Origin of the sequence: Caballeronia sp. GAWG1-1, from assembly GCF_023631465.1 — a bacterium.
Classification (GTDB): domain Bacteria; phylum Pseudomonadota; class Gammaproteobacteria; order Burkholderiales; family Burkholderiaceae; genus Caballeronia.
In genome coordinates this window covers 1-57,671 of sequence record NZ_JALQDB010000029.1, presented here as the reverse complement: position 1 = coordinate 57,671, position 57,671 = coordinate 1, and the positions used below count along the sequence as shown (strand labels likewise).

Here is a 57,671-nt window from a genome sequence, read left to right as displayed (position 1 = left end):
CGGGCAGACGCGTGCCGACATTCACCTTCACCGAGCTGAAGATCGGCGCGTGACTTTGCGCTTTCGCCACGAACACGACATCGCGGCCATCGCGAATCAGGATGTGGCTCGTGAGGCCGGTTGCATCGCGCAAAGCCTCGATCACGGGCAAGCCGAGATCGGTCAGTTCGAGCGAACTGAGGTATTCGAAGCCGAGGCGTAATACGGCGACGCCCAGCCGGTAATTGCGGTCCTTGTCCGCGCGCTCCAGAAAGCCCAGCGATTCGAGCGTCTGCAAGAGGCGAAACACGGTCGTGCGTGGAATGCCCAGACGCCGCGACAGTTCGGGCGCGCCGAGCACAGGCTCACGGGGCGAGAATTCGGTGAGAATCTTGAGGCCGCGTTCGAGTCCCGGCACGATGTAAGTCGGTTCGGCCTTGTCGGCGTCGTCTGCGCCGAACGTCTCCGGTTTCATTGTTTGTCCTTCGTCTTTCATGGTCGATCCGCGCTAGTGCAAAACGATTCGATCAGCGCCGTATAAGCGCCGGGCGTTTCGACATAACCTGCGTGGCCCGCGTGCGGCATCACCTGCAAGCTAACGCGTGCCGCTTGCGCGATGCGCTCGCACGCAACGGGCGGCGTGATCGCGTCATGCGCGCCGACGGCCACGGCCACGCGTCCTTCATAACGTGCAACGTCCGCTGCAAGATCCGCGTTGGCGAGCAGATGCGTCGCTTGCGCATAGCCGGCAGGAACGATGCGCGCCATGTTCCAGCGCACCCAGTCGCGCGCGGCATCGTCCGCATCGGGCGACAGCATGTTGGCGCTGCGTTCGCGTGCAAGGCCTTGCGCACCCAGTTCGGCGAGCATCGCCAGACGCGCGTCGCGTTTCTTTTCACGCTCTTCCTTCGATGCCGCGCCATATCCCGCCGCCGGCGATATCAGCAGCAAGCCCGCGACGCGCCCTTGCATGCGCGCTGCAAACGAACCCGCGATGATCGCGCCGAGCGAATGACCGACAAGCACGCAACGCGGGATATCGAGCGCATCGAGCCATGCCGCAAGCGCTTGCGCATAATCCGCCGCATGCGGCTGCGCGCTTGCCACGGGCGTCGATACGCCATAACCCGGCGTGTCCCATGCGAACACACGGCGATGCGCGCCGAGTGCGTCGAGTTGCCTGACCCACGACGCCGCGCCCGAACCGATACCATGCAGAAGCACCACGGGCAGGGTGCGCAGGTGCGCGGCACCTGCCTTGCGATAACCCGTGACACCATGTGCGGTATGGATACGCGCTTCGGGAAACTGCGCGAGCGCGTCGAGGTGGGTGAGCGTGCGAGCGGTCATGGCGGGTCTCAACGCTTGAGCTTGGCGAGCGGCGAGTCCGGCGGATACGTCGGCGTAATGGGCTTGGCCGCGCCGAGCATCACGCACATGAGCGCGTCTTCCTCGCCGATATTGATCTCCGTGCGATAAACGCCCGGCGGCACCGAAATGAGATCGCGCTCGCCGATCACCGTTTCCCAGGTTTCGCCGTCCTTCTCGCAAACCACTTTCATCTTGCCGCGCAATACGAAGAAGATTTCCTCGACGTCCATGTGGATATGGCTCGGTCCGATGTTGCCGGCGGGAATGACCATCGTCGAGAACGTGAAGCCGCCTGCGGGAACCGTGTTCATGTCCTTGGCGACACCGGTGCCGCCCGTGCCGACATAGCGCATCTGCGCACGGCGATACTTCGGGTCGTAGTCAGCCTGAAACTTAAGCGCGTCCCAGTCGTAGCGCCGCGTGTCGAGGCGCGCGACGCGCGTGGTCATCCATTGATCGAAGCTCGCGCCAGCGGGCTGCTCCCACGATTCGCGTTCGATATCTGCATCGGCCATCGTCAATCTCCAGGTGTTCGAATGAGGTAGAAGTCAATTCATCGCGAAGCCGCCGTTGACCGGCAGCAACTGGCCCGTCACGAAACGCGCGGCGTCCGAGAGCAGGAACAGCACAGGGCCGTTCACGTCGTCGGGTACTTGCGCACGCATGAGCGCGCGGCCCTTCAGGTAATACTCGTGACGCTCGGCGGGAACGTAGGCGGTCGCCTCGACTTCGGTGAGGCCGGGCGCAATGGCGTTGACCGTCACGTTGCGGCCGCCGAATTCGCGGGCGAGGGAACGCGTCATCGCAATCACCGCGCCCTTGCTCGCAACGTAGGCAAGAAGCTTCGGTGCGCCCCACAACGCTGTATCCGAAGCGATATTGACGATGCTTCCGCGCCCCGACTCCGCGAGATGCGGCAGGCATGCCACGCTCATCAGCCATGCGCCGCGCACGTTGACGTTCATGACGGCATCCCAGGTCGCGGGCGTCAGCTCTTCCGCGGACTTGCCGCCCGAGTTGGTGATCGCGGCGTTGTTGATGAGGCCGTCGATACCGCCGAGCGTCTGCACGCTCGCCGCCACGCACGCTTCGATGCTTGACGGGTCTGCCAGATCGAGCGCGATGAAATGCGCCTCGTGGCCCGCTTCTCTGAGCGATCGCGCGAGCGCTTCGCCTTCGGCATGCAGGACATCGCCGAAAGCGACCCGCGCGCGTTGTTTGGCGAGCGCCGTGACGAACGCTGCGCCGAGTCCGCGAGCGCCGCCGGTCACGAGTACGCGGCGGCCTTTGAGCGCGTCACGCATGAACGTGCTCCGCGTCCTTTGCACTCGTTTCCAGCGCGGCCAAATGCTGCTGCGCGCGTTGCTTCAGAAGACGCCGAACGCGCGTCATGCCGACATCGTGCTGATAGAGAAATTCGTGATCGCGCGCGTTGGGCGCAAGGCTTTCGAGCACGTAGCGGTCTTGTTCCAGCACGGCCCAGTGCAACCCTTCCAGACGATTGCGATACAGGAAACGCCATGCGTCGCGCTGCCAGCCGGACACCTTGCGTGTGCGCCAGAAGTAGACCTGGCAGTTGTCTTCGTCCACGGGCGTCGCAAAACCGATGATGCCGAAGTTGCCGCCCGGGCCGAACTTCTTCTTGTAGGGAATAGCCAGGCGCATCCACAGACAGCCGGTTTCGCCGAGTTCCACCCAGTCGAAATTCACGTCGCGCTGATTCACCTTTTCGAACATGAGACCGGTGTCGGTCTTGCGCACGCGCATGTCGGCCTGCTTGTCGCCTTCGGCCATCGAATGCGAGGTCGCGTGAAGATATGCGCCGTGCATCGGGTCCATGACGTTATCGATGGCGTACTGGTAATTGCACTTCCAGTGCGACATGCAAAGAAAGCTCGCGTATTCCTCGCCGACGAGTTCTTCCGGCAGCACGAGCGGCGCGGGTTCCTGATTGGCGTCGTCGCCGAACCAGAGGAAGATCGCGCCGGCGCGCTCTTCCACCGGATACGACTTCACGCACTTCTGTCCTTCGAGCGGGCACGCGGAAACGGCCGGCACTTTCTGCACGGTGCCGCTGCCATCCACTTCGATACCGTGATACCAGCACGCCACGCTGCCGCCGAGATTCCACCCGAGCGACAGCCGCGCGCCGCGATGCGGGCAGCGATCTTCGAGCGCATGTACATGGCCTTCGTTATCGCGCCACAGGACGATCTGATCGCCGAGACGCGTGAGCCCGATAGGCGCATTCGCCACTTGCCAGCTCGGCGCCACGGGATACCAGTAATTACGCAGACCGCGATCCAGATAGCGCTGGACGGGATCGGCGGTCGAGATTTGCTTGAGGGACGTCATGGGGATCTGCTCCGGATTCGATGTCGTTTTGTCAGTGCCGCCGCGTCATTCCGCGAGCGTGCGCAACTCGGCGGCGAGACGCTCGGTGGTCCAGGCCGCGCCTTCCGGCGTGCGAAAGCCATCCTTGTTCAAGCCTGCGGCCACTTGATCGAGTTCCAGCGCACCGGCTTCGAACACGCGTTCGAGGGCATCGCCGAAATCGTTCTCGTACTGGGTCGGTTCCGCCTTGCGCGTCTGCCAGACGAAGTTTTCGGTTTGTCCGGGCTGCTCGATCACGCCCTTGCCCGCGACGTTATTCGGTTGCGGCGCGAGCCACGGCTTGAGATGCGGATTGAAGCTCACGATTTTTTCCATGTCACGCCACCTTGATCTGGATTTCTTCACCGGCCAGACGCACCGAATACATCTTCAGGTCGCGTCCGCCGGGCTCTTTCATGCATTTGCCCGTGGGGATGTGAAACACCGCTTCGTGCAGCGGACATTCGACGGTGTCGCCATCGATAAAACCCTGCGTCAGCAGCGCATACGCGTGCGGGCAGACGTTTTCGAGCGCATACACCTCATCGCCGACTTTGTAGATGCCGATTTCCGCGCCGTCGTCGAGCTTGAACTCGATCGGCGCGTCTTCCGACAGGTCGCCGGCATGACCGGCGCAACGCCACTGTTCTGCCATCTCTCACCTTCCTTGGGATCGTATTGCGTTCCACCTAAGGAACATCAGTTTATGTATGGGCATTATAGGAGTGCTTTTGCTGCGACAAAATAAAAATCCGCCGCTCTAGGTGAAAACACCGAAGCTGCGTTTTAAAAATGTGCATCCAATCTCGCCTCCAACGCGCCTAGAGTGCGCTTTGACCTTGATTCAGAAGCATTTTTCCTGCCGGAGTTACAGTTCTTCAGTCCCGTTTGACGTTGCCGACCGCGTCGCAAAATTATTATTTCCGCGCTAAAAACCTCTCTATACTTTCCATAGGCAGGACGTTGATCCATATATGGAACGTAACCATCGATCAGCGCGATGCCTTCCGAAGCACGGTCATCGAAGGCCGTCCGGGTTGCGGTCAAGCGCTACGAAACGGCAAAGGAAAGAAGCGGAACGGGTCCGCTCTTGAACCACACGGTTAGGAGGACGAAGGGTGAAGCACATCATCGCAGCGGGGCTGCTCGGAGCCGGGATCGCAACCGGCGCGGCGGCGCAAAGTACAGTGACGCTTTACGGCAGCCTCGATGCCGGGATCGCGTACGTGAACAACGTGGGCGGACATCCGAAGTGGATGGAAGAGCAGGGCAACATGCAGCCGGATCGTTGGGGCTTTCGGATCGTCGAGGATCTGGGCGGCGGGCTTAAGGCGGTGGCGCAACTCGAAAACGGCTTTTATACGAATACCGGAACCTTCGCGAAGGCCAACACGCTGTGGAATCGGCAAGCCTACCTCGGTCTCGATCAGAACAACGTGGGCACGCTGACGTTCGGGCATCAGACGCCATTCAGCTTCGACATGCTCGGACCGCTTTCGACGGCCTATCTCGCGGCAAGCTGGTACGCGTTCCATCCGGGCAATCTCGACGAACTCGCCGATACGGGCGTGGTGCCGTACGACAACTCGGTCAAATTCCGCTCGGCGAACTTCTATGGCTTTTCCGCCGGCGCGATGATGGGCCTAGGCAACACGACGAACTTTTCCACGGGCAGGAACCTCGGTTTTGGCGTCTCGTATGCAAACGGTCCGTTCAAGGCGGCCGCGACTTACGCGAACGAGCATAACCGCACCCCGTCCATCGTCACGACGGGCATCAACACCTTCCAGGGCGTTGCATCCGCGAGTTACGTGGCGGACAAGCAGGAAGTGATGGGCGCGGGCGCGTCATACGAGATCGGCAAGTTTCTCGTGCATGGGCTTTATACGCGTGTGAAGCTGGAATCGAATGGCTTCTCGAACACGTTCCAGTCCTACGATGCCGGTCTCACCTACAAGCTCATGCCCGACAACTGGATCGCGGGCGGCGCGGCCACCACGACTTTCGCGGGCGGACGCTGGACGCAATTCGAAATCGGCGAGATCTATTTGCTGTCGAAGTCCACGCAGCTATACGTCAATGCGCTCTACGAGCACGCCACGTCGGGCGCCAAGGCGGCGTTCTTCACGGCGGGCGTGTCGAGCACGGCCAATCAGGTGATCGTGCTCGCGGGCATTCATCACTCGTTCTAGCGGGAGAGGAGCCGCGCGGTCGGATCGTCGGGCGATGGGCGGTAGTTCAGCCGCGCGGACAGGTCGATGGCCGCGCCGCACACCGCTTCGATAAGCGGGCGCTTCTCCTCGTCCCGCCCGATGTCTGAGCGCGGCACGGTCGCCGTGACGGCCGCAACGATAGCACCCGCGCGGTCGCGCACCGGCGCCGTGACCACCGAAATGCCGCGCTCGAACGACGCCTCGCTCAGACCATAGCCAAGCGTCGCGCACTCGCGGACGCGCTCGTACAGTTCATCGACGGTAACGGGCGTGCGGTCCGTGTACTGCTCGAGCCGCTTTTCCGGATAAAGCGTGCGAAGCGCCTCGCGCGTCAGGTCGCCCATGAGTACGTGACCGTGCACGGTCGCATGAGCGGGCAGGCGCGTGCCGACCTGCACCTTCACCGAACTGAACATGCGCTCGTGACTCTGTGCCTTGGCGATAAAGACCACGTCACACTGATCGCGGATCAGCAGATGCGTGGAAAGGCCGGTGGCATCGCGCAGGCGTTCAAGCAACGGTGTGCCAAAGTCGGTCAGTTCGAGCGAGTTCACATATTCGAAGCCGAGTCGCAAGACCGCGACGCCCAGCCGGAAATTGCGGTCGCCATTCACGCGTTCGAGAAAGCCGAGCGATTCGAGCGTCTGCAAGAGGCGAAACGTGGTCGTCCGTGGAATGCCGATGCGGCGCGACAATTCCGGCGCGCCGAGCACCGGCTCACGCGCCGAAAATTCAGCGAGAATGCGCAGGCCTCGTTCGAGCCCTGGCACGAGATAGTTGGCGCCTGCCGTGGACGCGTCCGCTTCCCCGTCGGGGCGGAAGTCCGCGTCGGTTTCATCTTGTCTGCCTGAAGCCATGATCGGCGGTCGTCTTCATTGTTATTCGAGAGATGGCAATGATAACGCGCGGGCTGACTAGGCAAGCCGATCGTCGAAAGTGCGCGTTTGCGATTCGACCTGCGCGCCCCCCGATATCGAGAGCACCGAAAAGGTGCTTTCCACGCTTTTCACGAGCGGATGTCGGTACTTCTTTCATATAAAAATCATTTTCAAACCGAAACCGCTCTTTCCCAGGAAACGTTTGCTCAGGATTTCTTGAGACCTGCCGATAAGTGAATCAGGCGCCTTGTTCTCCTTGGTTCTTCTCCGTGTGGGCGGAACGCGCCGATGCCAATGGGGCAACGCACGGTCTTAAGGACCCGTGCCTTGAATCGAATCAACGCGGGCGAGATTAATGAGTGTAACGACCAGGTTGAATTTCACGCCGCGTGCATTGCGGCCGCCCGCGCGCGAGATGCCGAGCGTCGGTGTCGAACACGCGCCGCCGCCTCGACGGCCCGGCGGCTTGCCGACCTGGGTAATCGTCGTGGCATTCGTCGCGGCATTCGCGGTCGTCGCCGTGCTGGCGATGGTTCGCATCGACCTCGAAGCGCAGTTTTGCCTGGCGTTCGCCACGCTCGCCGTGATGGTCGTGCTGCGCCGCTCGCGTTTCATCGAACACACGCGACTCTTCTTCCTCTTGTGTTCCGCTTTCCTTTCGATGCGCTACGTCTGCTGGCGCACCACCTCGACACTTGGCTATAACGGTTTCGCCGACTTCATCCTGATGATGATGATGTACGGCGCGGAACTCTATGGCATCGTGCTGACGCTGGGCGGTCTGTTCGTCAATAGCCGGGCGCTGGAGCGCCCAGGCGTGCCGTTGAACCGCTCGGCCGGCCCGCTGCCGACCGTCGACGTCTACGTGCCTTCGTACAACGAGCCGCCGGAGATGCTCGAGATCACGCTGCGCGCCGCACTCGACATGCGCTATGACCGCGAGCGCGTGAACGTTTACTTACTCGACGATGGCGGCACCGAACAAAAGCGCACGCAGACCGATCCGGTTAAGGCCGCAGCCGCGCAGGAACGCGCCTTGACGCTCTCCCTGCTCGCCGCGCGGCATGGCGCACAGTACTTGAGCCGCGAGCGCAACGAGCACGCTAAGGCGGGCAACATCAACGCGGCGCTCGCCAAAACCAGCGGCGAACTCATCGTGATCTTCGACGCCGATCACGTGCCGACCGCCGATTTCCTCGAAAAGACCGTCGGTCATTTTCAGCGCGACAGTGAGCTGTTCCTGTTGCAGACGCCGCACTTTTTCAGCAATCCCGATCCGCTCGAAAAGAACCTCGGCATGTTCGGCAAGATGCCGCCCGAGAACGAGATGTTCTACTCGGTGATTCAACGCGGTCTCGACTTCTGGAACGCATCGTTCTTCTGCGGTTCGGCGGCGGTGCTGCGCCGCAAGTGTCTGATGGAGATTGGCGGCATTACGGGCACGTCGATTACCGAGGATGCGGAAACGGCGCTGGTGCTGCACGCACGCGGCTATCGGAGCGCCTATCTGAACGAACCGCTGATCGCCGGATTGCAGCCGGAAACCTTCGCGAGCTTCGTCGTTCAGCGCGTGCGCTGGGCGCAGGGCATGATCCAGCTTCTTCTCTTTCGCAATCCGTTGCGCATGAAAGGGCTCAAGCTCGCGCAGCGCATCTGCTACTTTTCAAACGCGTTCTTCTGGTTCTTCTGCTATGCGCGCGTCGTGTTTCTGCTCGCGCCCGCACTGTATCTGCTGTTCGGTTTGCAGTTCTATAACGCGACGCTGCCCGAGTTCTTTGCATACGGTCTGCCGCAGATGGCCGGCGTGATCCTCACGACGGATTATCTCTTCGGCAAGTATCGCTGGACGCTCATCTCCGAAGTCTACGAAATGCTGCTGTCGTTGTTCTCGCTGCGCGGCGTGATCGCCGTGCTGCTCAATCCGCGCGCGCCCACCTTCAACGTGACGCCCAAGGGCGAGCAAAGCGACGCGGATCAGATTTCCGAACTCGCCGGGCCGTTCTACGCGATGTATCTCGGCGTGCTGATTTCCGCCATCGTCGGCGTATGGCGTCTGATCGACGGCGACACGCAGCGCGGCGTGATCGCGTCGTCGGTTGCGTGGAGCGTGCTGAATCTCGTGCTGCTCAATGCGTGTATCGGCGTGCTATACGAACGCCGTCAGCGCCGCGTCGCGCCGCGTGTACCCGCCGACATTGCCGGCACGCTTCTGCTGCCGGAGTCCGCCAACACGGATGCGGCAACACCCGTCCGCTCGTTTTCTCCGGCGTTCGGCTGCCATATCGTCGATCTCTCGGCAGGCGGCGCGAAGCTCATCGTGCCATTCGACGCCGAGTCTTCCATTCCTCGCGGTTCGCCCGCGACGCTCGATGCCTTCGATGCCGCGCGTGGTTGCCACAGCCATTTGCCGGTAATCGTGCGCGGTGTGTTCGAGCGCGGCGACGGCACGTGCGCGGTCGGCGTCGAGTTCGCCGATCGCAGCGTCGAAGGCTTGAGCGACCGCGTGTCGCTCGTCTATGGCGACAGCGGCCGCTGGCGCAGCTTCCGCGACGGCCGCAACAAACGCATCGGCATCCGGCGAGGTCTCGGCCTCGTCGTGCGGCTCGGCACCGTGCACGCGCTCGCGCACTACCGGACCTTTTTCACCGCGCTCCTGCGCTATGTCGCGAAACGGTTGTCGCAGCGACGGCGTGATCTGCGTGACGTCGTCACGCAAGCGAAGTCTTGACTGGATCTTCACCATGTTTGCCATTCGAAAAACCATGATTGCCGGCTGGGCGGCGTGCGCGATTTTCGGCGCGACGGCAGAGGCGGCATCGCATGCGCCGAAAGCCGCATCCGCGCCGCTCGCGGCCAATGCCGACGCCACCGCCAACGCGACGGCGGCATCGTCGCCCGTGTCGCTTGCGACCTACGCGAATCTGTCGGGCCCGATGCGTATCGTCGGCGCGTCCGCTTCACGTTCGGTCAGCGTGCCCGTGTCTGCGCGTGAAGCGGTGCGCGGCGCGACGCTGCATCTGGTCGCGTCCAACTCGGTGTCCTTGCTCGGGGAACGCTCGCAGCTCGTCGTGCGCGTCAACGATCGCGCAATCGCACAGTTTCCTCTTTCGCCGCGTCAGCCGGAACTGACTGCCGACATTCGCGTGCCCGCCGAACTGCTGCGCGCCGGTTATAACAATTTGACCTTCCAGGTCGCGCAGCATTCGACCGAGAACTGCGAAGAACCGAATGCGCCGGAACTATGGACCGAAGTCGATACCAGCGCGTCGACCTTTGCCGTCGATACGGAATTGCGCCCGCTCACCAGCACGCCGCCGCAGCTTGCCACGCTCGACGATCTGATCGATCCGAAGCAGAATGCGCAGCGCTCCATCGCGATCGTCAACGCAGTCCATCCGGTGACGGACTCGCAGCTTTCGAGCGGCGGTCTGCTTGCTCAGGGCGTCGCGTTGCGGCTGCGTTACAGGAATGCCGATCTGCGCGTGCTCGATGCGCAAGCGGGCGAGGGCGCGGGCATGTTGCGTGGCCTCGATCTCGCGTCGCTCGCCAACGCCGACGTACTCCTGATCGGCAAGCGCGACACGCTTGCGCCGTATCTCGATGCAGCCATGCTGGAGCGTATCGGCGGCGCGTTTCTCGGCGTCTATCCGAAGCCCGACGATCCGCGACATTTCGTGCTGCTCGTCGCGGGACGTACCGATGAAGAAGTGAATCTGGCCGCGCGCGTGTTCTCGCACGCGGAACTGCCGCTGCCGCGCCGCGCCGAAATGACGGCCGACGGTTTGACGGAAGCGCGCATGGACGGCGCGAAGGGTGGTGACGCGCTGTCCGGCACGAAGCCGTACTCGCTGCGCGATCTGGGCTTCCGCAGCACGACGCTCGGTGTGGGCTCGAGCGCCGATGTGGCGCTGACCCTACCCGCCGATGCCTACGCGCCGGAAAACGCGCAGGCCGTGCTGACGCTCAACTTTGCCGAAGGCGCGCGCATGCGTTCGGACTCGGTGCTGAACCTGTACCTGAACGACCGCTTCGTGCAGGCCGTCGCGCTGGATCAGCAGCAGGGCGCGGTGGTCAACCGCTATCGCGTGTCCGTGCCGTTGCAGCGCTTCCAGCCGGGCGCCAACGTGCTCTCGCTGCGCCCGGTGCTCGTGCCGCTCGTGACCGATCGCTGCACGCTGCGTCAGTCGGCCAATCTGCAACTGTCCTTGTTCGACGATTCCACCATCGAGCTGCCGCCCATGCTGCACTTCACGAATCTGCCGGACCTTCGGCGTTTCGCGGAAAGCGGCTTTCCATACACGCGCCGCGCCAATGGCGCCGATCTCGCGATTCAGCTCAACGCGCGCGACGACGACACGCTGAACGCCGCGTGGTCGCTCCTCGGCAAGCTCGCGCAGAAACAGGGCAGGCCGCTGACCGCCGCGCAGATCACGGCGGGCGTGCCGGGCGTGGGCCGGCAGACCATCGTAGTCGGCGCGGGCGCCGAGTTGCCGCGCGCGGCGCTCAACGGCGCACCGTGGGCGCCGGGCAAGTCCATGCGCTTTGCGAGCAACGAGCCCGCACCGGCCGAGCCCACGCTCGCCGACAGCATCTGGGCACGCGTGGCGGGCGTGTTCGGCAAGCCGGCCTACGCGGCGGACGTCGCGCCCGACATGGTGCTCGACGGCGATATGAAGTTGTCGCGTCAATTGCTCGTGATGCAGTATCGCAGCGCCGCGAGCAAAACCACCGCGACGACCACGCTTTTGACGGCCGCGACGCCTGCCGAACTGCTGCATGGCGTGCAGCAGCTGATCGCGCCGCAGCACTGGGGATCGCTCGATGGCGACGTGAGCGTCGTCAGCTTCGACAGCGACGCGCTTTGGACGACGCGCGTGAGCCGTCGCTACGAAGTCGGCGAGATCGGCGCGTTCGATCATATCGGCTACGAAGTGTCGGCGCATCCGGGGATGGCTTACGGCGTGCTGGCCGGGGCGCTTGCGATGCTCGCGGCGCTCACGGCATTGCTGTTGCGTCGTTATCACCGCAAGCATCATGTCGATTCGAGAAGCTGATCGGCGCAATACGCTCGCCGAATTGCTCGTGCGGGAAACGGCCATGTCGATGAGCGTCATCGGTCCGCGCGATCCATACAGGATGGGCCGCGACATCCCGCGCCACCGTGCGCGCTTTACACCGGCCGTAGGTGCGCGGCTCGCGACGGCATTGCTTTGCGTTGCCGCGTTGCCGTCCGCCGCGGTCGCGGCAGGCGGGCAGGGGAACGTGGTTTCGGCGGAGCGTGGCGTCATGCCGGGAGTGGCCGCGAGTGCGGCTAACGCGGCCAGTTCAACGCGTGCGCCAGGCGTGAAGGGCGCAGCGAGTGCGGCAAACGCAAGGAACAGCGCGAACTCGACGAGCACCATCAAGGAAGTCCAGCAACAAGCTCAAACGAACGTTCTCGTGCACGCAATGCCGCGCACGCCGTCCGGCGATCCGACGGCGGCTCACGCTTCAAGCATGCGCACGCCCGCCACCAAAGCGCCCGGCGCGCCCGACGAGCGTCCGCTCTGGAACCTCTTGCACGCAAGGCGCCTCGCCGATTTCGACGCGATGCTCACACGCGTCGAGCGGCGTTTTCCTGCGTGGTCACCGCCCGCGAGCCTCGTCGCAGAACGCACCCGTCAGCAGCGTGACGCGCAAATCCAGCGCTCGCTCGCGGGCGATGTCGCCTTGCTGCGCGCGCAGATTGCCAGCGACCCCGATGCGTTCGGCTGCGCGCACATCGACCGTGCATGGCGAGCGGGCGAACTGCTCGCCGCCGCGGGCGATGACGGAGCGGTCTACGCGCTCTATCGGCCGATAGTCGCCGCTTGCACGTCCGATGTGAATCGCGTGGTCACGCTGCAGCGCGCGACGCAGCAGTTGCCCGCCGCACAGGCCGACGTATTGATCGACATCGAATGGAAGCAGGGGACTCGCGGCGAGCCCGCCGCACGCGATTTCGCGCGCCTGCGCAATGCGCGCGTGCTCGATGCATCATCGACATGGGCGACGGACGCGGCAAGCACGAAGCGCACGCTCGCCGAACTCGCGCCGTCGATCCGCGACTCGCGCGATGGGCCGTCCGCCATGCGCGCGGGTTGGCTCGAACTCGCACAGAACGACTACGTCGCAGCCGCGCAATGGTTCGAATTCGCGAGCGACTGCGACAAAGCGACCTTGAACGACGCGATGCTGGGCCTCGCGCAAGTACGCATGGCGCAAGGCGATCTCGATGATGCCGAGCGCCTGATCGAGTCACCCTCGCTCGCCACCGATTCGCGTACGCGTGCGCTGCGCGCGGAAGTTGCCATGGCGCGTGCAAGCGATGCGTACCGGCAAGCGCGCTATCGCGATAGTCTGACGGCGCTCGACGCCGCGCAAGACGCGGGCGCGGCCGATGAACGCGTCGAGCCGTTGCGCGGCTGGAATTTCTTTGCGCTGGGCGACTATGCGCAAGCGGAGCGCGTGTTCGAGGCGAACTATCAGCAACATCATGACGACGACAGCGCCGAGGGCATTGCGCTGAGTTCGAAAGCGCAAGGGCGTGGTCATCGCGCGACGCATACTGAAAGCGCCGATACGGGGCCGTTGCCCGCGTACACCGCGGCGCTCGACGCGCAGCATCTCTATTACCAGAAGCATTTCGTCGAAGCAGAGCGCATGTGGCGCAATGCGATTGCGGGCAACGCCGACGCGCAGCGCATCGCGCACTATCTGCCCGCCGATCTCACCGGCATCGACGCGCCGTCGATCACCGCCGGTTTGGGCTGGGCGAATCACGCGGGCACGCGCGGCGAGAACCGCTTGACGGTGTTTTCACCGACGCTCGATGCCGAATGGTTCGACGCATCGCGCTCTTACGAACTGCGCTATCGCCAGTTGTTTCTGAACAGCGGCACGGGCAACGTCAACGCCGAAGAATTGCAGGGCAAGCTCACACAGACCGTGCGTCTGGGCGATGATCGCCTCGACGTCCATGCGATGGCGGGCGCCACGCAGGGCGGCCCGTTCGGCGCATCGTTGCAGGGCGAGGCGGGCGTCGGCCAGACGACGTCGTGGGGCGCGTGGTCGGCCTATGCCGCGGCGCTGCCGGTGCGCGATTCGCTGCTTTCGTGGCGCGGCGAAACCGTGCGTCTTGACGGCACGAATCCCAACGCGAACGTCTTCGAATGGGGCCGCGTCACGCGTGCCACGACGGGCGGCAGCGCGCGCTGGCAGATCGGCGAGCGCTGGAACGTCAGCGCGGGCGGTCATCTGGACTGGCTGACGGGCCATGAGGTCCAAGGTAACGAAGGCTTAGGCGTCGATGTCGCGGCGAGCTACGATTTGCGTGCGCCGGGCTTCGACTATTTGAGCATCGGGCCTGCGCTGCATTACCTGGGCTATCGGCGTAACGAGAACTTCTTCGTGCCGACGCAGGGCGGCTATTACAGTCCGCAGAGATCGACCAGCGTGGGCGCGGCGCTTCAGTTTCTATCGAAGGAAGGCCAGTCTTGGCAGGTCTCGGGAAACATCGAAAGCGGCTGGAATTATTCGAAGCAATCGATGGGGTCGTGCTCGACGACCGAGGCCGCGAAACTGGGCGTGGTGATCGATTGCAGCGGCAGCAACGATCGCGGGCCTTACGCGCACGTTCAACTTGCGGGCGCGCTGCAGGTGACTTCGCGCTGGCAAGTGGGTGCGCTTGCCGATGTCAACGTAACGCCTGGACGGGACCGGCAAATTGCCGCCATTGCATACGTGCGGTACTTTTTGTCGCCGCGCAGCGCGGTGTTCAGTCGTGATTTGCCGCAAAGTGCGCGGGATTTGAGGCTGGCGTTTGATGAATCGCGGTGATGCGGTTGGGGCTTCGGCACGTCGGTCACGGTTTGTGGGTGATCGGCGTGTCGCTGACGTTTCGCGCGACCGTTTTGATGATGGATTTGTCCGCTTCGGCGCGACGAGGTTGATTTGCGCTGGCGGTTGTCGTGGTGCTTTGGCTGAAGACAGACGAGCTGATATGGCGGGCAACTCGTTACTTTACATAACATAAATTAGCAAATTTTTTTGTTGTATGGGCGATATCCTGATGTCCTGCTCAGGGGCTGCGGCAATCATTTGAATCTAGCCTCGACATTGGTTGCTGGCCACACGCTCAGATGCCGCGCCGTGGCCAAGCTAGCATCAAGTCCACGCCACATGCACCCGGTCCAGATCCCGATCCAACTGATAAGCCGCGCTGATCAAAGCCAGATGCGTCAGCGCTTGTGGAAAATTACCCAGCGCCTCGCCATTGGTCGCTACTTCCTCAGAAAATAACCCCACATGGTTTGCATATGCGAGCATCTTCTCGAACACGAGCCGGCCTTCATCCACACGGCCGGAGCGCGCCAACGCTTCCGCATACCAGAACGAACATGCGCTGAAGCCGCCTTCCAGGCCCGGTAATCCATCGAGCGTCGAGCCGCGTGTATAGCGAAAAATCAGCGGATCGACACGTAATTCGCGGCCGATTGCATCGAGCGTACCGACCCAGCGCGGATCTTTCGGACCGATGAAACGCACGAGCGGCATCATCAACGTGGAGGCATCGAGCGTCGCTGAACCCGGCGTCTGCACGAACGATTTCAACTCCTCGTTCCAGAACTCCTCGTGAATGTCGCGATGAATCTCATCGCGCGTCTTGAACCACTTTGCAAGCGGCGCAGGCAGCGAACGCTTCTCCGCGAGCCGCAACGCGCGATCCACCGCGACCCAGCACATGAGCCGCGAATGCAGCAACGGACGCGTGCCGTTGCGAAACTCCCAGATACCGTGATCGGCTTCGCGCCAGTGCTCGACCACGTAGTCGACGGTACGCGTCACATGCTTCCAGCCTTCATACGAGATAGCCGCGCCGTATTTGTTGTAGAGATAGAGCGAATCGAGCAACGCACCGTAGACATCGAGTTGCATCTGCTCGCGCGCCTCGTTGCCGACCACGACCTTCGCCTGCGTGGCCTCGGCGAAGTTCCTGAGCTCCGCTTCTTCGAGCGCGGTTTCACCATCGACGGCATACATCACGCGCAAGGAGCCGTCCGAACTGCAATCGCGATTGCGCTCGCCAATCCATTTCATGAAGCGTTCCGCTTCGCCCGTGTAGCCGAGTCTGAGCAGCGCATAGACCGAGAACGCGGCATCGCGTATCCATGTAAAACGATAGTCCCAGCGACGCGATCCATCTTGCGACTCCGGCAAGCCGAAGGTCGGTGCGGCAACGATAGCGCCGAACTCGTCCGAGCTGAGCATCTTCAACGTGAGGGCCGAACGCAACACGACTTCGCGGTAACGTCCGCGATACGTCGATCGCGACGACCACTCCTTCCAATAATCGATGGTCTCGGCAAGGATGCTCTCGAAGTTCGATTCGAGCTTTTGCAAGTCGTCGCCTGCGCCGAGCGCGAAGCATGCGGCGTCGCCAGCCTTCAATTCGAGCGTGGCGTAAGCGTCGTTATTCTGGATGTCCAGCGGGACACTTGCCAGCAACTGGACGGACGCGGTCTTGTCGTCCGGAATGAACTCGATGCCCTTCGTCACTGCGCGCGCGCCATGGCGAATGCGCGCGTAATCGAAGCGCGGCGCGCAACGCACATCGAGCGTCATGGTTCCATGAATGAGCCGCACGATACGCATGACGCAGTTGGGCACGGCATCGACTCTCGCCTCGCCCGATGGCACCGGCATGAGATCGAGCAATTCGCATACGCCATCGTGCGTCATGAAACGCGTGAGCAGCACGTTCGTTTCGGGCAGATACATCTGCTTGACGTTCGCCTGCTCCTCTCTTGGCGTGATCGCGAATGCGCCGCCGTGCTCGCCATCGAGAAGCTCGGCAAAGAGCGTCGGCGAATCGATGCGCGGAAAGCACATGAAGTCGATGGCGCCGCGCAACGACACGAGAGCGGCCGTCTTCATGTTGCCGATCATGCCGCGTGCATCGATGGGAATCTTTTTAGGCGGAACTTCTTGGGATGGATGGCCCATGAGAATGCCTTTGGCCTGACTTCAGCCTGTGTGTAATGCGAGTCGGTCGGTCTGCCTGATCACGCCGAACACGCAAGACACGTTCCCGTGTTTGTCGTCTTTCTGTCGTATGTCGGTCGACATCTAACGCGCCGCAGTGCGCGCGTCGGCCTCCGACGCACCGCTGGCCATCGGCGCGGACGCTTCGATGGCTAGAGCTTGCGCCGGCTCGGCATTTAGTTCGGCATGCCGCGACGACTTGCCGAAGCTCGCGATATAAACCGTTGCCGCCACGACGACGGCCACGAGCACCGCCACCACTGCCACTCCAGACGTGTTTCGCTTCATCCAGGCTCCCAATCGGATACGATGTTGCCGGCACGCGAAAACGCCCGGTCGCCAAGACTCGAAGATAGCCGATTAACGGATTTCCGTCCGTGCAAGGCACAACATAGCCACCATCCGCCAGGAATCTACTCATGCATGCTGTGTCGGCATTCAATCTGGTGCTTGTCTCGCTCATCGCCATCATCGCGCTGGAAGTGCTGGCGCGGCGCCTGAATCTGCCGCCCGCAGCCGCGCTGTTGGTGGGCGGCGCGGCCATGGCATTCATTCCCGGCACGCCGCATTTCGAGCTCGACCCGGAACTCGTGCTCGTCGTGTTCCTGCCGCCGCTCTTGATGTATGGCGCGTATTTCTTCGTATGGGACGACTTCAAGCGTAATCTCAGCGGCATCATGCTGCTCGCCATAGGCGCGGTCGCCTTTACGACCTTCGCGGTCGGCTATGCCGTGCATCTGGTCGTGCCCGCCCTGCCCTGGGCCGCGTGCTTCGCGCTCGGTGCCGTGGTATCCCCGCCGGATGCCGTCGCCGCGAAGGCCGTGCTGGAACGCGTCGCGTTGCCTCGACGGCTCATGGTGCTGCTCGAAGGCGAAAGTCTGCTCAACGACGCCGCGGGTCTCGTGCTGTTTCGCTTTGCCGTGGCCGCCGCATTGAGCGGCATGTTCAGCGCTCCGCGTGCGCTTGGCAGCTTTGCCGTGCTCGCGGTCGGCGGCGTGATCGTGGGCGTGGTGGCGGGATTCATCGCGGTGCGGCTGTTGCGCGCGCTCGAGGACGATTACCTCGTCATCACGACATCGATGCTCACCGCGTGGGTCAGCTACATCGCGGCGGAAGAGCTGGGCGTTTCGAGCGTGATCGCGACCGTCACGTGCGGGATGGTGGTCGGCTGGCATCAGCATGACGTCTTCTCGGCGGCGCAGCGCATGCGCGGCACGGCGTTCTGGCAAGTGGTCGTGTTCGTGCTGGAATCGCTCGTGTTCGTGCTGATCGGACTGTCGCTGCGCGGTATCGTGACGCGTCTGGGCGGCGCAGGCAACGCCTTCGAATTGCTCGCGCCAGCGACGGGCGCGGTGATCGCCGTCGTGGTCCTGTCGCGTTTCGTGTGGGTCTATGCCGTGGAAGCTGTCAAAAGCGCGATATGGCACGCCACCGGGCGAAAGGACCGCAACGAGGACGGTGAGCCGAACGCTATCGTTCCGAACTGGCGCGCGGCCACGGTCATCGGCTGGGCAGGCATGCGCGGGGTGGTAACGCTGGCTGTCTCGTTGTCCTTGCCCGATTCGATGCCCGGACGCGACCTCATTCTCTTCGCGGGCTTTGCCGTCATTCTGGTCACGGTGCTGCTGCAGGGCACGACTATCGGCCCGTTGATCGCCCTCCTCGCCATTCAAGGCGGCCCCGAGCGCTCGAAGCGTCATCTGAGCGAGCCGCAAGCGTGGTCGCGCCTGGAAGCGGCGCAACTCGAAGCGATCCGCCCGCTCGTCCACGATGCGCAGGGCAACGTGATCCATCCGCGTCTCTTCGAGCAATACTCGTATCGGGCGAGCCTCTCGCAACGCTTCCAGTCGCTGGATGATTTTCCGGTCGATGCCCGCCGTGCTCATTACGATGTCGTGCTCGCGGGCCTTGCGGCCGGTCGCGCCGAGCTACTCAAGATGCATCGCAGCGGCCTGATCCACGATTCGCTGCTGCATTCGCTCGAACGCGAGTTCGATCTGCAAGAAGTCTCGGCGTTGCTCGCAAGAGGATAAACCGCCGCGAAGCCTCGGATCGTGTTGCTTAGCCCGACACGCCATCGAGCCGCGCCGCGTCTTCGCGCGGCTTCTTCTTGCCGCGCCTCGACAGCAGATTCAAGCCTTCGACGAAGCCCGCAAAACCCATCGCCGCATAGATATAACCCTTCGGTACGTGCGTGCCGAAGCCTTCGGCGATCAACGTCATCGCAATCACGAGCAGGAAGCTCAAGGCCAGCGTGACCACGGTCGGATTGCGCTCGATGAAGCGTGACAGCGGTTGTGCGGCAAACAGCATGGTGGCGACCGCGAAAATCACTGCGATAAACATGATCGGCAGATGCTCCGTCATGCCGACCGCCGTGATGATGCTGTCGACTGAGAACACGAGATCGAGCAACAGAATCTGACCGATGGCCGCCCATGCCGTCAGACTGGCTACGCCCGATACCGCGCCCGGCGCATGCGCGTCCTTGTTCACGTGATGACGCATCTCGGTGGTGGCCTTCCATACCAGGAAGAGACCGCCCGCGAGTAAGATCAGATCGCGCCATGAAAACGCGTGCTCGAACACGGTGAACACCGGTTGAGTCAGTTGCGCAATCCACGCCACCGTGCCGAGCAAGACGAGCCGCATGACGAGCGCAAGCATGATGCCGAGACGCTGCGTGCGTGCGCGCTGCGCTTCGGGCAGCTTGTTGCTGAGTATCGAAATGAAGACCAGATTGTCGATGCCGAGCACCACTTCCATCACGATGAGCGTGACGAGTGCGGCCCAGACGGCGGGGTCGGTAGCGAGCGCGAGAAGGTATTCCATGAGCAGTGGGATATTGTTGTCGATAGGTGACCGAGCCCCGATGATGGCGAAAATACGTGATCGGAAAAATCAGTGATAATCGAATCCATACTTCGGTTTTTTCGAATACATGGATGGAGGCATCAATCGCATGCTCAACTATCGACATCTGCATTACTTCTGGGTCGTGGTCAAGGAAGGCGGTTTTGCACGCGCGGCGGAACGGCTCGACATGGCCGTGCAGACCATCAGCGCACAGGTGCGCGAACTCGAGAAATCGCTCGGTCATCAATTACTGAAGCCATCGGGACGCGGCGTGACGATGACCGAAGCCGGCCACGCGGCCTATGCCCGCGCCGAGGAAATTTTTCAGATTGGCCAGCATATTGCGGACGAAGTGCGCGAGGCCGCAAGCGGAAAGCTTGCACGGCTTGCCGTGGGTTTGTCGGATGGCATATCCAAGCTGGCGGCGCATGCGCTACTCGAACCCGTACTCGGCAGTCCTGCGCTGCGTCTCTTGTGTCACGAAGGCGAGACCGACGAACTGCTCGGCGAGCTTGCGCTGCATCGGCTGGATCTCGTGCTCGCAAGCCAGCCTGCACCGCACAATCACAATCTGCGTTTGACGAGCGAGCGGTTGATCGCCTCGCCCGTTGACTGGTATGGGCCGGCGTCTGTCGTGCGCAAGAGCGCGGTCGATCAATTTCCCGACAGCCTCGCCGCATTGCCCATGCTTTTGCCAACCGGACACTCGTCGTTGCGCGCGCGTCTGGACAGATGGCTGGAGACGGAGCGTATCGTGCCGCGCATTGTCGGCGAATTCGAGGATAGCGCCTTGATGGCCGTGTTCGGTGCGCGTGGGCTCGGCGTGTTTCCGCTGGCCGAATTCGGTGCGGGCGAGACGCCGTTGTTACGCGGTCTTCGCTGGCTAGGCCGTTCCGAGGAAGTGAAAGAAGAGATTTACGCGATCGTGTCGCGACGTGGAAGGCATCATCCTTTGACTCAGGAAGTGCTGGCTCGGGCAGCTTCCTAGACTAATGCAACTTCGGTTTTTCCGAAGTTTGAGTTCTGCTCACCCTGCTTTTTCATACGCTTGTCAAACCTTACGCTGGTTCACATCCAACGAGGAGGCATACATGAAGGTCCTTTTCAAATCGCGTGAACCTGAAGCTATCGCCATGCACGAACTCGCCAAGACGCGCAGTGAGTTCGTGTTTCGCCGGCTTGCATGGCTGATTTCGAAGGCCACCGTCAGTCTCTCCGATATCAACGGCCCGCGTGGCGGCGTCGACAAGCGCTGTCAGGTGGAGGTGCAGATAGACCGGAGCAATACCGTGGTGGCAACATCGATAGCGCGTGACTGGCGAGGCGCAATCGATCTTGCCTTGGCACGCGCGGCGCGCACGCTGGTGCGTAAGCGCCAAAGCGCGAAGCTCGCGCGGCGGGTGCGTGCGCGAAGTGTTGCCTACAAGCTTGCGCCGGACGAAACAGCGGATCAAGCACTCACGCCTGCTAGCGCATGATCAGCGCGTCGAGTCGGGCGGCACAGGATTTTTGTCCTGTGACGAGGGCAGTGCGTTCTCGCTGTCCTCGTGCTTTTGCTTCTCTGCTGTGTCGACGTCCGTCTGTGTGGTGTCGGGGGTCGCGGACTTACCTTGCGGTTCGTCCATGTCGTCGGCAGTTGCGCGGGGAACGGATGTCATGTCGAGCTCCTTTGAAAAAGGTCGGCACGAAAATGCAGCAAACGCCAGGCCCGCGATACCAGTAGGCGCTTAGGCGGCCGTCTTCAGCACGACCTTCGTCATTGGCCGTTTCCGTGAGATCGAATGGCTTCTTGAGGTTAGTTCAGTTCACGAAGGGCAGCTTTCGGTCACGCGCCTCGGACAGCATCGACACAGTGATCTTGCGCACTTCCAGCTTGCTCTGCGTGATGTGCGCGCGCAGCAGCATAGCGGCTTCGCCATGTCTGCCGCGATCGATGTAATTCAGCATGGTCGAGTGTTCTTCGTAAGTCGCGCTGGTGCGGTGTGCCTTCAGAAAGTCCAGCCGCCGCATGATCCTGATCCGCTCCGTCACTTCGTCGTGCACGCGCAGGATTTCCGCGTTGCCCGTCGCGCTTACAATGCCGCGATGAAAATTCTCGTCCATGTTGAACATGGCGACGGGATCGCTTTCGCGCGCTTCGGGCGAGACGCACCACACTTCCTTCAGTGCATCGATATGAGGATAAGGCGGCGGCGTATTACCGAGCTTGTCGAGCGAAGCGACTTCGAGAACGATACGCAAGTCATACAACTGGTCTAGCTGGTCGAAGTTGATGTCCGACACTTTCCAGCCACGCCGGAAACCAACTTCGAGATAACCTTCGCGCAGCAGGCGGAACAGCGCGTCGCGCATGGGTGTGCGCGACACGCCGTAATGTTGCGCGATGTCGGTCTCCGAAAAGCGATCGCCCGGGAATAGCCGGAAATTGAAGATGTCCTGCTTGAGAAGCTGGTACACCTGTTCCGCTAGCGGGTTGGCGCTCTGGACAGTCCGCGTGAGCGTCGCGTCCGGTGCCTCGAATGCGAGCGCTGCGGTTCCGCGAGTTTTAAGCGAGCCGATGCCGTGTCTCCATCATGATGCAACGATTATCGCCCTTTTACGGCGCGTCGATGAGGCTGACATGCGCCGCCACGATGATCCATCCGTTGAACGCGGACGATGCGTCGCCCAGCCGCGCCCACGTTTGCATCTGGCGACCGAGCAAGGGCGTGACGTCGCTCGTGAACTCGGTGCTCACGGTCGCGAGATCATCGCCGAAAGCCGTCACCACCGTGCCATGCAGCCGTCGCGATGGCGGCACCGGCGCGGCCGCTTCACGCCACGCGCGAATCGCTTCGCCGCCGTGCTGAACTTCGGCTATACCGTAACGCACCGTCTCGGGCGCATTCCAGAAGAGCATGTTCATGGTCTCCACATCGTTATCGACGAGCGCACGTTCGTATGCGACGAACGCGGCGCTTACTTCCGCAACCACCTCGGCGCGATTCACCGCAAGCGTCATGCTCGGTTCTCCGTTAAGTCGGCGAGCGTCGCGGTCCAGCCCACGATGCCGCCTTGCGAACGAATCATGTCGATGGTCGCGTCCTTGAACGCGGGAATGTAGCTCGCGGTCGCGTCTTCGATAAGAAGACATTCATAGCCGCGGTCATTGGCCTCGCGCATGCTGGTCTGTACGCAGACTTCGGTCGTGACGCCCGCGAACACGAGATGCGTGACCGAACGCTCTGCGAGTTCTTCGGCGAGGCGCGTCGCGTAGAAGGCGCCCTTGCCCGGTTTGTCGATGACGAGTTCGCCTTCGACGGGCGCGAGTGCATCGATGATAGCGTTGCCCGGCTCGCCGCGCACGAGGATGCGTCCCATCGGTCCTTCATCGCCGATACGTGCCTGCGGCGCTCCGCGCAAGCGCTTCGCGGGCGGGCAATCCGACAGATCGGCGGCATGCGATTCGCGCGTATGCACCACAGACCAGCCTTGTTCGCGCGCATGTTCGAGAAGACGCTGCACCGTCGGCACGATGGACGACAGCAGCGACACGTCGTTGCCCAACGCTTCCCCGAAGCCGCCCGGCTCGATGAAATCGCGTTGCATGTCGATGACGACGAGCGCGGTCGTGTTCGCATCGAACGTGTAAGGGGACGGCTTTGCGCCGTTCAAGGTCGGCATGTGGTCAGCCCTTGTAATGGCGTGCGGGTGCGGGAAAACCGCACGATTGACCGTCCGTTATCTTCACTTCGTCTTCCCACGGCAGATGATATTCGCCGCGCACCATGTCCTGCATGAACGTGTAGGGACAATCGCGCGCACCGCCTTTCACGGCGACATAACCGCGATGCCCGAACTGGTAGATGTTGTTTTCCACGCCCCAATGCACGCGCGCTTCGCGAACGAGGTCCGGGCGCATTTCGCAAGTGATGATCTCATCCGGCCGATGACTGCCCTCGACCATGATGGTGCCGTCGAAGTCGCAGAACATGCCTTCGCCCATGGAATCGAACGAACCATCCGTACCGCAGAGACAAACGCTTGCCGTTTGCGCGAGGTTCTGAAATGCGTTCGATTGATTCGTGATGCGCCATGCGTGGCGAATGGGCGCGGTGTAGCCCGCCGTGCGCAGAATGATTTCAGCGCCCTTATACGCGGCCTCGCGCGCCATCTCTGGAAACATGCCGTCATGGCAGATGATCAGGGAAAGTTTCGCACCGTTCGGTCCGATGCAAACCGGCACGCCTACATTGCCCGGTTCCCACGGTTCGACCGGAACCCACGGATGCAGCTTGCGGTAATAGAGCTTGATCTCGCCTTGTTCGTCGATAACGATACCGCTGTTATAAGGATTGCCTCCGCGATTGCGCTCCATGATCGAAAAGCAGCCCCATATGCGATGTTCGATGCACGCGTCCTTGAAAGCCCGCACCTCTGGACCATCGAGATCGCACATGATGTCGTCGTCGATACGCATCGAGAGGCCGTGCAGCGCGTATTCGGGGAACACGACGAGGTCCATCGCCGGATTGTTGCGCCGCGCCTTGCCAACCATCTCGACGATACGCCGCGTCTGCGCCGCAAGATCCGCGGGCGTGGCAACGTCGGGATTCTGCAATTGCACGAGACCTATCACCATTCCTTGCGGCGATTTGTTGAGACCGCCCAGTCCGCTCGAACTCATTCGTTACGCTCCTTGTTGTTCACGCGTGCGCGGTGACGGGTTCGGCCGCACCGCTATCCGTGCTGTCACCGTGACCAGCCATGTGCCGCCCCAGCGTGACGCGATCCGCGGTGCTCGCGGCGCTTTCGTGCACGAGCCGGCCTTCGGCGATCACCGCGATGCGATCCGCGAGTTCCAACAGTTCATCGAGGTCTTCGCTCACGAGCAGCACGGCGGCGCCCGTGTCGCGTGCGGCGAGAATGCGCGCATGGATATCCGCGACCGATGCGAAGTCCAGCCCGAACACAGGATTCGCGACGATCAGCACATCCACCGCTTGCCCCAGTTCACGTGCCAGCACCGCGCGTTGCACATTGCCGCCCGACAACGTGCCGATGGCGCGCGCGGGCACGGGCGGGCGCACGTTGAAGTCGGCAATCAAGCGTTCCGCGCGTTCACGCATAGCACGGCGGTCCAGACGCCAGCCGCCTTGCTTCATCGGCGCGCGATCGAAATCGCGCAGCGCAAGATTCTCCGCGATACTCATGCCCGCCACGCATGCATTGCGCAGCGGCTCTTCGGGTAACGCAAAAACCCGCAGACGGGTCATCTCGTCGCGTGTCGCCGTGTAGGGTTCGCCATGCATGCGCATCTCGCCTGCATGCACACGGCGCTGGCCGACGAGCGCTTCGATCAGTTCCTTCTGTCCATTGCCCGACACGCCTGCAATGCCGAGTATCTCGCCCGACTTCACCGCAAGCGACACTTCACGCACGGCCATATGTCCGCGATCATCCACGACGCATAGGCCGGACAACGCGAGACGCACGGGTGCATCGACAGCGAGCGGCTTGCGCGGTGGACGCTCGACATCCGTTGCGGCATGAGGCGCGTCGCCGCCCATCATCATCGCGGCAAGGCTGTCGCGATTCGTGTCCGCCACTCGGCTCGTTCCGACGAGTTTGCCTTTGCGCAGCACGGTGACGTCATCGGCATAAGACATCACCTCTCGGAACTTGTGCGTGATCATGAGGACCGTCAACGCGCCGCTCGAAGCAAGATCGCGCATCAACCCCAGCACTTCGTCGGCTTCTTGCGGCGTGAGCACCGAAGTGGGTTCGTCGAGAATCAAGAAGCGTTGCTGCAAATAGAGTTGCTTGAGTATCTCCAGCTTCTGCTTTTCACCAGCGGCAAGACTCGCGACGGGCGTATCGAGCGCAAGACGAAACGGCATGCCGCGCATGAAGGCATCGAGCGCGGCGCGTTCCTTCGGCCAGTCGATCTTCCACGACAACCGGCCCCGCGCGAGCAGTAGATTCTCTTCAACGGAAAGCCCCGCTGCCAGCGTGAAATGCTGATACACCATGCCGATGCCAAGCGCCTGCGCGTCGCGGGGCGAAGCGATCTTCACTTGACGGCTATCCGCGACGATCTCGCCTCGATCGAGCACGCCGTATCCCACGAGTCCCTTCACGAGCGTGCTCTTGCCCGCGCCGTTCTCGCCGAGCAGCGCATGTACGGTGCCGGGGCGCACTTTTAGCGTGACATCGTCGAGCGCGGTAAACGCGCCGAAACGCTTGGTCGCGCCGACCACTTCGACTCCCAGAGCTTGGCGAGCGGGCGTCATGGCGTCAGCGTCCGAGCGTGGCGAGCATCGACGCCGAGTCCGATACCGTGCCGAATACGCCGCCCTGCATGAGCACCATGTTGAGCGCGGCGTCGTGATTGCTCTTGTCGGTGGCGCCGCAGCAATCGGCGAGCAGCGTGCATTCGAAGCCGCGGTCGTTGGCCTCGCGCATCGTCGTATGCACGCACACGTCGGTGGTGATGCCCGTGAGCACGAGATTCACGATGCCGCGCGTGCGCAGGATGAGTTCGAGATCGGTGGCGCAGAACGAGCCCTTGCCCGGCTTGTCGATGACGATTTCGCCCGCCACTGGCGCGAGTTCTTCGATGATTTCCCAGCCCGGTTCGCCGCGCACGAGGATCTTGCCGCAAGGACCGTCGTCGCCGATACCCACGCCACCCGTGCCTACTTGCCGGCTGCGCCAGCGCTTGTTGGCAGGCAGATCCGACAAATCCGGCCGATGCCCCTCTCGCGTATGAATGATCGTGAAGCCCTGTTCGCGCATGAGCTTGAGCACGTTCCTAATCGGCTCGATAGGCGCGCGCGTGAGCGACAGGTCGTAGCCCATCTTGTCGACATAGCCGCCGATGCCGCAGAAGTCCGTCTGCATGTCGATGATGATGAGCGCGGTGTTATCGGCGCGCAGGTTGCCGTCGTAGGGCCACGGATAGGGACGAGCCTCGATGAAGCGGGTCATGAGCGTTTCTCCGGAAGATGACATCAGCGTGTGAGGCTCAGTTCGCCGGGCGCGCCGGCAAGGGTTCGGTCGGGACGGCAGTTGATGACCATGATCGCGAGCGTGAGGACATAGGGCGCTGCGTTGTAGAGGTAATAGCCGCTCGTCACGCCTATCGCCTGCAACGCGGGACCGAGCGCGCCTGCCGCGCCGAAGATGAGCGCGGCCCACAGGCAGCGCAGCGGCTGCCAGCGCGCGAAGATCACGAGCGCGACGGCCATGAGACCCTGGCCGCTCGACAGGCCTTCGTTCCAGCTGCCGGGATAGACGAGCGACAGATACGCGCCGCCCACGCCCGCCAGCAAGCCGCCAACGGCCGTGGCAACGATACGCACACGCGTGATCGGATAGCCCATGGCGCGCGCACTTTCCGCGTTCTCGCCGACGAGCCGCAGGGCCATGCCCCAGCGCGTATGACGCAAGCCCCATTGCAACGCGAACGCGAGCAACACACCGATCACGAAGAGCGGATTGATATGCAACGCGTTATGCAATTGCGCGGATGCGCTCCAGCCGCCGAGATCGATGGAAGGCAGCATCGGCGCTTGCGGTTCGATGAAGGGCTTGCCGAGATAGAACGCGAGGCCGGTGCCCGCAAGCATCAACGCAATGCCGAACGCGATATCCGACACGCGCGGCAACGAGCAGACGAGACCATGCAGGCAACCGAGCACGAAGCCCGTGGCCGCTGCCGCAAGCACGCCGATCCACGGTGAGCCCGACAGATAAGCCGCCGCGTAGCCCGTCATCGCGCCGGAGACGAGAATGCCTTCGAGCCCGAGATTGACGCGCCCGCCCTTCTCGGTCAGACATTCGCCGATACTCACGAAAAGATAAGGCGTGCTCACGCGAATGGCGCCCGCGAACAGCGAGAGCAACAGCACGACAGCGGGCGATTGAGCATCAGGCATGAGTCCTCTCCAGTCGAACCGTGGAACGCGCGAGCGCCGCTGCCTGCAACTTCACGCGCCACGCGGTAATCCTGCCGCCGAGCGCTTCCCACGCGAGCAGGTTGGCGAACAACAGACCTTGTAGAACGAGCGTGGTGGCATCGGGCAGGCCGAGGCGCCGTTGCAGCAAACTGCCGCTTGCTTCGATCCCGCCGACGAGCACCGCGCACAGGATGATCGCGAGCGGATTCTGACGCGCGGCGAAGGCCACGAGAATGCCCGCATAGCCATAACCCGCGAGCAGCGACGCATTCGCGCTGCCCTGCACGGCCGCGACTTCGAACATGCCCGCGAGTCCCGCCGCCGCGCCGCCGAGCATGCAAGCCGTGAGCGCGAGCCTCGTCACCGGCAAGCCGACCAGACGCGCCGCGTGATGATTGCCGCCTGCCACACGCATCGCGAAGCCCTTGGTGCTCTGGCGCACGAAGACCCACGCGGCCACACATGCCAGCGCGCCCCATAGCAGGCCCCAGTGGACGTCGAGGCCGGGCAGCGAGCCGATCATCAAGGCATCGGGAACGGGAGGCGTGGAGGGCTTGTTGAGGCTTGCCGGATCGCGCAACGGGCCTTCGACGAGATGCTTGAAGAGCGCGATGGCGATATACGACATCAAAAGGCTGCTGATGGTCTCGTTGACGCCGCGCCATTGCCGCATCGCGCCGATGGCACCGATCCAAAGCGCGCCCGCGAGCATTCCGGCGACCGCCATCAGCGGCGTGGCGACGAACCACGGCAACGATGCGGGAACGATGGGCGGCACGATGGCCGCGCCGAGACCGCCGAGCGCCAGCGCGCCTTCGCCACCAATCACGATCAAACCGACTTGAGCCGGCAACGCGACACACAGCGCGGTCAGCATGAGCGGCGCCGCGCGCAGCAACGTGCTCTGCCATGCAAACGACGAACCGAATGCGCCTTGCATGATAAGCCCGAGCGCATCCAGCGCAGGCTGTCCCTGCACCAGCAGAAAGAGCGAGAACAGCACCAGCGTGCCGACGAGCGCGCACAACGTGGGCAGCGCGGGCAAGACGCCGAGCAGGAGCCGTGGACCGAGCGCGCCTGAATTCGAACCGATCACAGTGGACATCCGCGGCTCCTATCGATTGCAGATAATCAGATTTGCCCCACCACACCCGCCACGAGATAGTTCATGCTCTCGAGCGCGATGTCCGTCTGCGGATGACTCGTGCCCGCCGCGATTGCCGTGCCGCCCTTGTTGTCCTTCATCGGCCCCTTGAAGATGGCGTAGTCGCCCGCGACCATCTTCGTCTTGATGGCATCTGCATTGGTCTTCGCATCGGCCGTGACCTTCGCGCCGTATGGCGACATCTTCACGAAGCCTTCCTTGAGGCCGCCGCGCAGAATGTTGGGCTGCGGCTTGCCGCTTTGCGCATCCGTGACGAGTTCCTTGTAGGGCGTCGCCCAGTCCCATTCCGCGCCCGTGAGATAACCCTTCGGCGCGAGCGCGGCCTGGCTCGCGTGATAGCCGCAACTCATCGCACCGCGCTTCTCCGCTGTTTCGATGACGACCTTGGGACCATCGACGTGACACGTAAGCACATCGCAGCCTTGATCGATGAGACTGTTGGTCGCTTCGGCTTCCTTGACGGGCATCGACCAGTCGCCGGTGAAGATCACGTTCGTCGTGATGGCCGGATCGACCGATTGCGCGCCCAGCGTGAACGCGTTGATGTTGCGCAGCACCTGCGGAATGGGCTTGGCCGCGACGAAGCCGAGCTTCTTGCTCTTGCTCATATGACCCGCGACGACGCCGTTCAGATACTGACATTCGTCGATATAACCGAAGTAGCTCGCGATATTCGAAGGGTTGCCTTGCTTCCACAATCCGCCGCAATGCGCGAAGCGCACCTTCGGATACTTCGCGGCCATCTTCAGGACGTGCGGATCGAAATAACCGAACGAGGTCGCGAAGATGAGCGTGGCGCCGTCCTGCTCGATCATCGCTTCCATGGTCTTTTGCACGGCCACGGTCTCGGGCACGTTCTCTTCCTCGACCACTTTCACGTTGGGTAGCTTCTTGATGACTGCGGCGGCTTGCGCCTGCGCCTGGTTGTAGCCGTAGTCGCCGCGCGCGCCGACGTAGATCACGCCGACCGTGAGATTGCTCGCGCCAAACGCCAGATCGAACGGCAGTGCACTGCCGAGCGCGAGCGCGCCCGCGCCCTTGATGAACTCACGGCGGTTGATCATGGTCTCTATTCCTGTGTGGTTGGGTCGTTGGAGGTTTGACTGTCGAGCCAGGCGCGCCAGCCGCAAAAACGCGTGATGTCGCGCGCGCCGCTTTCGGCAGTGACGGCAAGCGGTTCGCAGATGAAGCCTTTGACGATGCGGCCATCCGCCGTCTCGATGCTGCCAATGCCAAGCGGCGCCGGAATCGCTTCGACGAACGCGCCAAAGGTGCGCACGGGCATGTCCCATATTTCGATGGCAATGGCTTGCCCGGCTTGCCCCGCAGAATTCGCGCGCACGAGGCCCGGCTTCGGCGGCTGCGTGTTCGCAAGCGCGAATAGCTGATAGTTAGCCGAGGTCGTCGTCGCTTCGACGAAGCGCGCGCCGGCCTTGCGCATCTGCCATTCGAGCGGCATGCCGCGTAGATGCGCGCCAACCACCGCAAGCTGCACGGTCGACTCGTTGAACGGCAATGGCTTCGCTGCAACGGCATCTTGCTTCTGCATGCCTTCGAACTGCGCACCGAGCATGGCGAGCCGCTGATCGGCGCCAGCGGGCGCGATCAACGTGATGCCGGCGGGCAAGCCATCGGCGCGCGGGATGCCCGGCACCGCGAGCGCGCACAGATCGAGCAGGTTGACGAAGTTCGTGTAAAGCCCGAGACGGCTATTCACTTCGATAGGGTTCGCGCGCACTTCATCGATGGTCGGATGCGTCGGCGTCGTCGGCACGATCAACACGTCCACGCTTTCGAAGAGCGCTTCGGCGTGGCGCTTCAAGCGTGCAAGTTCATACTGGCCGTTGAAGCTATCGGCGGCGCTGAAGTTGCTGGCCTTGCCGATCACCTTTGCGACCACCGGGTCGATATCGTCGTGATTCGTCTCGAAGAAGTCGCCTAACGCGGCGCGCCGTTCGGCGACCCACGGACCGTCGTAAAGCAGCGCAGCGACTTGCTGCATTGGCGCAAAGGCGAACGTCGACGGCTTGAGCGCGAGCTTTTCTAGTGTCGCGGCGAAGGCATCGGCGGCAACGGTATCGCCGAAGAATTCCAGCGTGTCGGGAATGGCGACGCGCAAGGCTTGCGGCGCAAGCGGCAGAACCGGCAAGGAAGGGATGCGGCGCGAATAGCCATCGGCTGCGTCGAACGCGGCCATCGTCGAGAGGACGTGCCAGGCGTCGGCTACGTCATGCGCGAAGATCGAGATCGTATCGAGGCTCTTGCATGCGGGCACCACGCCGCGCTTGCTGACGAGACCCAGCGTCGGCTTGAGACCGACGAGACCGTTAAAGCCTGCTGGCACACGGCCGGAGCCCGCTGTATCGGTTCCAAGCGAGAACGCGACGATGCCCGCCGCGACCGCTACCGCCGAACCCGAGCTCGATCCGCCCGAGATGTATGCGTCGTGATCGACTTGACGTACCGCGCCGAAAGGCGAACGCGTACCGACGAGGCCCGTTGCAAACTGATCGAGATTGGTCTTGCCGATTAGCACCGCGCCCGCATCGAGCAAACGCTGCACGGCGAACGCCGTCTCTTGCGGCATGTAGGCGAATGCGGGGCACGCGGCGGTGGTGGTCAAGCCTGCCACGTCGATGTTGTCCTTCACCGCGAAGGGCACGCCAAGAAGCGGCTTGCGCTCGAAGATCGCGCCGCCCTCTTCGGCGAGTTCATGCGCAAGGCTCGCGGCGCGCGCACGAAGGTCGGCCTGAGGCACGCGCAGCAGCCAGGCTTCGGGCCGGTTGCTTGCATCGAGCCTGCCCAGCACTTCTTCGATCATGGCGATTGGATCAGTGCTGCCTTGCCTATACGATTCGATAAGCGCGTACACGCCTAAAAGCGGGTCGTAGGACATGAGTTCAATCTTGAATACAAGTTGAACGTCACTGTGCAGCATCTGTGCCAGTCAACGCCATGACGCTCAAAAGCCTTTATCCATGGGGCTTCGTGCGTGGTGTGGTGTCTCATGCAAGAGGACTGATCACGTCCCAACATGGTTCGCGCAGCGTTCAAGTTGGTGCGCGGCTCCCGCTTGAAGTGCGCGAAAGACTTCAGTCGAACCCGCCTTCGGGCACGCCCTTCATGGACATGAACAGCATCCGCAACTCGCTGCCGATGCCATGAAAATGGCAGAGGAACGTGTTCTGGTCTGCGTAATACCAAGGCGTATTCAATTCACGGAAACTGACCAGTTCGGTCGATTCCCGCGCTGGCAAGACGCCGTTCGCTTCCAGTTCGAACATGAAGTGCGCCTGATCGCCATGATTGGAAAAGGTCCAGCTTAGATCGTCCAGCCCGCGAATACGGTCGAGCGTGCCCTGCAGCACGCGCGCGTTGACGTCGGTATTGCGAAAGCCCATGACGCCGGAGTTGAAAGGCCATCCGGCGATATCCGCGCTCAGCACGCGCTCGCGTCCGTCCATGAAGTCTTCGAGCTTGACGGTGCGATTGGTCGCGAGAATATCGGCATCGATCCAGAAGACCCAGTCGTGATGCGGCAAGTACTTGCTGAGCAGAAATGGCTTGGCCCAGTTGCCACACGCTTCGCGAGCAAAGTCGGCCGGCACCTCGCGATGCATGTACAAGGTGTAGCCGTGCTGTTCGCAGTAATCACGCAGGCTCGCTTCGCCAAAACATGCGTAATTCGCTATGTTCGGTGTGTACAGCATGACCACGGCGATACGCTGGCCTGGCTGATAGACCGACAGCGCTTCAGACGACACGCCTTCGGGCGGCGCTATTTCGAAGAACCGCTGTGCGCTAGCGTGACACGCGTTCACATGCCGAGCGAGCGTCGTTCCCCAGCGCGGCCCGTACTTGCTATAAAGGCGCGGGGTGAAGACAAGCGACAACGCCACGATCGGGGAAGCGTTCAACTCGGGAAACTGAGTCGAACACGCCGAGACGATCGGGAATCTTTCGTTGACGCTACCGGCTTCGCTCTGCACCGGCAGCGCTTCGAGCAATTGATCTTCCGTGACGAACTGGCCATAGTCGTAATACGCCCGAGCCTTTGCGGCCATGCTCCTTGCAATGACGCGATTGCCTTCGGTATTTCTCAGCACCACTATCTCGCTGTTGATGCCGAAATGGCCTGTCGTCACGAGGGCATCGCGTCCGGCCATCATCGATTCGAAATCGTCGAAGCGCAGGAAGAGCGCGTTCTCGGTAGCGAAGATCAAGAGCTCGTTATCGGCTGCGCGGACCATGAGATCGCACAGCAACTGATATTTATAAACGATCCTCAGTTCAAGCGATGCAGCTCCCGCCGCAACCGGCTCGAAGCGGTGACGAGCACCCGCGCGACGGCAATATTCCGCGTGATTGACGAGCGATTCGTGAGCGTTGCGATCGAAGAAACAACTGACCAGCGTGACCATGATTGCTAAACCAGCGTAAATGGAAATGAAGGCATGAGCATAGCCAACCGTCGGGTCGAAATTGCAAATTATTGAGCGAGCCGCGTCCTTCAAATAAAGTGTAGGACGCGTGCGAATACATGCCCCTTCTTTCATGCGCCATAAATCACTAGCTGCGGCGACGCATGCACGGTTATCCTCGCAAAACGACCTCGGCTGAACGCTCAGGAGACCGCTCGCCATGCCCGATACCATCGACGTTCTTATCGCCGGCGCGGGACCTGTCGGTCTCCTCCTTGCAACCGAACTGCGCCGCGACGGCATCGAAGCACGAGTGATCGACGCGCGCGCCAACCGCGCGTTCTTCGTAAAGGCGCTGGGCGTGACCGCGCGCACGCTCGAAGTCTTCGACGATCTGGGCGTCGCACGTGAAGCCATCGATGCGGGTGTCTGGCTCACTGGCGCCGATACTTTTAAAGACGGCACGCTAGCCTTCAGCGTCGAAGTGCCGCGCGAGGGCCTGCCTTATGGCGCACTCTCACTCGCGCAATATGAAACCGAGCGCATTCTGGAAGCGGCATTCGCGCGTATGGGCGGGCACGTGCACTACGGGACAACCCTCATCGATTTCGACGATACCGGCGATAGCGTCCTCGCTCGCATGCAAGACGCCGACGGCACCATGCGTGAAATCCGCTGCCGGTGGCTGGTCGGTTGCGACGGCGCACGGAGCACCGTGCGGCATCATCTGGACGTACCGTTCGAAGGAGGGCAGTATCCGCAGACGTTCATGCTCGCCGATCTCGATGTCGACTGGCACGTTCAGCGCGGACCGATGCTGCGTTTCAACCTGTCCGCAGTGGAAGGCGTTCGTGGTGCGACGACGATTGCAGCGCTGCCGGTGCGCGGTTCGGCCCGCCGTTATCGCCTCTCCATGATCCTCGGCGACGACGATGCCGCGCGCCTCGTCAATGAAACCGCGCCCGCGTTCGCCGACGTAGAACGCATCATGCTGCCGTTACTTCCACCGGGAACGAGGCTTTCGTCGATGCGGTGGTCGTCCGTGTACCGCGTGAGTCATCGCATTGCGCAAAAGTACACGAGCGGACGCGTGTTCATTGCGGGCGATGCCGCGCACATTCATCCGCCCGTCGGTGGCCAGGGCATGAATACAGGCTTGCAGGATGCGCACAATCTCGCGTGGAAACTCGCGCTCGTGGCGCGCGGTATCGCGAACGAAACACTGTTGTCGAGCTACGAAGCCGAACGTCGGCCGGTCGGACTGGATGTGGTCGAAGCAACGAGCCGCGCCTTGAACACCGTGCTCGTGCATGGCGAAGTGCGGCCCGCGATGCGCGAAACACAGTTGCTCGTCGGATATCGTGGCAGTGCAATCGTGGCGGATGCAAACGACGAGATCAACGCGCAGATTGCGCCCGGCCTACCCGCGCCTGGGGATCGCGTACCGGAATGCGGCGGGCTCGCTGAAGCGTTCGTCGGGCATGCCGTGCGCCTGCGCGACCATATCGGTCGCGGGCGGCATACGCTCATCGGGTATCTGGATCACGACATAAACGGCGACTCACGCGAACCGTTCGACGCAGCGTTTCAAGCGTGGCGCAATATGCTGGGTGACGCAGGCAATGCGGTGCTGATTACGGCGGGAAAATCGCCTGAATGCAGCGAGACGTACGCCGTTCTCGCAGATGAGGCGGGTGAATTCGCGGCTTTTTTCGGCGCGCGCAGCGGCATGATCTGGGCCCTGCGTCCGGATGGTCATATCGGCTTCAGAGGCGCTAGCGCGACGACGCTTGAATCATGGCTCACCACAATGCTCGGAAGCCCGCAGCGCGCGTGAATTCGCCGCCGCAAACGTTTTACAGTGCCGAGGACAGCTTCCAAAGGCACCGCGTCGAGCCATCGACTCAATGCAAGAACATTCGGTAAAGCGTCATCTGGGCAAAAGCCGCTTATAGCCGCTATGCTGCCAATGCAAACAGTGCGCATTTAACTCCACCTGATGACTACTACTTCGATCAAAAGACGATCTCGCAAGTTAGCTGCTTGGACGATTGCCGGCGCTGCCCTTGCGGGCACGGTCACAAGCGCACAAGCTCAAGAATTCTCGGTGCTCGCCGGGCCGCTCAAGAGCAGCAGCCAGAACAGCTATTCATGGGAAGCGAACTATCGGGAAGGCCTTGGACGCTATGCGGCCTGGAGTTTTTCGTGGCTCAACGAAGGCCACATTCCCGATCATCATCGCGATGGTCAGGCCGTGCAATTGTGGGGCCGCTTGCCGCTCTGGAATAACCGGCTCGAACTTTCCGCGGGCGCCGGTCCCTACCGTTACTTCGATACGAGCCAAGCGGAAGCCGGCAGCGGCTATTCGAATTCGCACGGTTGGGGCGGCATGTTCACGTTGCGCGCCGCGTACTACTTCGATAACCGGTGGATCGCGGAGATGAAGCTCAACCGCGTGCAGGCGTTCGGCGGTCCGGACACGACCGCGCTTCTGTTCGGTATCGGCTACCAGCTCGACGCGCCGGATGGTCGCGGTCCGCGCGCCTACGCGCCGTCGCGCAGCACGAACGTTACCAGCAACGAAGTTACGGTCATGCTCGGGCGCACGATCCTCAACAGTCTGGACTCGGAATCGAATCTCTCGGAGAGCGTTGAGTACAGGCGCGGACTGTGGCATTACGTCGACTTCACCGCGTCGTATCTTCACGAAGGCGGTCACGTGCAGTCGCGTCGCGATGGCATTGCGGCACAGCTTTGGGCCACGCGCGCATTCTTCAACGACAGGCTCACGCTCGGCGTGGGCGCGGGTCCTTATTTGTCGATCACGCAGAACGACGATTTGCCGCAAAACCGCACGGGCGATGGCCGTTTCGCGGGAGTGGTGTCGGCATCCGCGAGTTATCGGTTTACCGACCGATGGCTCGCGCGTCTGACATGGAATCGCATGGTCACACGTTATGACCGCGATTCGGACATCATCGAAGCGGGTATCGGCGTGCGCTTCTGACATGGCGCAAACGCAGGGCGGGCGGGTCCGGCGATTGCGGCGCAGCTGCCGTCATTTGCAAGTGGACCTGTCCCCATGCCTGAAATGCGCTCCCGTGTTCTCCTAGTCTCGCCACATCTCGACGACGCCGTCTTCGGTTGCGGCGCCCTGCTCGCTGCATCCAACGAGACTATCGTCTGCAATGTCTTCACCGGCAGCCCCGAAGAAGATTTGACGACGGACTGGGACCAGCATTGCGGTTTCAGTAGCGCTCACGAAGCGATGCGCACACGCATCGACGAGGACGAGCGGGCGCTCGGATTGCTAAGCGCGCGTTCAGTCAATCTCGGCTTTCTCGATTCGCAATATGTGCCGCATGCGCCGGAGTCGGCAAAACCGACGCGCGCGGCGATTCGCGATGCACTGCTGCATGTGGTGCGCGAATATCGCCCTGATCTTCTGCTGATTCCACTCGGCCTGTTCCATTCGGACCATGCGCTCACGCACTTCGCCGCTTGCGATGCATGGCTCGAACATCCCGCGCTCGCCTGCATCGGCTATGAGGAAGGGTTATATCGGCGAATGCGCGGTCTGGTGCAGCGGCGTCTCGTCGATCTGCACGGCATCGGCATCGATGCAACGCCTTACGAAGCCGCCGCGACGAATCCCGCGGATGCCGCACGCGCGCATGCAGCCAAGAGAAACGCCGTGCAGGCTTATACGAGCCAGCTGAAGGCCTTCGGCCCCGGCGGATATGACGACGTTTTTCTTCCTGAGCGCTACTGGACGCTCGAACGTAGCGAGGATGGCCGATGAGCGCGCACGACGTCTCGTCCGTACGCCTTAGCGTTGTCGTCCTTACCTATAATCGTGCCGATGTCGTACTGCGCACGATCGCAAAACTTGCCGCCCTGCCCGATCCCGTTCGTATCGTGGTGGTCGACAATGCCTCCTCCGATAATACGGCCCGCCGTATTGCAGAAAAATTTCCCTCGGTCGATCTCGTGATTGCGCCCAATAACATGGGCGCGGCTGGACGCAATCTCGGCGTGGCGCGTGTGCGGACAGAATACGTTGCCTTCTGCGATGACGACACCTGGTGGCAAGCTGGCTCGCTCTCACGCGCAGTACAGATATTAGACGCGTCGCCTCGCGTGGCTGTTTTAAGCGCTCGCGTGGTCGTCGGGGATGCCGAATCGACGGACGAAACCTGCGAGCGCATGCGCGTGAGTCCGCTCGGGTCGCATGGGCTGCCGGGGCCCGCGCTGATCGGCTTCATGGCGGGTGCGAGCGTATTCCGCACAAGCGTCTACCGCGAAATGGGCGGATATGAGCCGAAGCTTTTCATTGGCGGCGAAGAGTCGCTTCTAGCACTCGATATTCTGAGCAGCGGCCATGCGCTCGTCTATGCCGATGAGCTCGTGCTACATCACCATCCATCGGAAATACGTGACAGTGCGCTGCGCAGGCGTCTGCTTGCGCGGAATGAGGCATGGGTCGCATGGTTGCGCCTGCCGCTTGCCGAAGCGCTGCGTTCAAGTCTGAATGCCTTCTTCATCATGCGACGTGAACGCACGCTCTTACGCGACTCGCTCGCAATGTTGCGCGGTTTGCCGTGGGCGTTGTCGAAACGGCGCGTGGTTGCACGCAGCGTCCTGCTGATGCGCGCCGTCGTCCGCGATGACGACCAGCGCCGCTCATCCACTGCCAGCGCGATATAGAAGCGCACCAGCACGGATTCGGCCGTGTGCGAACCCAAAACGAAATTGCTTTCGTCCGACAACGAACAAACGATTCTGCGTATTTCCATTTCAGTGGCACAACGAATGCTCTAACTCCACGACTCCGAAGGACTCGCACGATCAAGCGCGACGAGCCTACTTTGGACCTTCGTGATGGGGACGGGCACAGTGAAGATCGCACTAATCAGTGAACACGCTTCTCCACTCGCAGTGGCGGGCGGCGTCGATAGCGGCGGACAAAACATCTATGTCGCGCACGTAGCGCGGCAACTTGCACGCAGCGGTCATGAAGTCGATGTGTTCACGCGTCGCGATCGTTCTTTACTTCCGCTTGTCTCGCGCTTCGAAGGAATTCGCGTAATCAATGTTCCGGCAGGGCCGCCCGTGCAATTGCCCAAGGAGCAATTACTTCCGTTCATGGACGAATTCGCGCGCTTCATGATCGGGTTCTTCGAGAAAGAGGAAACGCCCTATCACGTGGTCCATGCAAACTTCTTCATGTCGGGACTCGTCGGCATGCAAATCAAGGCTGCGCTAGGCACGCCGCTCGTCACTACGTTCCACGCGCTCGGTCGCGTGCGGCGCATTCATCAAGGCGCAGGCGATGGCTTTCCCGACGAGCGCTTCGACATAGAAGATGCGCTCGTACGCGAGTCGGATTCCGTTATCGCCGAATGTCCGCAAGATGCTGCCGATCTCATCGCGCTATATCAGGCGGAGCGGCAGCGGATCGACCTCGTGCCATGCGGCTTCGACAGCGCGGAGTTTCATCCGATCAACAAGCATGAAGCGCGCGAGCGGCTCGGCTGGCCGCAGGACAAGTTCATTGCATTGCAACTCGGGCGCATGGTGCCGCGCAAGGGGATCGATAATGTGGTGCGCGGGATTGGCGTGTGCAATCGCGAGTTGAACGAAGACGCGCATCTCTACGTGATCGGCGGCAACTCGGATGAGGCCAACGAAATCGCAACACCGGAAATCGGCAGACTGCGCGGAATAGCCCGCGAATGCGGCGTGGAAGACCGCGTCAATTTTCTCGGACGTCATGGACGCCAGCGTTTGAAGGAGTTTTATAACGCGGCGGATGTCTTCGTCACGACGCCCTGGTACGAGCCCTTCGGCATTACCCCGCTCGAGGCCATGGCCTGTGGCACGCCTGTAATCGGCGCGGATGTGGGCGGCATTCGCTACTCGGTCGCTCATCAAGAGACTGGCCTGCTCGTTCCGCCGAAAGACCCGCATGCACTGGCGGCCGCGCTTGCCATGCTCAAGCGCGATCCCGCGCTCGCCGAAAGCATGGGCGCGGCAGGGTTGGAACGTGCGCGCTCGATGTTCACATGGACCGGCGTCGCGCAAGCGCTCGAACGCGTCTATGCGCGCGTGGCGGAAGTGGAGTTTTCGAACACCGTGCTCGATGAGCGCAGTGCTTACGGTGGCGCTTCCGCATGAATCCGACGCTCCTTCGCCCTGCCGTGTTTCTGGATAAGGACGGCACCTTGCTCGACGACGTGCCTTACAACGTCGACCCGCTGAAGATGCGTCTTGCACCTGGCGCCGTTAATGCGCTCGCGCTCTTCGCACGCATGGACGTACCGGTCGTCGTTATCAGCAATCAAAGCGGCGTGGCGCTTGGCAAGTTCGATGAAGCGGCGCTCGCCGATGTCGAACGCACGCTGCATGAACTTGCAGCGCGCGCAGGCGCGCGACTCGCTGGCGTGTACTTCTGCCCGCATCATCCACAAGGAACGGTGGCGAAATACCGGAAAATATGCGAATGCCGCAAGCCAGCGCCCGGCATGATCGAACGCGCGGCGCGTGACCTCGGTCTTGATCTTGCACGTAGCTGGTTCGTCGGAGACATACTCGACGATGTCGAAGCGGGTCATCGTGCAGGTTGCCGCGCCGTGCTTATCGACAATGGCAACGAGACGTTATGGCAGCGTGGCCCACTGCGCGAGCCCGACGCCATTGCGAAAGACATGCACGAAGCAGCGCGCGTGATTGAGTCGGCATGGCATGGGGAGCTTGCAGCGTGAGGCGCGAGCGAATCCCTGTCGTCGCCATCGCGCCTCACGCGCGCGCACCGGAGTCGCGTCCGCAAGGCGTCTGGGGCGAAAACGTCAAGCGCATCCTCTGCGTACGTACCGACAATCTTGGCGACGTGCTGATGACGACGCCTGCTCTGCACGCTCTCAAACATGCGTATCCCGGACGGCATCTGAGCTTGCTTGCTTCGCGTTCGGGTGCGATGGCCGCGCGCTTCGTCGAAGATATCGATGACGTGATCGAGTATGACGCGCCGTGGGTCAAGCATGACACGCCCATCGACGCGAGTCGCGATCTTGCAATGCTCGAACGCATTCGAACGCTCGGCTTCGATGCCGCCGTGATCTTCACGGTCTATAGCCAGAATCCTTTGCCTGCCGCAATGTTTTGTCATCTTGCGGGTATCCCTCGAAGGTTGGCGCATTGCCGCGAGAATCCCTACGGTTTGCTCACCGACTGGGTCGCCGAAACTGAACCGCAGAACGGCACACGTCACGAGGTCGAGCGTCAGCTTGCGTTGGTCGCTCAGGTAGGCGCACGCGCCGATGACAGACGCATGCGCTTCACGGTTCGCGACGGCGATGAGGCATCGCTTGCGCAGAAGCTCGATGCGCGCGGTATCGATCTTCATGGGCCTTTTTTCATGATGCATCCAGGTGCAACGGCAGCATCGCGTCGTTATCCGCCGGACCGCTTCGCGGAGGTCGCGCAAGCGCTCAACGCGCGCACGGGCTGGCCAGTCGTCGTCACGGGCTCGGCAAGCGAAGCGGAATTGTGTCGCGAGGTAAGCGGCGGTCACGGCGGCATCAGCGACCTGTCGGGCGCACTCGACCTCGGCGAACTGGCCGCTCTCGTGAAGCACGCACGCGTCCTTGTTTCAAACAATAGCGGTCCCGTTCATATTGCCTCTGCGCTCGGCACGCCTGTAGTGGATCTCTATGCACTCACCAATCCGCAACATACGCCATGGCAGACGCCGCATAGCGTGCTCAATCACGATGTGCCGTGCCGGTGGTGCTATCGCAGCATCTGTCCCGAAGGACATCATTTGTGCCTCCTCGGCGTGAGCGTAGATGAAGTAATCGACGCTGTCATGTCGCTTTGCGATGCCCGCGCAGACGCTGCCGCCCCTCTCTCGATCCATCCATAAGGTTCGCTTTCCATGTACACCCTCGGAATCAATGCGGTCTATCACGACAGCGCGGCTGCGCTGATCAAGGACGGTGTCGTCGTTGCGGCAGCGGAAGACGAACGCTTCACGCACGTCAAGCATGCGAAGCGTCCGGTGCCGTTTTCGACATGGCAATTGCCCTTCGACGCTATCGACTATTGCCTCAAAGAGGCTGGTATCGAACTGGCGGATGTCGATCATGTCGCCTATTCATACGACCCGCATTTGCTTTCCGCCATGCCACGGCAGCCTAAAGCGAGCATTGCGTTGCCGTTCATGCCGTCCGAGCATTCGAGCGGCAACCCATCCGAATCGCCTTGGGACCCGCTTTTTTTAAGCTATATCGTCAATGCGCGCGGTCAATTGGTGGATGGAGCGCCGCATCATCTGAAGAAGCGTTTCGCAAGCGGCGGACGCGCGCCGCGGTTCGACTGGCATTACGTCGATCATCATCTGTCGCATGAAGCGAGCGCGTTTCTCGCTGCGCCCTTCGAAGATACCGCCGTGCTTACCATGGACGGACGCGGTGAAGGCGTAACAACGAGTCTCGGGCAATTCGTCAACGGACAGTACGAGCGCGTCAAACAGGTGGAACTGCCGCATTCGCTCGGGCTGCTGTATGAGACCGTCACCGACTATCTGGGCTTTCTGCATTCCTCGGACGAGTACAAGGTCATGGCGCTGGCTTCGTTCGGCAAGCCGGCTTACGTGGACCAGTTTCGCGAGATCGTGAAATATCGGCATGACGGCACTTATACCGTCGATGCCCCGCGCCTGGAAGAACGCTTCGGTCGACGTCGTGAGCGCGGCGGTCCGCTCGATCAGCATCATTACGATATCGCGCATTCGTTGCAAGTCGTGCTCGAAGACACGGCGCTCGAATTGGCAAAGTGGTTGCACGAGCGAACTGGTTTATCGAAGCTCGCGATGGCAGGCGGCGTGGCACTCAATTGCGTGATGAACGCGCGTCTGCGCGACCGTGGCCCGTTCGAAGAGATCTGGGTGCAACCTGCGGCCGGCGATGCCGGTACCGCGCTGGGCGCGGCGCTTTGGACGGACTATCGCGAACGAGAGAAGCAAGGCGACCGCAGCCGCAAATGGCGCATGGATCACGCATACCTCGGCCCGCGCTACGACGACAACGAAGTCGAACAGTTCCTCAAGTGGGCCAAGGCGCCGTATCGGAAGCTCGATAACGTCGCGGGCGAAACAGCCGATCTGCTCGCGCGGAATCGCGTGATTGGTTGGTATCAGGGCCGCACGGAATTCGGACCGCGCGCACTCGGCGCACGTTCGATACTTGCATCGCCGATCGATCCGTCCATGCAAGCGAAGCTCAACGAGATCAAGGATCGTGAAGACTTTCGTCCTGTTGCGCCGGTGGTCATGGAAGAACACGCGGTCGACTGGTTCGTCGATGCATGCGTGGCGCCTTTCATGCTCTTCGTCTTCGACGTGCGCGAAGAGATGAAGCCGAAGATTCCGGCCGTGACGCATATCGATGGCACGGCGCGCGTACAGACCGTGAATCGCTCGCAACATCCGCTCTATTACGATCTGCTCGCCGCATTCAAGGCACGCACAGGCGTACCGGTGCTCGTCAACACGTCGTTCAACACGCGTGGCGAACCGATGGTCAACTCGCCGCGCGATGCGCTCGAATCTTTCTGGACGTCACCGCTGGATGCGCTTGTCATCGGTTCTTTCTTGATCGAAAAACCGGGAGCACACGCATGAGCACGGTTTCCGGCGGCTTTACCTTCGATGGCGCCGACGCTTTCGAAAGGAGCGAGAGCGCGGTAACGCCATCATCGTTTGCGTACGACGTGAGCGTGGTCGTGCCGACTTATCGTCGTCCCGACATGCTCGAACGATGCTTGCGCGCGGTGATGGCGCAGGACATGCGCGCATCGCGTTACGAGATCATCGTCTGCGACGACGGTCCCGATGATGCCACGCGCGCCAAGGTCATGGCGCTTGCGCGCGAATGCGAGACAACCGAGCCGCGCGGTCCGCGTATTCGCTATGTTCCCGTCACCGCGACGCAAGGGCCTGCGGGTGCGCGCAACGCGGGATGGCGTGCGGCGCAGTCACGTTTCATCGCATTCACCGATGACGACACTATCCCCGATGCGCAGTGGCTAAGTGCGGGCGTCGCCGCGCTCGATGCCGGCGCGGATGCGGTGTCGGGACGCATCGTCGTGCCGCTTCCCGCGCGGCCGACCGACTACGAGCAGGACGCGGCAGGTCTTTCGAGCGCAGAGTTCGCAACGGCCAATACCTTCGTCAAGCGCTCCGCGATGGACCGTATAGGCGGATTCGATGCGCGTTTTACATCTGCGTGGCGCGAAGATTCGGATCTGCAATTCCAACTCCTGCGCAGCGGCGCGCATATCGTCCGTTCGCACGATGCGATGGTGTTGCACCCCGTGCGCCCCGCACGTTGGGGCGTGAGCTTGTCGCAACAGAAGAAGAGTCAGTTCGATGCGTTGCTTTACAAGAAGCATCCTGCGCTGTTCAGAACGCGCATACGCAGCACGCCGCCCGTGTTGTATTACATGATCCTCGCGGTGGTCGTGGCGGCCATCGTCGCTTACGCACTGCGTTTCGACTCGCTCGCCATTGCCTGCGTAATTGCATGGCTCGCCATGAGCGGTTGGTTCTGTGTCAAGCGCCTGATGAAGACAGCGCTTACGCCATCGCACGTGCTCGAAATGGCGTGGACGTCGCTGTGGATTCCGTTTCTCTCGATCTACTGGCGGCTATACGGCGCCTTCAAATTTCGCGTGGTGTTCGTATGATCGAACGCATCGCTATTTTCAGGGCTTTGCAGCTTGGCGATATGCTCTGCTGCGTCCCCGCGTTGCGCGCGTTACGAGCTGCTCATCCGCGTGCGCATATCGTGCTGATAGGGCTACCGTGGGCAAGCAGTTTCGTGACGCGCTATCGTCCGCTGATCGATGAACTCGTTCCCTTTCCCGGCGCTGTCGGTTTTCCCGAGCAGGAAGAAAGCGATGCGGGTCTGCCGTCATTCTGGAGCGCGATGCAGGAGCGCCGCTTCGATCTTGCGATTCAGCTGCATGGCAGCGGCGGTGTGGCGAACGATATCGTCGAACGAATGGGCGCGCATTCGAACGCCGGCTATCTGAAGCCTGATGAAGCGATGCGCGAAGGCGTCTTCATTCCCTGGCCCGATACGCTGCCCGAGATAGCACGCTATAACGCGCTGGTGGATGCGCTCGGTATCGATGCAAGCCATACCGATCTCGACATCCCATTGAGCGACGAAGACATCCAAGAGTGCGCCGGGTTGCTCGATGCTTATGAACTCGATTCCACGCGACTCGTGCTCGTGCATGCGGGTTCGCAACTGCCTTCACGCCGCTGGCCCGCCGAACGCTTTGCGCAAGTGGCTTTATCGCTTGCCCATGCGGGTTGGCAGATCGCATTGACTGGCAGCGCGGGAGAAGCGCCGATCACGTCGCATATAGCGCGGGCATTGGAAGGCTGCGATGCAATCGACCTGACCGGAAAGACATCGCTAGGCGGCCTCGCCGCGCTCGTAGCGAAGGCGCGACTCGTTGTCTGCAACGACACCGGCATATCGCATATCGCGGCGGCAATGCGCACGAAAAGCGTCGTCATCGCGTCAGGTAGCGACACGCGCCGCTGGGCGCCGCTCGACCATGAACGTCATCGCGTGCTGGCGGATTATCCGTCCTGTCGTCCCTGCTCGTTTCGCGACTGCCCGTATGGGCATCCATGCGCGCTGAATATTAGCGTTGCACAGGTACTGGATGTCGCACATGCGCAGCTGCTCGAACCTCGATTCCATACGGCCCCGATCCATGCTCACTGCTGACAACCGACGCCTGCGTGTTCTGACATGGCACGTGCACGGCAACTACATGTACTACTTGAGTCAGGCGAAGCACGACTTCTATCTCGTCACGAAACCCGGCCATCCTCCGGGCTACGCGGGCAAGGTCGGCGTCTTGCCGTGGGGCGACAATGTCCACGAAGTGCCTTATGACGAAGTGGCTTCGCAAGATTTCGATGTCGTGCTCTTTCAGCATCGCACGCATTGGGACGACGACCGCTTGAATCTCTTGAGCAATGCACAACGCCGCTTGCCGCGCGTCTATATCGAGCATGATCCGCCGCAGGAAAATGCCTTCGAACAACGGCATTGGGTGCAAGACCGCGACACGCTGCTCGTGCATGTGACCCACTTCAACCGCCTCATGTGGGACAGCGGCGAGTCGCTGACGCAGGTGATCGAACATGGTGTCGTGGTGCCCGACAGCGTGCGCTATAGCGGCGAGAAAGAACGCGGCATTGTCATCATCAATCATCTGAAGCAGCGTGGACGCAGGCTCGGTCACGATGTATTCACCGAAGCCGCGCGGCGTGTGCCGCTCGACCTAGTCGGCATGGATGCTCACGCAGCGGGAGGACTCGGCGAGCTCGGCAATCTCGATCTCGCGTCTTTCAGCGCGCAATACCGTTTCTTTTTCAATCCGATTCGCTGGACAAGCCTCGGTCTCGCAATCGTCGAGGCGATGACGATAGGCATGCCTATTGTCGGCCTCGCGACGACCGAGCTTGCAACCGTCATTCGCAACGGCGAGAGCGGCTTCATCCATACCGATACGGACCAGTTGATCGATGCCATGCAACACCTTCTACGCGATCCCGCCGAGGCCCGCCGGCTCGGTGAAGGTGCACGCAAGGTGGCATTGGAACGTTTTCATATCGATCGCTTCGCAGCCGAGTGGGAAGCCACGCTGCGTCACGTCTGCAGCTAAACATCATTTTAGAGAACAGCCATGAAGGAAGCCTTTCGCAAGCGCATTCTGGTCACGGGAGGTGCGGGCTTTCTCGGCTCGCATCTATGTGAACGCCTGCTCGCTCAAGGACACGATGTCTTGTGCGTCGACAATTTTTATACCGGCACGAAGGACAACATCGCGCATCTGCTGGACAGCGCGAATTTCGAACTGATGCGCCACGACGTGACGTTTCCGCTCTATGTGGAAGTGGACCAGATCTATAACCTCGCATGCCCCGCTTCGCCCATTCATTACCAGTACGATCCCGTTCAGACCACGAAGACGAGCGTGCATGGCGCGATCAACATGTTGGGTCTCGCCAAGCGTGTGAAGGCGCGCATCTTTCAGGCATCGACGAGTGAAGTGTACGGTGACGCACGCGTGCATCCGCAACAAGAAGCTTATTGGGGCAATGTAAATCCTATCGGTCCGCGTTCTTGCTATGACGAAGGCAAGCGTTGCGCCGAAACACTCTTCATGGATTATCGGCGGCAGCATGGCCTCAACATCAAGATCGCGAGAATCTTCAATACGTATGGGCCGCGCATGCATCCCGCCGATGGCCGCGTGGTGTCCAACTTCATGATGCAGGCGCTCGCCAACGAGCCTATCACCGTTTATGGCGAAGGCAGGCAGACGCGCTCCTTCTGTTATGTCGACGATATGGTCGACGCCTTCATCCGCCTCATGAACACGCCCGATGACGTCACGGGTCCAGTCAATCTAGGCAACCCGCACGAACTTTCGATGCTGGACATTGCTAAACGCATCATCGCGTTGACGGGTTCGAGTTCCGAGATCGTGTTTCATCCATTGCCGATGGATGATCCGTGGCATCGTCAACCGGATATCACGCAGGCGCGCACGCTGCTCGACTGGCAACCCGTGACGGAACTCGATGAAGGCTTGCAGCGTACGGCGCGGCACTTCCGCCAGATCACCGAGGCGCAACGCACGATGGCGACGTTGGCCAGTTGAATGCGAGGTAGGACGAAGGCCGCTTTCAGAGAATCGAAGGCGGCCTTCGCTTTGAAGACAAGCGAAACGCAGGTCTTGCCTGCTTTACGGATGGGCTAATGCATCATCCCTTCTGGTTGCCATGTGGAACCGGTGCACTGATTACGATGCTCACGTTCGTCGACGCAGACGAACTACTCGACGCCTTCGCGCTGCCACCGGCCACCGACACGTAAGCCAAGGCATCGCGCTTGATAGATTCCATTTTGAAACTCCCTTCGATTAAGCAAGTAAATGAACGTGGCCCGCAAGTGAGCCGATCTACCCCTTCCGCGAGGTTGGGGAGCGCACATCTTCACGTCGATCGCATTACTACTGGTAGTACATGGTCATTGTCATTGTCGTGTTGGCCGGACCGGGGGATAACGGACCTGTCCGGTAATAACGTGCGGTCATTGCGACGGTGTAACTCGAAGCGACTGCTCCATTGAAACCATTCAAGGTAAGGTTCGTTCCAAACGGAATTGCCGCGCCCGCACTGTCGAATAGCTGAACGCCGACGCCTCCTGCCGAAGGCGTGCCGCTTAGTGCCGCAACATTGCTGAAGCCCGACACCGTCCCATTCGCCGGATCGATCCGGTATTGAACACTATGGATCATGCCCGCCGTAGTGCCCTCCAAGGACGTGCCTGCGGGACAGTTGTCAAAGCTCATATTGAAAGATGCCGACTTACGCGGTGCGGGTCCCAATGCCGGTAGGTCCGTCAGGGCTAGCGTGCCCATTGGCACCGTTACATCGGGTGTGCGGCATGTCAGAACGGTGATGATCACCGGCGTCATGTTGAAGTCGATCGAACCCGAAGCCGCGTTGTATCCAGGAGGACTTTTCCCGGCGGTCTCCCACGAGAACGCCCTCGCGATCAATCCGGAAACTGTACCCGGGGTAACGTCACCGATCTTCACGAGGGCCGCTATGAGTTGGCCACCATTGTCCACCGGGCTACCGACATTGTTTCTCTCGTATCCTAAAACCGGAAAGTCCCACGGGCCGTATTGCGTTTTAGCGGCATAGACTGTTCCTCCAAGTGCGATCCCGATGCCAGGCACGTTAGTCGCATAGACCGAAAATTCGACGCCATTGTAGGGGGCTTTGTAGCGGGTTGGCGCACCGGCGACGATACCTGCCAGTTCGAAATCGGTGCCGGTGTACCAGCCATCGGACACAGTGCAGGTCCAATAGTTCGGGGTGGCCGCAGACACGGACCATGCACTCAGAAGCGATCCGTCGGGCAGGTCGCGCGCCACGGCTATCGTAGACGGAAAAGAAAGCGTGAATGCGCTGTAGTTGGAATGGCAAGACGCACTGGCCCATGCGGCGGAAGGAATCATCCCGGCCAGCATAAGCCAGGCCGCTGCATGCCGTGCAACGGCGCGGGCGATTGTGTTGAAGCGGTTCATCGAAGTTTTGATCTCAAGTAACTTGTCGAGGATCATCGGCAGACTCCATCAGCTATGCTAAGTGAATTAGGCGTGCTGGCCAGCGGCATTTTTGGCAACGCGTAGCGAACCACGCAACGCTGCTCGGGAGCGTCTCCCCATTTGACATTGAGCGTTCCCTCATCGCTCTTGAGTCCGGTGGCAATGATGCGGCTGCCCTGCGCCACGGTGCCCACGGTGTCGTCCTTGCCATCCGAAACTTGCGCGCCGAACGGAAGCGGCTTGCCGCTTGCCTGAAGAACATGCATCAGGGCGGGCTTGCCCATGTTCTCAGTGTCGAACTCGAGTTTCACCACGGCGCCCGCAGTCGGCGTAGCGCGTTGTACGGTCGACTTGAGTTGCACGTTGAGCGGTAGCCCTTTAGGATCGATCTCGACCTCGTTGTCGGAATAAGGCTGCACGCCGGAGACGATGGCGTGTCCCCATGGATCGACACGAAGACCTGCGCCATTCGCGAGCCGTGCACCCGCCGCGTCTTTCGCTTCGATGACGGCGACGGTGTCGCTCATGTTTGGCGCGAATGCCGCGCCGCCTTGCCAGGCCACGACGCCACCGGATATGCCCGCGCCGTATTGCGAGTATTCGCGTCCCTTGCTTGCGTTGACCGACAGCGAGGAAAATGGCGATACATAGCCGAGATTTCCACCCACGCTGGCTGTATTGCCGCTCGCTCGACCGCCATCGCTGAACGACGCATTCATGCCATATGAAAGCGCGCTGTCCGAGCCAAGCGTGCCCGTCACCGATTCCTGAAGGCTGGAGTTGCCGTTGCCGGTGTCGTGCTGAAAGCTGGTCGACGACTGAGGAGCGTGCGAGCCCCAACCGAGCGGCACCATCGCCGTTAACATGAAGCGGTTATCCCATCGCTTGTTGTCCACCTGGTATTGACGGATGACCGACGCCCCGTAGGTCAGGCGCTTCCAGCTATTGTTGTAGCCGAGCTGAAACTGCGTATCGCGTGATGTCCGGTTCCAGTATGTCGTGAGCGAGCCCACCGCGTAGATGGCGCCAAAGCGTCCGCTATCGCCTAGTCCTTGATTCAGCGTGAACTGCAAGCGCGACTTTTGAGGAGCGGACATCGAACCGAGCTGATGATCGCTGATCAGTTGACGCGTCGTGGCCGCATCTGGCAGGCTCAGAAAACCACCAGTCGAATATCGATAGGCCGCGATTGCAATGTTGGTGTTGGTCGGCTCGAACATTCGGGCATAGCTTAGGCGAGCGCTCGTCCCATTCCGTGTTCCAAAGCCCTTGAAGCTCGCGCTCGATTCCGTCACGTCGAACCCGAATGCGCCGAATTTCGTATTGAGCGCCACGCCGGCGAGCGCGGAGAAATACATGTCCGCACCTGTGATACCGCCATACAGCGTCACACGGTTACTCATGCCGCGCTGAACCGTGAGCTGAGATACGAACGGATGAATTCTCACGGCCGGGTCGCGATACTCGCCAACGGCCGCGCTATAGCGCGTTACCCCTGGGCGCAGCGCGTTGACAGCAGCGGCATATGGAATCGAGGAAACGTGCGTCGTACCGTCCGCCTCCGTAACGAGTACCTCCAGGTTTCCACCATAGCCCGTGGGGTAGAGATCGTCGATTTCGAACGCACCGGGCGCGACCGTCGTCTCGTAGATCACGTTGCCGTTCTGGCGAATCTGCACTTTCGCATTGCTGCTTGCAATGCCCCGAACGACTGGCGCATAGCCGCGCTGAGACTCGGGAACCATCCGGTCATCCGTGCCTAGCGTCACGCCTCGCACGCCGTAGCTGTCGAACAGCGCGCCGTCGGTGAAGGTGTCGCCTGCAATGAATTGGCTCTTGATGTCCTTGAACGCGCGCTGCACGTAAGTCTGCACGCTTTGATAATGCTGCCCGCCGAGATTCCCGCGCGTAAGGTTTCCCTGATAGCGAAAGCGCCACGGTCCGGCGTTGAGACCGGCGTTGACACCGAGGTATTGCGTATCGATTCGGGCGCTTCCCGACTCGCTGTGATAAGCGTTTGCGGAATATTGAAGCAACGCGGCTGGCACGCCATCATCCCAATACTTCGGATCGACATAGCCACGCGCACGTTTGAGCATGACGATCTGCGGCACGCTTACATCGAGCCGCTGTTCGCCGCTGTCGAACGTTGCAGTCGCGTTCTGTATCAAGTCGGGAAGTTCAAGGCATTCCCCGCTGTCGTTCTCTAGCCTTGCGGATGCCTCGGACGAGAGCTTCCTCAAGTCTACGCCGGACTTTTCGAGCCATCCGGTCGTGACGCACGGATGCACTGTCCCGGTCCCGGGCGTGGATTCGCGTAGCTCGATATCGAGCTTGCCTTTCCAGACATCGTTCACGTAGAGGTCGGAGCGATAGGTGCCAGGCAATACGCGCTGTCCCTGGTTGAAGCGAGAGATGTCGACTTTCCCGCCATCGCCCGTATCGAGAAATTGCTCGTTGAATTCGACCGCTGCAACTTGCGCGGATGCATCCCACGCATGAGCGCTTACACCAATCGCCGCCAATGCCTGTATCGTACAGACACTTATTGGCTTGAGCCTGGGTTGAGGCTCATTGCTTTTATGTTTTCTTGCTTTCATTACGGATTCCGAAATTCCATCTCAAAGGCAAGCCTTACGCATGAGACCTGGCCTGCATCAACGCGTCCTGTCTGTATGATTGGTGTTTGGTTCGCTACAAAGCCGCATTACCGTTTGTGTGTCAGCAGCTTCGATATCTCCTGCTCACGGCTGCAAGTCGGCCTCACCCTCTTGTGGTCCGCCGTAATCGTTGATTGCTGTGTAGTGCAACTTCGCGCCTGGACCCAAAATGTCGCCGGTTAGCGCGAAGACTCGGGTCTCACCTGGACCAACCATCCCGCCCTCATCGAACACGGCGGTGCGCGCGCCGTCGGTTAGCGTGATTCGATCGAAAGAGACGAAGTACTGGCTGGGATTGAATGCCGCGATCTTGTTGGCGGCGTCGCTAGGATTAATGCTCCACACGATCTGTCCGGACGCGCTTTCAGGTTGCCCCTTCAGTGCGCTTGGACGATAAAAGAACTTGATACGTGAGCGGAACGCAAGTTGTAGCTGATTCGCGTCCGCCTCATCGCCTGTTGGTTTCGGCGGAACCTCCAGCACGTTCAAGTAAAGGATCGATTCCCTATCCGCGGGCAAAGGCTCGCCTGATGACATGATCCGCAAAGTCTGGGACCTGTCCGGATCGATCCGCATGATGGACGGTGTGATGGCGAACGGAACCTCGATGGTGTCCGGCGCGGTGTCCGGATTCCCCTTGTCGATCCACACCTTCACCAGGCCAGGGAGCTTGCCGTTGTTGGTCAACTTGACCGTGACCTCGGAGTCGCTCTGGTTATAGATGACGCGAGTTCCTGCAATAACCACCGATGCTTCGGCATCGTGCGTGCGCCCGAGCATCACCGTGCTCAGGGTTGCAATCGTGAGGATCTTTCTCGCAAGTTTCATTGGCGTTGTGTCTCGTCGTCAAGACGTTGCAGTGAACGGCGGGCCGCGATGACATGACAATCTCCGTGGCCCGCGTGTCGCTTTACTGATAGTCGATGCTATAAACGACAGAAGAGTTAGCCGCACCGGCGGTTGTGACGCCAGTTGCGTAGTACTGAACGTTATAGCTAAGCGTTGCCGAACCGGATGAGATGTCGGCGGCCTTCGAGTTTTGGAGATCGGTCGAGTAGCCCGCCTTGATGCGACTGCCATCCAGGTTCAACAACTGCATCTTGACGTTGCTGGCACCGCCGGCCGCGACGGTCAGTCGGCCGTCGGCGGGATCGACCGAGGTGCCCGCTTCGTAGAAGACCGCTGCCTTACTGGAACTCGTCACCGGCGTGCATCCCGTCAAAGCGATCTGATAGGACGTCGTTCCGGCTGTCTCGCCTGCGGCTTTCAGCGTACTGGTCGAGATCGTCGGCAGCTTGACCGTGAAGTCCTTGGCCGAAGTCCCATTGCCGTTGATGGCGCAGGTGGAGGCAGTCAGCGCGCCGTTGAACGTGATGGTTCCGTCAGATGCGAAAGCACTGCCGGTAAACACGGCAAAGACACCCGCGAAAAGCGTTGCGACAACAGATTTCTTCATTTGATAGATTCTCCACGTAACCTGATTTTCTTGCGATGTTGGTAGTACTACTTAACCTGCCAGTTCGATTCCGAATGGATCGTTGGGTCATCTGGCCAACCCCGGCTCCTCCTCGATGTTGTAAAGATTCGCAGTTCCTCTTCATTCACGCGCCTAGTACGATGCCCATACCGACGCGCACGATGGTGCTATTGCCGCCTGCTGTAGAAACGCCAAGGTTATAGTTCACCGTTCCCTTACGATTCCAGCTTGAAACGCCTATACCGAGCGCCGCCTGACCGCGATAGCTCGCCATGCCCGCATTGAACGTGGTCCGCCCCGGCAAATACGGCGTGGCAATGTTGAGTGCTGAAGCCGCTGCAACGCCGCGCCGCGCGGCGCGATCGACATCGTCGATACGACCGTTCACGCCCCCGATGGCGTCGTTGAGTTGTCCAAGGTTGATTGCGTCGGTGCGCGTCGTCGCAGCCCCGACGTCCGTGATCTGGCGCTCGTGGCCCGTGCTGCCGACCGACACCGCGTTATCCCGGTCGGCTAGCGAATTCGCACCTATTGCCACGGCATTTTCACCGCTTGCCATCGCGGAATCGCCGAAAGCGCTCGCATGTGCGCCAAGGGCGATTGCATCGCTGCCCACCGCTACGGTTGCCGTCTTTTTGGTCGAAGGAGAGCCAACCGATGCCCGCATTGCAGCGTGTGGCCCTTCTGCCAGTTCGGGTCGTTGCGCGGCATGGCTTACATCTACGGCATTCCGAGGCGTTGAGTAAGGCAGCGCGGCAAGACTCGTTATGGAGCTTCTGGCCTCCTCCAAACGTACTGTTGGCTTTTGATCGAGGGAACGACTCACCACATCGCCGAGAACGATTTCCGGTTCATCCGCTCTCAACATGGTAGCGACGAGTCGACTCGTGGGATGGGCTACGGCCGTGTTGACATTGGCGACGTCTGCCATCAAGGCTGGCGTCATCTGTGGCATCTGTGGCATCTGTGGCATCTGTGGCATCTGTGGCATCTGCGCAGCGCGCTGCTGTCCCAGTGCGTAAAGCGACGTTTCCGGCGCGTCGTGCCGCGTGTGATCCAAGTGCGCGGCGATGTCATCAACCCGCGCGGTGACCATGTCGCTGCCCGAAACCACTGGGTGGTGACGATGCTTCCATGCGCCCGCAGCATGATGCGCGACTCGCGGCGCAAGCCGCCTCGTTCGGTTGGAATGCATCGGTGTTCCAACGCCTTGATGAACTCGCGCGTGGGCGGCGTGCCGCTTAGTCGGTCTCTGCACATGGCCAGCAAGCTTGGCCGGTTGCGCGCGTCGTTTTGAAGCGTCGTGCGATAAAGGCGTGGACGAACGCACGGTCATGCGTGTATCGAATGCCTTGGCGTACTCTGGATATTTATCGAGCTTATTGCTTTCGTGAGGACCGGCAAAGAACACGGCATTTCGAGGCCGCGTTTGCATCGTATTAGCCAGTAGCTCGTTGCTCGCCGTTGCATCGGATCTATTCGCAAAGCGTTGCGCGAATGATGAATCGTGCGGCCCGCGGCGCAACTTAACCTTGGGAAAATCGAACGATGGAAGCGGGTCGGCTGACTCGACTTGCAACACGCCAGAGCCGATGGCGCTTGCCTCGAACGATTTCGAATCGTCCATGCCCACCGACAAGTAATCGCTGCGCATCCTGGCCGCTCTTGCGTTTTCGTGACCTGCGTCTCCACTGGCTTGCGCCGAAGCGTACGAAACCGTGCCGCCAAATCCCACGACGAGCAAAGCCTTCGCGGCACCGGCTAGCGCACGCGGTTTGAAGAGCCTGACATTGGGCACTCTGCCCGTCTTGACGGCACCCGCGGCATGCGCTGGTTCGACGTGGATTGATTCGCGGGATGACGTCACTCGTTTTCCTCATTTAGATTTTGGTCGACTTCTCAAATGCACGCGGCGTCGGAGATCGAAAGTCCTCACTTGCAATGTGAAGGCGATTCGCATGACTGAAGCGTACAAATCCGAGACGCGACGAAGGTGGTACTCCTTCATTACTTGTGCGTTTTTTGGGCAAGACATGCGAGCGATGTCGTCCGATGGGAACCCCCGATGTCGAAATTTTTTCGCGCGCGTTGAATATTTAGTGCATGGGCATATCTGCGAAACCTACACTGCCTCTGCAGGGCAATTTCAAGCCATCACGAAATTGGTCGCCGATGCTCTGTGATAGTCAGTCATGTACATCCGTCTATTTACAAGGATATCTAACCATGCAAGCAAGTTTCGACAGCCGTGCCTCGTTCTCGATGAACCTGCCGAGGTTTCCGTCCTCTACTACCGGTTTCGAACAGAACTCGTCTTTCTCGAGCAACCGGCCGCTTCAGATGATGTCCATGCCCTACGGTGGCATGTCGCTCAATCAGCCGTTCAACCAGCCGTTCAACCAGTCTTTCAGTCAGCCCTTCAATCAGCCAGCCATGCCGCGTGCATTCGGCGGCAGCAGCATGTCCAGTTCGAACTTCAATTATTCGACGCAGCAGATGTCGCGCGGCCCGGACGGATTCAGCCAGTCGGCGACTTCGGCCAGCTACTCGTCGTTCGAGCGTCAGGGTCCTGGCCGGGACATGCAGTACAACAGCATGCAACCGAGCGACTTTTCGAACCAGATGCGCGGCGACTTTCGTGATTCTTCGCAGCAGATGTCACGCGGCCCGGACGGATTCAGCCAGTCGGCGAGTTCGGCCAATTACTCGTACTTCGAGCGTGAGGGTCCGATTCAGGACATGCAATACAGCAGCATGCAATCGAGCAGCTATCTGAACCGGATGCGTGGGGACGCCTGTGACGGCGCGGCGGGTCAACAAAGCCAATGGTCGGACACGGGCGTACACGACGGAAAATCGTCCATCGACCTTGGCGATTACAAGCTGGACTTCGACAAATCCAAGTCCTCGATCAACCTTACCGATGAGAAGACTGGTAATCAAACCAAGGTCTGGGGCGACCCGCATATCGATCTCAATTCGGGTACGCCGAACCAGACGAGCGGGATGTTCAATGGCTCGATCGACTTCAACTTGCCGGATCACACCCGCGTGAGCATCGGCACGACACCGGCTAACGGCAATTCGAACGTATCCTTCGCCGATAACGTGACGGTTACGCAGGGTAATCGGGCATATGTCGTCAAGGGGTTGAGCGAGCAAGACAGCGCCCCGCTCAGCGTGCAGCGCAGTCAGGACGGCTTCGCGCTGGCACAGCAGACTCCGCGCGATGGGATGAACCTCTTCGCGAGCTCAAGCGGCACGGGGTGGATCAATGCGCAGACGCATCAGGCGGTGACTGCATCGGACTTCAAGGCTTAAGTAGCCTTCCCGGCGCGCTTGCGCGTCGGCTGCCGGCGTCAGCGGAAGCTGCCACCGGCGGCGGCGCTGGCATCATGCCAATTGATCGCGCACGGCGCGGCAGTCGCGTCTCACCTTCGCTAACTGGACGGTTCTTTCGATACGGCTCGTCTGCTCGAAAGCCGCCACCTCACCGCTGACAACGCTGTGAGGTGGCGGCACATTAACGCTCGGCTAACTCAGGCATCATCGCCCGAGGAAGTGTCTTCAGCTGCGTCATTGGGAGACGCCGCCGTCGACTGATCAACGGAAGCTCCCGCATTCGAGCCACTTTCCGGCTGTGCTTGCGGTTGCGGTTGTGCTTGCGTCAGCGGTTGTGCTTGCGTCAGCGGTTGTGCTTGCGTCTGCGTCTGTGCTTGCGTCTGCGTCTGTGCTTGCGTTTGCGTCAGTGCTTGCGTCTGAGTCTGTGCTTGCGTCTGAGTCTGTGCTTGCGTCTGAGTCTGTGCTTGCGTCTGAGTCTGTGCTTGCGTCTGAGTCTGTGCTTGCGTCTGAGTCTGTGCTTGCGTCTGAGTCTGTGCTTGCGTCTGAGTCTGTGCTTGCGTCTGCGTCTGTGCTTGCGTCTGCGTCTGTGCTTGCGTCTGCGTCTGACCTTGCGTCTGCTGCTCGTTCGCGCCCCGTCCGGGCGTCATGCCTGCGCCCCACATCCATTGATTCAAACTTGCACGATCAGCCGAAGTCATCGGACGAGATTGCGTGTTCGAGTTGCGACCCTCGCCGCCGATGAAACGGACAGTGGTTCCGGCGCTGTTCGTCTTTGTGACGTCACGGCCGCCGTCCGCGTTGTAATTCACGGCCGTGATCGTGCCGGAGTTTTCATTGCGGTCGAAGGCGACAGACGAGACGGCCTTACCCTTTGAGTCGTAGTCGAACTTTGCACCCACGTTCCCCAAATCGTTATACGCGTAGTCAGAATAGCTGCCGTCCTTGTTCCGCATATTCGTGTTGACTAAACGACCGGCCTGCGCGTCGTAGTTGTCTGTCCGGAACCCGGCGTCGAGGAGCGATTGTTTTTGCGTCAGTTGTCCGTCCGCGTTGTAGTGCTCTATTACGGGCTGACCATTGTTTGGCCTCATGACCTGACGGCTGCCGTCAGGCGCGTATTGAGTAATCAGGTCTGGACCAACGTGCGAGGCGTAGTGCTTGGAGGAAACAATGCGCCCGTTCGGGTCGAAGTGCTGCTCGTAGCCCACCAGGTTCATCGAGTCATATGCATAGCTCGTCGTGCTGCCGTCAGGCTCTTTGATGTCCTGATTCGTCAGCCGATTCGAGGCCGGGTCGAAGTAGGTCCGCTGATTGCCCAATGCGGTATCTGCGCCGACCGGCTGCGGCGGCACGATCTTCGACGCACGCTCGCCATGTTCCTTCAATGCTTGCTGTTCCGCTGCGCTGAAGGTCGCGGGTTGTGCCGTGGACCGTTGACCGTCATTGGTCGCGCTCATGCGCGTTGCTTTCCCGCCCGCGTCGATCGTATCCAACGTACGGCTACCGTCCTCGTTGAAATGAGTGTGTGACGACACCTTGCCCGAGCCCGAGTCGTAACGGTAAGTGTCAACGGGCTTCCCCTTCGCGTCGTAGTCGTTTTGCAAGCCGACCTTTTCCTGATCGTTGAAGGAGTACATCGACTTACTGCCGTCGGCACGCGTCACGACCTGATTCGTGTTGATGCCCTGATCGGGATCGAAATAGTCTTTCTGCTTTTCGCG

The 57,671-nt window shown here is 61.2% G+C and carries 50 protein-coding genes (1 of these 50 running past the window's edge); 20 read left to right on the top strand and 30 right to left on the bottom strand.

The genetic code is table 11. The annotated features are described in order from the left end of the window. The 7 genes in view from NCT03_RS18280 to NCT03_RS18250 are tightly spaced (at most 45 nt apart) and all read right to left on the bottom strand, a layout consistent with a single transcriptional unit that may run on beyond the window. Positions 1–454, bottom strand: the 5' portion of a protein-coding gene (locus NCT03_RS18280) for an IclR family transcriptional regulator (RefSeq protein WP_250467011.1). The gene continues 413 nt to the left of window position 1, outside the view; 454 of the gene's 867 nt are visible here — the first part of the coding sequence; it begins with the start codon at positions 452–454; the stop codon falls past the left edge of the window. Between the two features lie 17 nt (positions 455–471). After that, on the bottom strand, positions 472–1,329 hold the full coding sequence (locus tag NCT03_RS18275) for an alpha/beta fold hydrolase (protein ID WP_250493396.1): 858 nt from the start codon (positions 1,327–1,329) through the stop codon (positions 472–474). Between the two features lie 8 nt (positions 1,330–1,337). Beyond that, a complete protein-coding gene (locus NCT03_RS18270) occupies positions 1,338–1,865 on the bottom strand; it encodes a cupin domain-containing protein (RefSeq protein WP_250493395.1) in 528 nt (175 codons plus the stop codon). A gap of 33 nt (positions 1,866–1,898) precedes the next feature. Beyond that, entirely contained in the window at positions 1,899–2,654 is a 756-nt protein-coding gene (locus NCT03_RS18265) for an SDR family oxidoreductase (RefSeq protein ID WP_250493394.1), read from the bottom strand. Continuing rightward, positions 2,647–3,705, bottom strand: a complete 1,059-nt coding sequence (locus NCT03_RS18260; protein WP_250467004.1) for an aromatic ring-hydroxylating dioxygenase subunit alpha — start codon at positions 3,703–3,705, stop codon at positions 2,647–2,649. Before NCT03_RS18260 ends, NCT03_RS18265 begins: the two co-directional genes overlap by 8 nt. 45 nt (positions 3,706–3,750) lie before the next feature. Next, the gene (locus NCT03_RS18255) at positions 3,751–4,059 is read right to left on the bottom strand and encodes a recombinase-like helix-turn-helix domain-containing protein (protein WP_250467002.1); all 309 of its coding nucleotides are present in this window, start codon (positions 4,057–4,059) and stop codon (positions 3,751–3,753) included. 1 nt (position 4,060) lies between these two features. Beyond that, positions 4,061–4,378: a non-heme iron oxygenase ferredoxin subunit gene (locus NCT03_RS18250; protein WP_250467001.1), complete on the bottom strand. Its 318-nt coding sequence runs from the start codon at positions 4,376–4,378 to the stop codon at positions 4,061–4,063. 463 nt (positions 4,379–4,841) lie between these two features. Between NCT03_RS18250 and NCT03_RS18245 the strand changes: the two genes are divergently transcribed. Beyond that, positions 4,842–5,915, top strand: coding sequence for a porin (locus tag NCT03_RS18245; RefSeq protein WP_250466999.1), 1,074 nt, complete (start codon positions 4,842–4,844; stop codon positions 5,913–5,915). Here the strand turns inward: NCT03_RS18245 and NCT03_RS18240 are convergent. Further along, positions 5,912–6,793 carry an IclR family transcriptional regulator gene (locus tag NCT03_RS18240; protein WP_250466998.1) on the bottom strand — a complete coding sequence of 294 codons (882 nt, stop codon included), beginning with the start codon at positions 6,791–6,793 and terminating at the stop codon, positions 5,912–5,914. The two genes, NCT03_RS18245 and NCT03_RS18240, sit on opposite strands and share 4 nt — an antisense overlap. A 376-nt stretch (positions 6,794–7,169) precedes the next feature. Here NCT03_RS18240 and bcsA point away from each other — a divergent pair, with 376 nt between their 5' ends. From bcsA to NCT03_RS18225, 3 genes are read left to right on the top strand one after another with little or no spacing between them, the layout of a single operon-like run. Beyond that, a complete protein-coding gene (bcsA, locus tag NCT03_RS18235; protein WP_250493393.1) occupies positions 7,170–9,542 on the top strand; it encodes a UDP-forming cellulose synthase catalytic subunit in 2,373 nt (790 codons plus the stop codon). A 13-nt stretch (positions 9,543–9,555) separates the two neighbouring features. Further along, the gene (locus NCT03_RS18230) at positions 9,556–11,868 is read left to right on the top strand and encodes a cellulose biosynthesis cyclic di-GMP-binding regulatory protein BcsB (RefSeq protein WP_250493392.1); all 2,313 of its coding nucleotides are present in this window, start codon (positions 9,556–9,558) and stop codon (positions 11,866–11,868) included. Next, the gene (locus NCT03_RS18225) at positions 11,849–14,671 is read left to right on the top strand and encodes a cellulose synthase subunit BcsC-related outer membrane protein (protein WP_250493391.1); all 2,823 of its coding nucleotides are present in this window, start codon (positions 11,849–11,851) and stop codon (positions 14,669–14,671) included. The genes NCT03_RS18230 and NCT03_RS18225 overlap by 20 nt, the downstream gene beginning before the upstream one ends. A 327-nt stretch (positions 14,672–14,998) precedes the next feature. Here the strand turns inward: NCT03_RS18225 and NCT03_RS18220 are convergent, their stop codons facing one another. Continuing rightward, a complete protein-coding gene (locus NCT03_RS18220) occupies positions 14,999–16,837 on the bottom strand; it encodes a glycoside hydrolase family 15 protein (protein WP_250493390.1) in 1,839 nt (612 codons plus the stop codon). A gap of 123 nt (positions 16,838–16,960) precedes the next feature. Next, positions 16,961–17,164: a hypothetical protein gene (locus NCT03_RS18215; protein ID WP_250466987.1), complete on the bottom strand. Its 204-nt coding sequence runs from the start codon at positions 17,162–17,164 to the stop codon at positions 16,961–16,963. A 131-nt stretch (positions 17,165–17,295) separates the two neighbouring features. Between NCT03_RS18215 and NCT03_RS18210 the strand changes: the two genes are divergently transcribed. After that, positions 17,296–18,909, top strand: a complete 1,614-nt coding sequence (locus NCT03_RS18210; protein WP_250493389.1) for a Na+/H+ antiporter — start codon at positions 17,296–17,298, stop codon at positions 18,907–18,909. Between the two features lie 28 nt (positions 18,910–18,937). Here NCT03_RS18210 and NCT03_RS18205 read toward each other — a convergent pair whose 3' ends face one another. Next, positions 18,938–19,708, bottom strand: a complete 771-nt coding sequence (locus tag NCT03_RS18205; protein WP_250493388.1) for a TerC family protein — start codon at positions 19,706–19,708, stop codon at positions 18,938–18,940. 130 nt (positions 19,709–19,838) lie between these two features. Here NCT03_RS18205 and NCT03_RS18200 point away from each other — a divergent pair, with 130 nt between their 5' ends. Further along, positions 19,839–20,720: a LysR family transcriptional regulator gene (locus NCT03_RS18200; protein WP_250493387.1), complete on the top strand. Its 882-nt coding sequence runs from the start codon at positions 19,839–19,841 to the stop codon at positions 20,718–20,720. Between the two features lie 103 nt (positions 20,721–20,823). Continuing rightward, the gene (locus tag NCT03_RS18195) at positions 20,824–21,210 is read left to right on the top strand and encodes an HPF/RaiA family ribosome-associated protein (protein WP_250493386.1); all 387 of its coding nucleotides are present in this window, start codon (positions 20,824–20,826) and stop codon (positions 21,208–21,210) included. Here NCT03_RS18195 and NCT03_RS18190 read toward each other — a convergent pair whose 3' ends face one another. The 12 genes from NCT03_RS18190 to NCT03_RS18135 all read right to left on the bottom strand — a co-directional run bounded on the left by NCT03_RS18190 (position 21,211) and on the right by NCT03_RS18135 (position 33,258). Next, positions 21,211–21,390: a hypothetical protein gene (locus tag NCT03_RS18190; protein ID WP_250466980.1), complete on the bottom strand. Its 180-nt coding sequence runs from the start codon at positions 21,388–21,390 to the stop codon at positions 21,211–21,213. It lies immediately after the preceding gene. Between the two features lie 142 nt (positions 21,391–21,532). Beyond that, a complete protein-coding gene (locus tag NCT03_RS18185; RefSeq protein ID WP_250493385.1) occupies positions 21,533–22,189 on the bottom strand; it encodes a GntR family transcriptional regulator in 657 nt (218 codons plus the stop codon). A gap of 139 nt (positions 22,190–22,328) precedes the next feature. Then, complete coding sequence (gene hpxZ / locus NCT03_RS18180) at positions 22,329–22,733, bottom strand: oxalurate catabolism protein HpxZ (protein WP_244828195.1); 405 nt, start codon at positions 22,731–22,733, stop codon at positions 22,329–22,331. Next, positions 22,730–23,395 carry a cysteine hydrolase family protein gene (locus tag NCT03_RS18175; protein WP_250466976.1) on the bottom strand — a complete coding sequence of 222 codons (666 nt, stop codon included), beginning with the start codon at positions 23,393–23,395 and terminating at the stop codon, positions 22,730–22,732. Before NCT03_RS18175 ends, hpxZ begins: the two co-directional genes overlap by 4 nt. Before the next feature lie 4 nt (positions 23,396–23,399). Then, complete coding sequence (locus NCT03_RS18170) at positions 23,400–24,398, bottom strand: formamidase (protein WP_250493384.1); 999 nt, start codon at positions 24,396–24,398, stop codon at positions 23,400–23,402. A 19-nt stretch (positions 24,399–24,417) separates the two neighbouring features. Continuing rightward, complete coding sequence (locus NCT03_RS18165) at positions 24,418–26,004, bottom strand: ABC transporter ATP-binding protein (protein ID WP_250493383.1); 1,587 nt, start codon at positions 26,002–26,004, stop codon at positions 24,418–24,420. A 4-nt stretch (positions 26,005–26,008) separates the two neighbouring features. Next, complete coding sequence (gene biuH, locus NCT03_RS18160) at positions 26,009–26,701, bottom strand: biuret amidohydrolase (RefSeq protein ID WP_250466971.1); 693 nt, start codon at positions 26,699–26,701, stop codon at positions 26,009–26,011. Between the two features lie 23 nt (positions 26,702–26,724). Further along, positions 26,725–27,651, bottom strand: a complete 927-nt coding sequence (locus NCT03_RS18155) for an ABC transporter permease (protein ID WP_250466969.1) — start codon at positions 27,649–27,651, stop codon at positions 26,725–26,727. After that, positions 27,644–28,777 carry an ABC transporter permease gene (locus tag NCT03_RS18150; RefSeq protein ID WP_250493382.1) on the bottom strand — a complete coding sequence of 378 codons (1,134 nt, stop codon included), beginning with the start codon at positions 28,775–28,777 and terminating at the stop codon, positions 27,644–27,646. Before NCT03_RS18150 ends, NCT03_RS18155 begins: the two co-directional genes overlap by 8 nt. Positions 28,778–28,803: 26 nt before the next feature. Beyond that, on the bottom strand, positions 28,804–29,901 hold the full coding sequence (locus tag NCT03_RS18145) for a BMP family ABC transporter substrate-binding protein (protein ID WP_244828205.1): 1,098 nt from the start codon (positions 29,899–29,901) through the stop codon (positions 28,804–28,806). Between the two features lie 5 nt (positions 29,902–29,906). Then, positions 29,907–31,733: an allophanate hydrolase gene (gene atzF, locus NCT03_RS18140; protein WP_250493381.1), complete on the bottom strand. Its 1,827-nt coding sequence runs from the start codon at positions 31,731–31,733 to the stop codon at positions 29,907–29,909. 196 nt (positions 31,734–31,929) lie between these two features. Next, entirely contained in the window at positions 31,930–33,258 is a 1,329-nt protein-coding gene (locus NCT03_RS18135; protein WP_250493380.1) for a glycosyltransferase family protein, read from the bottom strand. Between the two features lie 220 nt (positions 33,259–33,478). On the opposite strand from NCT03_RS18135, the gene NCT03_RS18130 reads away from it, so the two are divergent. The 12 genes from NCT03_RS18130 to NCT03_RS18075 all read left to right on the top strand — a co-directional run bounded on the left by NCT03_RS18130 (position 33,479) and on the right by NCT03_RS18075 (position 47,013). Next, complete coding sequence (locus NCT03_RS18130; protein WP_250493379.1) at positions 33,479–35,095, top strand: FAD-dependent monooxygenase; 1,617 nt, start codon at positions 33,479–33,481, stop codon at positions 35,093–35,095. Positions 35,096–35,257: 162 nt separating this feature from the next. Then, the gene (locus tag NCT03_RS18125) at positions 35,258–36,265 is read left to right on the top strand and encodes a hypothetical protein (RefSeq protein ID WP_250493378.1); all 1,008 of its coding nucleotides are present in this window, start codon (positions 35,258–35,260) and stop codon (positions 36,263–36,265) included. Positions 36,266–36,340: 75 nt separating this feature from the next. Then, a complete protein-coding gene (locus tag NCT03_RS18120; RefSeq protein ID WP_250493377.1) occupies positions 36,341–37,060 on the top strand; it encodes a PIG-L deacetylase family protein in 720 nt (239 codons plus the stop codon). Beyond that, entirely contained in the window at positions 37,057–37,965 is a 909-nt protein-coding gene (locus NCT03_RS18115; protein WP_250493376.1) for a glycosyltransferase family 2 protein, read from the top strand. The genes NCT03_RS18120 and NCT03_RS18115 overlap by 4 nt, the downstream gene beginning before the upstream one ends. Before the next feature lie 189 nt (positions 37,966–38,154). Then, a complete protein-coding gene (locus NCT03_RS18110; protein WP_250493375.1) occupies positions 38,155–39,435 on the top strand; it encodes a glycosyltransferase family 4 protein in 1,281 nt (426 codons plus the stop codon). Next, positions 39,432–40,022: a D-glycero-alpha-D-manno-heptose-1,7-bisphosphate 7-phosphatase gene (locus tag NCT03_RS18105; RefSeq protein ID WP_250493374.1), complete on the top strand. Its 591-nt coding sequence runs from the start codon at positions 39,432–39,434 to the stop codon at positions 40,020–40,022. The genes NCT03_RS18110 and NCT03_RS18105 overlap by 4 nt, the downstream gene beginning before the upstream one ends. Beyond that, complete coding sequence (waaF, locus tag NCT03_RS18100) at positions 39,998–41,182, top strand: lipopolysaccharide heptosyltransferase II (protein WP_250493373.1); 1,185 nt, start codon at positions 39,998–40,000, stop codon at positions 41,180–41,182. Before NCT03_RS18105 ends, waaF begins: the two co-directional genes overlap by 25 nt. Before the next feature lie 12 nt (positions 41,183–41,194). Then, positions 41,195–42,940, top strand: a complete 1,746-nt coding sequence (locus tag NCT03_RS18095; RefSeq protein WP_244828217.1) for a carbamoyltransferase family protein — start codon at positions 41,195–41,197, stop codon at positions 42,938–42,940. Further along, entirely contained in the window at positions 42,937–44,004 is a 1,068-nt protein-coding gene (locus tag NCT03_RS18090; protein WP_250493372.1) for a glycosyltransferase family 2 protein, read from the top strand. Before NCT03_RS18095 ends, NCT03_RS18090 begins: the two co-directional genes overlap by 4 nt. After that, complete coding sequence (locus NCT03_RS18085) at positions 44,001–45,065, top strand: glycosyltransferase family 9 protein (RefSeq protein WP_250493371.1); 1,065 nt, start codon at positions 44,001–44,003, stop codon at positions 45,063–45,065. Before NCT03_RS18090 ends, NCT03_RS18085 begins: the two co-directional genes overlap by 4 nt. Continuing rightward, positions 45,052–46,011: a glycosyltransferase family 4 protein gene (locus tag NCT03_RS18080; RefSeq protein WP_250493370.1), complete on the top strand. Its 960-nt coding sequence runs from the start codon at positions 45,052–45,054 to the stop codon at positions 46,009–46,011. Before NCT03_RS18085 ends, NCT03_RS18080 begins: the two co-directional genes overlap by 14 nt. A gap of 21 nt (positions 46,012–46,032) precedes the next feature. Beyond that, entirely contained in the window at positions 46,033–47,013 is a 981-nt protein-coding gene (locus tag NCT03_RS18075) for a UDP-glucuronic acid decarboxylase family protein (RefSeq protein WP_250493369.1), read from the top strand. 103 nt (positions 47,014–47,116) lie between these two features. On the opposite strand, the gene NCT03_RS18070 is transcribed toward NCT03_RS18075, so the two are convergent. The 6 genes from NCT03_RS18070 to NCT03_RS34150 form a co-directional block, all read right to left on the bottom strand. Next, on the bottom strand, positions 47,117–47,257 hold the full coding sequence (locus tag NCT03_RS18070; protein WP_250493368.1) for a hypothetical protein: 141 nt from the start codon (positions 47,255–47,257) through the stop codon (positions 47,117–47,119). 107 nt (positions 47,258–47,364) lie between these two features. Continuing rightward, positions 47,365–48,486 (bottom strand): fimbrial protein, encoded by a 1,122-nt coding sequence (locus NCT03_RS18065; RefSeq protein WP_250493367.1) that lies wholly within the window; start codon positions 48,484–48,486, stop codon positions 47,365–47,367. Then, positions 48,483–50,996, bottom strand: a complete 2,514-nt coding sequence (locus NCT03_RS18060) for a fimbria/pilus outer membrane usher protein (RefSeq protein WP_250493366.1) — start codon at positions 50,994–50,996, stop codon at positions 48,483–48,485. The genes NCT03_RS18065 and NCT03_RS18060 overlap by 4 nt, the downstream gene beginning before the upstream one ends. 219 nt (positions 50,997–51,215) lie before the next feature. Next, positions 51,216–51,959: a fimbria/pilus periplasmic chaperone gene (locus tag NCT03_RS18055; protein WP_250493365.1), complete on the bottom strand. Its 744-nt coding sequence runs from the start codon at positions 51,957–51,959 to the stop codon at positions 51,216–51,218. 82 nt (positions 51,960–52,041) lie between these two features. Continuing rightward, positions 52,042–52,587 carry a fimbrial protein gene (locus NCT03_RS18050; protein WP_250493364.1) on the bottom strand — a complete coding sequence of 182 codons (546 nt, stop codon included), beginning with the start codon at positions 52,585–52,587 and terminating at the stop codon, positions 52,042–52,044. Between the two features lie 145 nt (positions 52,588–52,732). Further along, the gene (locus NCT03_RS34150) at positions 52,733–54,262 is read right to left on the bottom strand and encodes a YadA family autotransporter adhesin (RefSeq protein WP_350030155.1); all 1,530 of its coding nucleotides are present in this window, start codon (positions 54,260–54,262) and stop codon (positions 52,733–52,735) included. 572 nt (positions 54,263–54,834) lie between these two features. Here NCT03_RS34150 and NCT03_RS18040 point away from each other — a divergent pair. Then, positions 54,835–55,929: a DUF1521 domain-containing protein gene (locus tag NCT03_RS18040; RefSeq protein WP_250493363.1), complete on the top strand. Its 1,095-nt coding sequence runs from the start codon at positions 54,835–54,837 to the stop codon at positions 55,927–55,929. Positions 55,930–56,147: 218 nt separating this feature from the next. Here the strand turns inward: NCT03_RS18040 and NCT03_RS18035 are convergent. Next, the coding region (locus NCT03_RS18035) for a hypothetical protein (RefSeq protein ID WP_250493362.1) at positions 56,148–57,671 on the bottom strand (1,524 nt) is incomplete at its 5' end.

What these genes read in the sequence shown, in the direction of transcription:
- NCT03_RS18275 (WP_250493396.1), bottom strand. Translation starts at nt 1,329, where the DNA reads ATGACCGCTCGCACGCTCACCCACCTCGACGCGCTCGCGCAGTTTCCC.
- NCT03_RS18270 (WP_250493395.1), bottom strand. Translation starts at nt 1,865, where the DNA reads ATGGCCGATGCAGATATCGAACGCGAATCGTGGGAGCAGCCCGCTGGC.
- NCT03_RS18265 (WP_250493394.1), bottom strand. Translation starts at nt 2,654, where the DNA reads ATGCGTGACGCGCTCAAAGGCCGCCGCGTACTCGTGACCGGCGGCGCT.
- NCT03_RS18260 (WP_250467004.1), bottom strand. Translation starts at nt 3,705, where the DNA reads ATGACGTCCCTCAAGCAAATCTCGACCGCCGATCCCGTCCAGCGCTAT.
- NCT03_RS18255 (WP_250467002.1), bottom strand. Translation starts at nt 4,059, where the DNA reads ATGGAAAAAATCGTGAGCTTCAATCCGCATCTCAAGCCGTGGCTCGCG.
- NCT03_RS18250 (WP_250467001.1), bottom strand. Translation starts at nt 4,378, where the DNA reads ATGGCAGAACAGTGGCGTTGCGCCGGTCATGCCGGCGACCTGTCGGAA.
- NCT03_RS18240 (WP_250466998.1), bottom strand. Translation starts at nt 6,793, where the DNA reads ATGGCTTCAGGCAGACAAGATGAAACCGACGCGGACTTCCGCCCCGAC.
- bcsA (WP_250493393.1), top strand. Translation starts at nt 7,170, where the DNA reads ATGAGTGTAACGACCAGGTTGAATTTCACGCCGCGTGCATTGCGGCCG.
- NCT03_RS18230 (WP_250493392.1), top strand. Translation starts at nt 9,556, where the DNA reads ATGTTTGCCATTCGAAAAACCATGATTGCCGGCTGGGCGGCGTGCGCG.
- NCT03_RS18225 (WP_250493391.1), top strand. Translation starts at nt 11,849, where the DNA reads ATGTCGATTCGAGAAGCTGATCGGCGCAATACGCTCGCCGAATTGCTC.
- NCT03_RS18220 (WP_250493390.1), bottom strand. Translation starts at nt 16,837, where the DNA reads ATGGGCCATCCATCCCAAGAAGTTCCGCCTAAAAAGATTCCCATCGAT.
- NCT03_RS18215 (WP_250466987.1), bottom strand. Translation starts at nt 17,164, where the DNA reads ATGAAGCGAAACACGTCTGGAGTGGCAGTGGTGGCGGTGCTCGTGGCC.
- NCT03_RS18210 (WP_250493389.1), top strand. Translation starts at nt 17,296, where the DNA reads ATGCATGCTGTGTCGGCATTCAATCTGGTGCTTGTCTCGCTCATCGCC.
- NCT03_RS18205 (WP_250493388.1), bottom strand. Translation starts at nt 19,708, where the DNA reads ATGGAATACCTTCTCGCGCTCGCTACCGACCCCGCCGTCTGGGCCGCA.
- NCT03_RS18200 (WP_250493387.1), top strand. Translation starts at nt 19,839, where the DNA reads ATGCTCAACTATCGACATCTGCATTACTTCTGGGTCGTGGTCAAGGAA.
- NCT03_RS18195 (WP_250493386.1), top strand. Translation starts at nt 20,824, where the DNA reads ATGAAGGTCCTTTTCAAATCGCGTGAACCTGAAGCTATCGCCATGCAC.
- NCT03_RS18190 (WP_250466980.1), bottom strand. Translation starts at nt 21,390, where the DNA reads ATGACATCCGTTCCCCGCGCAACTGCCGACGACATGGACGAACCGCAA.
- hpxZ (WP_244828195.1), bottom strand. Translation starts at nt 22,733, where the DNA reads ATGACGCTTGCGGTGAATCGCGCCGAGGTGGTTGCGGAAGTAAGCGCC.
- NCT03_RS18175 (WP_250466976.1), bottom strand. Translation starts at nt 23,395, where the DNA reads ATGCCGACCTTGAACGGCGCAAAGCCGTCCCCTTACACGTTCGATGCG.
- NCT03_RS18170 (WP_250493384.1), bottom strand. Translation starts at nt 24,398, where the DNA reads ATGAGTTCGAGCGGACTGGGCGGTCTCAACAAATCGCCGCAAGGAATG.
- NCT03_RS18165 (WP_250493383.1), bottom strand. Translation starts at nt 26,004, where the DNA reads ATGACGCCCGCTCGCCAAGCTCTGGGAGTCGAAGTGGTCGGCGCGACC.
- biuH (WP_250466971.1), bottom strand. Translation starts at nt 26,701, where the DNA reads ATGACCCGCTTCATCGAGGCTCGTCCCTATCCGTGGCCCTACGACGGC.
- NCT03_RS18155 (WP_250466969.1), bottom strand. Translation starts at nt 27,651, where the DNA reads ATGCCTGATGCTCAATCGCCCGCTGTCGTGCTGTTGCTCTCGCTGTTC.
- NCT03_RS18150 (WP_250493382.1), bottom strand. Translation starts at nt 28,777, where the DNA reads ATGTCCACTGTGATCGGTTCGAATTCAGGCGCGCTCGGTCCACGGCTC.
- NCT03_RS18145 (WP_244828205.1), bottom strand. Translation starts at nt 29,901, where the DNA reads ATGATCAACCGCCGTGAGTTCATCAAGGGCGCGGGCGCGCTCGCGCTC.
- atzF (WP_250493381.1), bottom strand. Translation starts at nt 31,733, where the DNA reads ATGTCCTACGACCCGCTTTTAGGCGTGTACGCGCTTATCGAATCGTAT.
- NCT03_RS18135 (WP_250493380.1), bottom strand. Translation starts at nt 33,258, where the DNA reads ATGGTCACGCTGGTCAGTTGTTTCTTCGATCGCAACGCTCACGAATCG.
- NCT03_RS18130 (WP_250493379.1), top strand. Translation starts at nt 33,479, where the DNA reads ATGCCCGATACCATCGACGTTCTTATCGCCGGCGCGGGACCTGTCGGT.
- NCT03_RS18125 (WP_250493378.1), top strand. Translation starts at nt 35,258, where the DNA reads ATGACTACTACTTCGATCAAAAGACGATCTCGCAAGTTAGCTGCTTGG.
- NCT03_RS18120 (WP_250493377.1), top strand. Translation starts at nt 36,341, where the DNA reads ATGCCTGAAATGCGCTCCCGTGTTCTCCTAGTCTCGCCACATCTCGAC.
- NCT03_RS18115 (WP_250493376.1), top strand. Translation starts at nt 37,057, where the DNA reads ATGAGCGCGCACGACGTCTCGTCCGTACGCCTTAGCGTTGTCGTCCTT.
- NCT03_RS18105 (WP_250493374.1), top strand. Translation starts at nt 39,432, where the DNA reads ATGAATCCGACGCTCCTTCGCCCTGCCGTGTTTCTGGATAAGGACGGC.
- waaF (WP_250493373.1), top strand. Translation starts at nt 39,998, where the DNA reads ATGGCATGGGGAGCTTGCAGCGTGAGGCGCGAGCGAATCCCTGTCGTC.
- NCT03_RS18095 (WP_244828217.1), top strand. Translation starts at nt 41,195, where the DNA reads ATGTACACCCTCGGAATCAATGCGGTCTATCACGACAGCGCGGCTGCG.
- NCT03_RS18090 (WP_250493372.1), top strand. Translation starts at nt 42,937, where the DNA reads ATGAGCACGGTTTCCGGCGGCTTTACCTTCGATGGCGCCGACGCTTTC.
- NCT03_RS18085 (WP_250493371.1), top strand. Translation starts at nt 44,001, where the DNA reads ATGATCGAACGCATCGCTATTTTCAGGGCTTTGCAGCTTGGCGATATG.
- NCT03_RS18080 (WP_250493370.1), top strand. Translation starts at nt 45,052, where the DNA reads ATGCTCACTGCTGACAACCGACGCCTGCGTGTTCTGACATGGCACGTG.
- NCT03_RS18075 (WP_250493369.1), top strand. Translation starts at nt 46,033, where the DNA reads ATGAAGGAAGCCTTTCGCAAGCGCATTCTGGTCACGGGAGGTGCGGGC.
- NCT03_RS18070 (WP_250493368.1), bottom strand. Translation starts at nt 47,257, where the DNA reads ATGGAATCTATCAAGCGCGATGCCTTGGCTTACGTGTCGGTGGCCGGT.
- NCT03_RS18065 (WP_250493367.1), bottom strand. Translation starts at nt 48,486, where the DNA reads ATGATCCTCGACAAGTTACTTGAGATCAAAACTTCGATGAACCGCTTC.
- NCT03_RS18055 (WP_250493365.1), bottom strand. Translation starts at nt 51,959, where the DNA reads ATGAAACTTGCGAGAAAGATCCTCACGATTGCAACCCTGAGCACGGTG.
- NCT03_RS18050 (WP_250493364.1), bottom strand. Translation starts at nt 52,587, where the DNA reads ATGAAGAAATCTGTTGTCGCAACGCTTTTCGCGGGTGTCTTTGCCGTG.
- NCT03_RS34150 (WP_350030155.1), bottom strand. Translation starts at nt 54,262, where the DNA reads ATGCGCAGCGATTACTTGTCGGTGGGCATGGACGATTCGAAATCGTTC.
- NCT03_RS18040 (WP_250493363.1), top strand. Translation starts at nt 54,835, where the DNA reads ATGCAAGCAAGTTTCGACAGCCGTGCCTCGTTCTCGATGAACCTGCCG.